This is a genomic window from Streptomyces sp. NPDC031274 (genome assembly GCF_055570235.1).
Genome location: NZ_JBVIHP010000044.1, coordinates 1 through 45258 on the forward strand (window position 1 = coordinate 1; position 45258 = coordinate 45258).

Genomic DNA, 45258 nt, shown 5'->3' on the forward strand with positions numbered 1-45258 from the left:
AAGGATGGCCATCGGGACCAGGGCCTTCGCTGTGGTGACCTTCGCTTTCTCCTCGTATCGCATGCGCTCAGTGTGCTGAACCTCGAAGTCACTTGGGTGCGGCTCGTTCTGAGGGAACGCACCGATACAGTTCGGCCTCGTGAAATACGCTGAAGAGGCTGGTCGGATATGGCGGACCTACGTGCCGAAACGGGGCCAGGCAGACACGATTCAGGGCGAGCTGATCCGCGCCGTGGAGAAGCTGCGTGACGAGGCCGGCCGTAACGGCAACATCAACTGGGACGACGGCTTCGAGCGTCTCGTGTCGTTCCTTCGGCGCACGCTGGATAACCCGCGGGTCTTCGACGTCGCCGCCTCGCAGGAGATCGCCGACGACCTGCTACTGATCAGCGATCGCGATGTTCCTGCGGATGACGGGCCCTTCGATCGGCTCACGGACCGTCTGGTGGAGTGGTGCAGGATGCATCCCGAGCCGCTCGCTCACCCTCATGATCCCGATCTGCGCCGGTAGTTCCGCCTCCGAGCATGGGTTGATTGGTCAGGCGATGAGGTCGTATTCCTGCCGATCGGGTGTGGGGTAAAGACGCTGGTGCTCGCGCCGTGCGTGGAAATGCCAGTACTCCTCGAAGTCGCCGTTGTCGATCAACGTGCGGAGCCTGAGGACGGCTTCGGCGCCGGCGAGGCCCCAGCGGGCGCCGGTGATATCGAGTCGGTCGCCGATCAGGTGTCGGCAGGCGCCCTCGATCGCGCCGGTGGCGATCGGCCAGCCAGCGGCCAGTGCGATGTCGTAGCGGAGCTGGTCGAGGTGGCCGGTCAGATAGCGGCGGCAGGCTTCCACGGCCTCTCGCCGACCGGCGCGTAAGCCGGTCCGCTCGGCTTGGGTGGTCATCTCCTGGGCGGCGCGGTCGGCTTGGCCTGCAAGGATCGTGGTGAGATGGCCGGCGACCCAGGTGTCGGCCTCGGTGGTGCCGGGCTTGTGGAAGGCGTGGGCGGCTGTCCAGACGTATTCGGTGACGTGCACGAAGTCCAGGAGCACGTTGATCGTGCAGCCGCGGCGGGCGGCTTCGCGGTGGATCAGGTCGAGTTGGTGGCGGGCGCCGTCGACCAGGACGACCCAGCAGCGATGGTGGCCGGGGTCGCGGGCTTCGGCCTGGGCGAAGACGTCGGCGATGACCTTCTCGGACGGATGGACCAGGGAGGCGGTGCACCACTTCCGCTCCGCGGCCGGGCCGCGGCGGATCCGGCGGCGGGTGCTGCGGCCGCCGGGCGGATGGATGACATCGTGCGGGCGCCGGGGAGCCGGGATGGCGTCGAAGGCGCAGGCCACGGTGGCCATCCGCTTGAGGTTGGGCTTCTCGCCCGGTGTGAGTCGGCTGCGATGTCCGGCCTCGGCGGCGATACGGGCTCTCTGAGCGGCAGGCCGCAACGCCTCCGGTCGCATGACTACGCCCTTGCCGTCGGCCTCGATGACCAGCAGGACATCTCGGCTGCAGGGGATGGGAATGTGCTGTTGGTAGAAGGAGTCGGTGTCACCGGAGGCGGCGGCCACCAGCTGTTCGAGACGGCGTTTGCCCAGTACTCGTCCGCAGCGTCGCTCCATCGCCTGCTGGGCCTGGCCGAACGAGCCCCGCACCGCCTCGGTGACCGCGAGCCGCCGCAGTCCCATCGAGTGCCGGCCCGCGGGCAGCGACAGTGCCGCATCGGCCGGATGAACATTCGCCATCGCAGGGCCCCGATAGGCCATGCGATCGACACGCACCAGGCCGAACATGCAGGCCAGCCAGCGGGCGTGGCCCGTCTCCCGCCACGGACGCAGCCGCCCGTCCGAGCCGACCACCCGTGGCCGCACTTCCCGCCTGGCTGCCGCCTCTTCCCTGCGGGCCCGCAGATCCAGGTGATCCTGCAGTAGCTGCCGCAGCAGTTGACGTCCGGCTACTTCCAGGCGTTCCTCCAGCTCAGCGTGGGTCCACGACTGGGCCGGCTTGCCTTGCAGGGTGCGTAACAGCGATTCGAAGGCACTGACCGAGCGGGCAAACAGGTCAGCACTCACGCTTGTGTCATACGGTTCCATTCCGGGGCTCTTCTCGGCGAGCGTCGATTTGGTTGGCACCTTCGACTCTAGAGAGAAGAGCCCCTCTTTCACGAGGAGTTGGACTCCATTTCCGCCTCCTGGTGGGCCGGAGAGAACAAGCCCGGATCGCCCTCGGTCAGCCAGCCTCTGACGACCAGTCGCTTCAGCTTCCCCCGCGTCCCCTCGATCTTCCCCACCTCGGCAGGCAGCCCGATCCTCGGCACGACCTGCTTGGCCCGCACCGGCCCGGGCGCATCCCGAACCACCTCTACGATGTCCCGGTAGATCTTCGGGAGCGCATTCGTGTCCATCCCCTGCCGCCAATGGGGCACCGCCAGCACCCCCACCATCTGCCGCTCGGCTCCGGCGTACGCAGATGACTCCTCGGCCTCGTCCGACACGGTGGCTTCCGGCTCCGCAGGCATCGCGGCAGAGGTAGCCGCCGACATCTCGGCCATCACCTCGGACACCGTCTCCCGAGCGATCCGCAACCGATCCAGACTCTCCCGAGCCTCATCCAACCGGCCAGTCACCTCGGCCAGTTGCTCCTCAAGTTCGTCCACCCGCACCCGGGCAGTCGCCTCCCGGGCCTCCAACTCCTCGAACAATGAGCCCATCAGGATCGCCTCCTCCACCGACCACGGTAGAGAGGGACCCAGCCGAACACACCCCGATCAGCACCGGCCTACCGGCAGCTTCCCTGCAGAAGAACCGCACCCGAAGGCTTTATCAGACAGCTACAAGCTGGCCAACGCCCCTGCCATTCGGACCGAACACGAGTACAGGAGAGACCTGATGCGGCAGCAGAGGGAAGCACGCAGCAACAACGGCGAACCGCCAGCCACTCCTCCTCGGTAGCGATCCGCATGCGCCAGGCGTTGTAGCCGCCGTGGTCACGACATCCATCCCGCAAGCCCCGACCGACCCCATCCGATGCGCCGGAGCCGAGCCCAGGATCTGTGTCACCGCCACGATGGAGGTACGGCGCGCGCATTGATTTCGGTGAGGCGGAGGGCCACTGTGATGACGAACTGGCGGCAGAATTCGAACTCTTCCTGGTTGGGGGCGTATCCCGGCTCCGCGTCGAAGCGGGGAGTGTCTGGATTGCTGTAGAAGAAGCTCACGCCTGGTGTGAGCTGAGTGAAACGCTGGTATTGGTGGAAGTCCACGCCCAGCGCCATCAGGCGCATGCCGTCTTGCAGGGCTTGGGTGACTTTACGCGTGTGCGTGTACTCCCTGGCCAACGTTTCCGCGCCACGTGGAGGCGTTCCCCTTCGTGATACATGATCAGGCTGGTGCAGGATCGATTGCACCTGGTTGGTGCGAAGGCCACGGCGTGGCATCTGCATACCGAAGCTGTAGACGGACAGGCCGTGCGGCGCATCGGCGTCGTTGGCCTGATCGGTCATGAGCTGCTCGAACGCGAGAGCCAATGTGCCCATGGCCTCAAGGCGGTTGTCCTCGGAGTCGAGCTGTGCGGCCTGCTTCAGGTATGTGCGTGTCTGGTCATGCTGGACGACTTCGGCTAAGTCGATGTCGTCGAAGGTGAGACCGAAGACGCGGGGCGTGTTCTCCTCGAAGAAGTGGGCGGTGTCGGCCTTCGCGTCCGCGATGGCCACCGGGCCGGGGAAGCCGGCCGTGTGCTTGAACCCGTTGCGGAGGTCGTTCAGGCGCTTGATGCCGTACTGCCCCTGGAGTTCGACACCGTCGTCGAAGTTGCTCGGGTGCAGTCCCTCGAAGAACCGTTTGATGAACGGGTCTCGGTCCTTCACGAAGGCGCCCAGGTGTTCGGCGGAAACGATGAGGAACATTTCCACGGCGTCGTGGAAGGTCAGCACGGAGGTGAAGGAAAGCGGCTCGGGTAGGAGCGACTGTTCGATGCCTTGGCGGTGCAGCAGCCTGATGAAGGCTAGGTTCTTCATGTTCTGAGGCGAGATCGGCTTACTGATGTCGGCGCTCCTTGCTGTGAGAGGGCTGGTGCCCCAGGGGCATTCTGGTCCGCCAGGCCGCCTCACACCTCCGGTTTCCGCCGTAGCGGGCAGGGCCTTCCGCCTGTGTATGCGGCGACAGGGCGGCGGCATGCCCTGCCCCAGTGGGAAGGTAGACGTGTCCTGCGCGAATGGATCTTCATATTCATAGGGGGATACGTGGGTGGGGAGCTTCATGGCGCATGGTGGAATCCGGATGCGCCAGACCTGCGGGTGCCGGGTTCGCTGACACGCACGGCGGATGGATGGCGCCTGAGCCTCATCGGCAGCCTGATGGTGAACTCGGGCGGCTGGGACGGTCTTCACCTTGTCCCGCCCCACACCATCTGGGGATCCTGTCGGGGCGTCCCGTACACCCTGCTGCAGTGCTTCCTGGAGTCTGACGTGCAGGGACCGGACCTCAGTGCGCCCCACAGCGCCAGCGATCAGTGGACCATGACCTGGCGCGTCGAGCAGCTGGTCCGTGGGGGTGAGATCACCGAGTCGACCCGCTTTCGTGCGGTGACGTTCGAGCTCACCGGCCTGTCAGCCTGGTGGCCTTTGAGCGGACTGCGCGGCTCGCAGGCGCGTTCCGGGCCCTACGCGGCGCCCGACGACGTGACCATTCCGCTGGACGACGGAGCGGTCCGCATCGGTGTCCGGGACAGCCGCCGCTTCGGCCGCCGGGTGAAATCCCTGCAGGAACACGTGGAGGTCAGTGCCGACAGGCGTTCAGGCTTCACCCTGGACGAGGTGGAGAAAGAGATCGCAGGCCCCCTGCGGGCTCTGGTCGCCATCGGCGTTGACGAGCCGGCCAGCGTATTCAACCTGCACCTCGTACCGGACGAACCCCTCACTCCAGGCGGGCCGCCGCGCTTCCTCGAAGTCGACCCTCACGACGGCGAGGAACCCGAAGAACCTGCGCCGCCGATGCACGCCCCGCTGCCGCTGTCCCCTTCCCTGGAAGGCGTGCCTTCGTTCATCCCAGCGTGGCTGGAGCTGGCCCGCCGCTGCTCCGTTCCGCTGGACGCAGTAGAACCCCACCAACGCTCCGGGTCCCTGCAACTGCAGCTCCTGGACGTCGTCAACGCAGGCGAGACACTCCATCGCGCTCTTCACGAGGAACTGGAGGAGCAGCCTTTCGCGGAACGTGTGCGCAGGGCGCTCGATGAAGCGGGAGGCTTCAACGCTGCCCAGCGCCGCGACGTACGTGACGCAGTCAAGGTATTCATGGGCAGCACGCTGGAAAAGCGCCTCCTGGCCCTGGCTGAAGAACTCGGGCCCGAGGTGTGCCAATGGCTCTTCAACGGCACAGTCAAACCGTGGGCCTATGTGACAGCCCGCATACGCAACGCACTGAGCCACGGCTTCACCGCCCCCGACGGGGTCCACTACGATCCCGGGGCGCTCGTGGGCGCGCTGCATCTGACCGAGGCCGTCATTACGCTCCGGCTCCTCACCGAGGCCGGCCTGCCCTCGGGCACGGTCCTGACCGCACAGCTCGACAGGCACCGCAGGATGCGCTCCCTGGCCAAGCAGAGCATCGCCGACTGGCCCGCACTGGCCCACCGCATCAGCCCAAACCAATGGCCGCAGCCCCAACCCGAACGCTCCGAAGGCCAATCGGCATCGTCAGAGAACGAAGGTGGGATACCGCACGGCGCCGAGAGCAGCCCGCAGTTGCCGGAGTGACGGGCGCGACAACACCTTCGCCGTGTACGGGGCCGACTGCGTGGCCCCGCCACGCCCCATACTCAAGCATCGGCAGGCAGGCCAGGCCGGTGCCGAGCATGATGCGGTCGACAGGGCTCACGGAGTGTTCACACGGGCTGCGTGAACGCGGAGTCCAAGCGCTCGAAGGGCTCGGACGAGGCGGGCGCGGTTCTGGGCGCAGCGCACGGTGCCCTCCAGCGTTGCGGACAGCCGGCCTTCTGCCTCACGCAGGACGACGTCGGCGAGCGCGCGGGGCCCGCTGTCCTTCGGCAGCTGGTCGGCGCGGCGGCGGAGATGGGAGGTGATGGGGCGGGCGTGGCCGGTGAGTTGGAGGGCAATCTGCTCCAAGTCGTGGGTCGTGAGCGTGTCCTCGCCGGTCCAGGCGAGGACGGCTTTGACGAGGCTCTCGTACGGTTCACGATCTAGCGGGAGCCCGCCTTCGATCAGGCTCCGCAACCGCTGGAGGTCCATCTGCTCAGCCATCCCGCGATGATGAGCCAGGTCACGCTTCGGATTCCAGACGTGACCGCACTGGGCGGTCCATGAGTTCCCCTTCGAGGCAGGGGCGAGGTTCTGCAAGGGGACGACGCCGCAGGCTGGAGGCCCTCTGTCAGTGGTGCCTGGTATCTGGTGTGCTGTCAGATACGCCGTAAGCATGCCGGATCGCTGGGAGATGCGATTCATGCCTTTCACTGCACTGCACCCCGAGCTGGGTCTCCTCGACTCGACCCTCCATGGTCTCGGACATGATCTGGAGTGGGGACAGATCCACAAGGTCCACCCCCGCGTTCTCCTCACGTGCCCCGACTGCTCCTGGGGCCTGCACCCGAAGGTCTCCCGGTACGGGGTCCGGTTCTTCTGTCACGACCGCGACCGGCCGGAGTCGTGCGAGCTGCTGAACGAGTCGTGGGAGCACCACATGCTCAAGCTGGAGATGGCGAGCGCGATCCGGGCGGCCGGGTGGTTCGCGACGTTGGAGATGTCGGCCGAGAACGGGTCGTGGCGGGCAGACGTCATGGCCTCGTCCGCTGACGGGAGCCGGCGTATGGCCTGGGAGGCGCAGCTGTCGCCGATCACTGTGGACGACATCGCCGCCCGCACCGACCGGTACGCGGCAGAGGGGGTCCGGGTGTGCTGGGTGCACCCCGGCGCGAGGCCACCACAGTGGATCAGCACGGTGCCAGCCGTCCGGGTCAGGGCTCCGCAGGAGCGAGATCAGCCGTGGGTGGTGGACGACGGGCTCGCCGGGTTCGTGTACCGAAGCGGGCGGTGGGAGTTCCAGGAAGAGCCCCTGGAGCGGTTCGTGCGGTGGGCGCTGGAGGAGCAGCTCGTTCCCGCCGAGGTGCTGTCCCGGTACCGGCGGGTGTACCGAATTGTTGACGGTGAGCAGCGGCGGTTCCGTCGGGAGCGGTGGTGGACGTCGCGGAAGTCGATCGCTGATCAGGGCAGGCACGAGGTGATGCGGCAGCGGCAGGATGCCGCGCGGGCGGAGCGGGAGGCCCGGCAGAAGGAGCAGGAGGAGGCTGCGGAGCGGCGCCGCCGGGAGGTGGAGGAACTCGAGCGGGTGCGGAAGGCCGAGGAGTCTGAGCGTCGACGACTGCAGCGGGAAGAGGAGGCGCGTCTGCGCCTGGAGGAGGCACGGCGGCGGTGGGCGGAGGAGGATGCGCGCCGGGAGCAGGAGAGGGTGGAGCGCGAGGCGCGTCTGGCCCGCGAGCAGGCCGAACAGGAAGAGAGGGAGCGCCAGGACCTGGAAACGGCGCGGGCGTGGTGGGGCCGGCTGTCGCCGCAGCAGCAGACTGAGCTGTTCGCCGCCGTAGCCGAGCACGCCTGGCGCGAAGCGAATCTGCGGGTGGAAGTCCCGGAGCAGCCGATGATGTGGTCGCAATACGCCCGCGGTGTTCCGGTGCACGTGGCCGACAAGCAGCGAACGCTGTACGGAATCGTGCGGCCCTGCCCCGGCCTCGTCGCCGACTGCCCCACGCTCGCGGAAGAGCTGGTCTTGGTTCGCAGCGCCCACGAGTCGCGCGAACTCGCCGCCGTCCTGCCCCGGGGCAGGATCATCCACCTCGACCTGCCCGAGCACGAACAGCTCACCATGATCTGAAGCCCCGGTCCCGGATGCTGAACCACGCCTTGGGCGACTTCCACGGCTGCAGCCTCCTGACGCGGACGCCCTACGACGCCAGCAACTGTTGGATAGCGTCCCCACATGTACATGCAGATAGAGCCCCTTGAGGCGTGGGAGAGGCTGCGGGCCAGTCGTTCTCATCGACCGGGTCGTGCAAGCAGTGGGGCGCGAGCCAAGACGTACACCACGGCTCTGGAGCAGGCGCAGCAGATGTTCAGGGCAGCCGAGGTCGTGGGCCCGCAGACTCGTCCTTTGCTGGTGTTCTACGGCCTGAGCCAGGCTGGCAGAGCCATTGCGGCTGCGGCCGTCGACCTCAAGGGCGAGGACTGGAACCTGACCTCGCACGGAATCCACGCCTCGGGCTACCACCTGGACTTCGCCGATATCGAGATCCGCACGGATCCTGTTGGCACTGCCGGCAGCTTCGTACGGCTCAGCCAACTGCTGCGGTCGCCGGTCTGGGGCAACGTCACGGTCGTGCGGCTGGAGGAAGTATGGGACACCCTCCCCGCCAACTTGCAGTACCCGCTGACCGACCGGAAACGGTTCACGCCCCTGTACGCCCCCACAGACATGGTCAGAGGCGTTGACTTCCACCCGCTGCTCACCGTGGAAGTCGCTGAAATCCCAGATCGCGTCGTGGACGCTGGCAACCGCACGGCTCTGGACGACTTCCTGCAGAGCTACCCCGGCACCGCCGGGTATGAGGACTTCGCCCGTCGCCAGGCGGGAACCGACGCAGAGCCGGATTTCGGGCGACACTATCCGAACGGCGGCTACCTGCCCATGCATTGGAGGATGCCTGCGGAGAGGGGAAGCCAGGCCGAGCGTCTGGAACGCCTGTCGTCGATGACCCGGAGGTACGCAGGGCATCGCTACTTCTTCCCCACTGTCACGGGTCTGCCCCATGAACTCCACCCTCTGATGGCCTGGTGGGCGCTTCTGTACGCGCTGTCGATGCTCGCCCGCTACCAGCCCGCCCAGTGGGCAAACCATATCAACGTGGACAGCAGCCGACGCACGGTGCCCATCGAAAAGATCCTAGATCGGGCCATGGAGCACCTGCCCGTACTGATCGCGGACACCATCGAGGAGGTAGCTACTTGGCCGGAGACGCCGGCCGTCCGGCCGGATGCCACATCAGGCTGACTTCGGTGCCCGCCCTGCTCGCCAGCTGGCCGGCGGGCGGAGGCGTACCCGGCCTTCGGCCCACTCCGGGCCGGGGTCGCGGTGGGTTGCGGTGTCCGCAGTCCAAGCACTTGCCTGGCTGCCCTCACGCAGTGGATGGAACGGTTGAACAGGCAGACAGCCGCCCACGGGAGGAAACTGGGACAGGGGCGTTCCCATCTGAGGCAGGTACGTCGTGGATACCAAGCCGCACTTCATTTTCGGCGTCGACCTTGATGGCGTCGTCGCCGATTTCTACGGCTACATGCGCACCGTCACCGCGGAGTGGCGCGACGTCGACGAATCAGAACTCAGCCCGGACGTCGCCTACGGCCTGCCGGAATGGGGCCTGGTTCCCGGCGAATACGAACGACTCCACCGCTTCGCGATGACCCAGCGGGACGTCTTCCACAGCCTGCCGCCCATCAAAGGCGCACCACAGGCTCTGCGCCGGTTGAGCCGCGAAGGTGTCCACATCCGCGTAATCACCCACCGCCTATACCTGCCCCACTCCCACGAAACGGCGATCTTCCAAACCGTGGGCTGGCTCGATCACCACGGAATCCCCTACTCCGACCTCTGCTTCATGGAGGTCAAAGCCGACGTCGGAGCACACCTATACATCGAGGACGCACCCCACAACATCAAGGCCCTCCGTGAGGCGGGTAAACGCGTGATCGTCTACACGAACTCAACCAACGCACACATTCCCCATGGGCGGGGAGGCCGGGCCGATACCTGGACGGAGGCCGAGCACATGGTCCGGAACCGGTACTACAAGTGGCTGATGAAGCGCGGCCTCCCGCTCCCCATCGCCCCCGGCCAGCCCCCACCCGCACCCCCGGCTACCTGTGCACACGGATGACGGGACCGCCGCGGCCGCAGCCCGCGCACGGTCCAGCAGTCGGTAGACGGTGCAGGCTCCGAACGCCCGGATCGCGGAGTCCCGCCATCGCTTGCGCAGCTCGGTCAGCGACAGCAGCGCCTTCCGCTTGGGTGGGCGGGTCTGGTCGGCGGCCTGCCGGTCCAGCGCGTAGTCGGCCCGCTCCCCCGGCTGGCGCCCTTGCCGTCCCTCGTAGGCGGCCACCAGGACGTCCTTGGCGTCGGCGATCTGCTGGCGGCGGGTGGACTGCCAGCCGATGAGCCGCTGGTTGATGCCCGCAGTCTCCATGACCGGGCGGCGGCCGGGCGTCACCTCGCGCGGCTCCCACGCCCCCCCGAGGCGAGCGGACACCTCCTCCATGAAGTAGAGGGAGTAGAGGGTGCCGGCCGCAACAATGTGCTCCAGCGTCGAGTCCGCCGACAGGTTCCCCCATGCTCCAGCTCAGTCGGGTGCTGTGACCGTTCACATGAGGGGGCAGGGGCCCAGACCCCGCCCGACAGCCCTGCTCCACCAGCCCGTCCGCACGAGCTCGCCGAAGCCCCACGAGCAGCACATCCAAGCCGATGATCAAGAAATCCCCATTACCCCCTCATGCCCCACAGCAAGAAAGTTATCTTTCTAGTTACGACGCTCTCTTCCTAACTCCAGCACTGCAGCTCCAGGACACACAAGCCGCCACCTCCGCAACCCAACCACCGAACCACCCCAGCTCAAACGCCATACCACTCAAGATCAAATAACTATCCCTGCACTTCAAACAGAGCAGGTCAGCCACATGCTGATGTCGTAGCTACGCAGAAGAACGACAATTCAGGACGGGCCAGTATGGTCAGCGGTGCCCGTGAGCAGGGGTGCGAATTGGTAGTGCCCGCGGTAGGTGGCTCGGTTGATGATGTCGCGGGCTAGTTCCTGGTGTTCAGGACAGGCAAGTCCGGCCAGCAGAACGGCGCGGATGTCGCTCTCCCTGATCCGTGGGGCGTAGTCGTACATGTCCAGCGTGGTGACCCATCGGTGCATCAGTTCCAGGACTGGCCCCAAGTAGTCGGTGGCTGCTTCAGCCAGGAACGAGTAGATGCGCCGGTCACGGCCAAGGCGTCCGGTCGTCTCAAGGACAACGCTCAGCTGTTCCAGACGCCAGGTGACCGGGAAGGCATCATTGCGGGTCAGCGGGCCGATCAGGGCGTGAATTTCCTCGGATTGCAGTGCGGGTCCATTCACGGTGTCGTCCCGAGCGGCCAGGCGCCAGGTCCACCACTGCATGATGTGGTCGCGGGTATCGGCTGGCAGATCACGGTGGTGAACGACTTCGCTCAAGAACGAAGCGAGCTGAACTCCAGCCACGGGTGAGGAGTGCAGGTAGTCGGCCATGGTGCTCTCGTCGTCCAGTACGAGCAGACCTGCCAGATAGATGGCCATGAGGTGATCACCCAGCCGCCGGTGCAAGTCCTGGTGATCCTGACCGTTCGCTGCGGGTGTGCGTGCTGCGGTGCGGTAGGTGTCCATGAGGAGCCTCACGACGGACTCGGTGAGTGATGAGGCGGCGCTCAGGTGGGCCGTCCAGCTGGCACGGCCCAGTGCGGTGTCGAGGTTGAACAGGACCTCGATTCGGCGTCGCGTCCACGCCGGGTTGAGAGCATCGAGTCGGGTGATCAAGGATCCGACGGTCCGGCCGACGGAGCTGGTGCCCGGGGCAGCGGGTGTGCCAGCCGCGTCCAGCAGCAGGGTGTCCAAGGCGGTAAACAGCACGTGGAAGGCAGCACCGTGTTCGCGACGCCACAGTGCCCACGCGACGGCGGCTCGCAAGGCTGTTTCCAGACTCTCGTCGCAAACAGACTGCTGGTTGTCGTCAAGGTCGTCTTGTCGTGATCTGGCGGCGCTCCAGACCGACTCGAGTACGTCCCACAGTGCGTCGCCGAGCAGGGTGGGAATCTGCTGGGTGCTCTGCAGCGCCAGTCCCGCCAGCACAAACCGGGCGACGGCCAGGTGCAGGGTCCCGGTGTCGGAGGCATAAGGACCGCTGGTAGCCGACTGTACGAGCGGGAGAATGGTGGCCCATCTGAGTTGCTGGCCGGCCTGAACAGCCGTACGGAACCCGTCGAGAACGGCAGCGACGTGATCATCGGCCAACACGGCGAACTGCGGGGCGTCCTCTTGGTAGATGAGGGCCTGTCTGGTCACGGCGGCTTGCAGCTGGCCGCAGAAGGCCTCGGCGTTCGTGCCGAACCGGGTCGGTGTCGGCTGGAACTGCCGGACGTGGCTGATCAGATCGGTCGCGGTCATCGCGGCCAGGTTCTCCGGCGAGCCCCGCTCTTCGGCTTCCGACCAGGCCAGGGGCTGGGGAATCGTGTCCAGCGACGGTGCCGGGCCGAGGTTCTCGCACAACTCTCGGTAGCGCCGCAGCTGCTGCTCGGGCAGGACATCGGCAAGTGCGGCGTAGCGGTCTCGCTGCCAGGCGCCCGCCCACTGCTCTACATACTGCTCCGGCGGCTCGGCGCCACCAGGAGTGCTACGGAACCGCTCCACGAACCGTTCGGTGTCCGGCCCGGCGTCGATGACGGCCAGTACCCCTTCGAGCGCGGCCGGGCTCAGTGAGCTGGCACTGGCGCGGGCCAAGAGTGCCCACTCACGCTGCGACGGGGCGGCGGCGATCTGGTCGGGGTCCGTCAGGATGCTCTCCACCGCGTCCGGGGCGTTGACACCGTGACGCTGGAGAATATGCAGGCGGAGCCTGCGGAAGACCAACCACGGCTGAGACTCCAGGATGGAAAGGACCCGGCGGATGTCCGTGGCCGCAAGATGGTCGGCCGTGTCGCGGACCGCCTCGGTGAACAGGGCACGGTCGTCAGAACGCATTCCCCCGTGGCCTGGGTCCAGCAACGGGTACCACACGCGGGACAGGTCCTCCCCGCCGGCGCGGTCAGGGTCCATTCCGGTGGCAAGGAGCGTGCTTGCCAGACTGCTGGTCAGCGCCTCCAACCAAGTCGCCCCCAGGTGACGGGCCAAGGCAGCGTTGTGCGTACTCAGGATCTCCTGGAGATCGTAGTCGTCGAACCGGTCACCGTGCTGTGCGGCCTGCAGGAGCGCGGCCATCACCGCCAGGGCTTGCTCGGTGTGGCCGCCCTGGGCGCAGTGGACTGCGAGTTGGGCGTAGCGGTCCGGGGCGATCAAGTAGGGGCCATGGATCGCTTCCACCGCCCGCGGCACCAGACGCGCCGCGTCCGCGGTGGCCAACAGGAGTGCCACCTCCGCAAGATCGAGGTTGACCCGCGGGTTATCCGTCGACGGGATCTGCTCAGCGATTGCTGCCACGTCTGCCGGGGCAACGCTGGTCATCCGCACCAGATACGTTGAGGCTGGCCAGGCAGGAAAAGCCACCATGCGCGCTTCGTCGTCGGTTTCCGGTGCCGGCGGCGTACTGAAGAATCCGTGCTCGCGCAGGTGCGGCAGCCACCGGGGGCGTCCAGCAGCCCGAAGAAGCGTTCCTGCGTCAGGTAGTCCTGGGGAAAGGATCCCAGGAGCAGCTTCACATGGGCCTTACCCGGATTACGGACAGCAGCCAAGGTCTCCAGGCGCTGCAGCACGGTGACGTAGCGGGTCTCAAAGCGGTCGAGCACCACATCGAGCATGTCCTCCAGTTCGGCCAGGCGCACACGGACCGCTGCGTCCATCGGCGTCTGTTCCATACGGACCCGGTGCGCGTAGGTGTGCAGTTTCCTCGCTTCTGCCAGCCAGACGATGGCCGCGGGGTTGTCGGCTGGGATACCCAGCCAGTCCAGGACACCTTGTACTTCGAGCACGTGCCGCTGCCCCGCGCCCGCGGTCGGATCGTTCCGGATGGCATCGGGCAGGAGAACCTCGCGAAGGGCGCTCTCCAGTTCCCGGAACAGGTGTGAGACCAGCATCCCGGTCGAACGCAGCGGCAGATCTTCATCCAGCAGGGTGCAGATATCGGCGTACCAGCCCGCGGGCCCGGGGCCGAACCGGCGCAGACGGCTCAGAATGCGCTGCCGCCTATCAAGGTCGGCCGGGCCGGGGCGCTGCCTGGACAATCGCTCCAGAGGAACCTCGCGGTCCTGCGCCTGTGGCACCGGTGCCCCCCCCTGTCGGCCGACCCAGGCCAGCGCCCCGATCGGAGAGCTGACCGTCCCAAGGACACGCCGGACTACACCCTGATCGTTCCACAGCCACCCAGAATTGACGCAGTAACCGGATGGCCGTACCGGAGCAGTTGCACCCGGTGATCGCCTCGGAGGTGCTCACCATCCAGCGACCCGCCGGCGACTGGCCCGGCTACGGGAAGAAGATCTGGTCGAACCGCATCACCCTGTTGCAGGCCGGACGCATCCGGGTGTGTTCCCACCCAGTACGGCGTGCAACTCGTTGCCGAACGGCCCGATATGCGCGGGCGCCGACCTCCCACGGACGGCGTCCGATCCACCGCTGTACACCCGCAGACCGCTCACACAGGCCGTGACCGAGACCGCGCTCACCTTCCTCACCGCCGCCACAGCACCTCGTGCCGGCCACACAACGAGCCCCTGCTCAGCACGGACACGCGCCGGCCCACACCACCCTTATCAACAGACCCCCACAGGCCGCAGATCAGAAGCCTCATCACCATTACCGGAGCATCTTGCAAGCGCCCGCCCCCTTCTCAAATAAGTCTCAAGACCACAGCTCGGGCCACACACACCACACCAACTAAAAACCTCGGAATCACACCTCCAAGCCGTGGACCGATTCGGCGATCGGCCCTTCTTCCATCTGAGTGACATGGAGCCGGTCGCCGAAGGCTTCCGCACCCGCGACTGCGGGACGTTGTCGACCGTGGACAATGAAGACCCGCAGCCCCGTGTGGTCGGCAAAAGAGGACAGATCAACAGAATGGGCAGTGCTGGGCTGAGGATGAAGGGTGAGCCGGGTCAGCGATGGGAAAACTCGCGCCAGCTGCCGCAGATCTCCTCCCTCGGCAAGCGAAGGCAGGGTCAAAGAGCGGATCCTGGGTAGGGCGGACACCGATTCCAGTGCTACTACGGGCGACGCCAGAGGCAGCTGCACTGCGCGCAACTTGGGGAGCTCTGCCAGTCGCTCGAAAAGGTCGTGTACAGGTACCGGATGCCACAGGGCCAAACCCTGCAGCCCGCTCCATCGGCTGAGCCCATCAAGCCTGAGGGCAGGGCTGTTCACCGACAACCGAGCGACCCCTGGATGTGGCGGTGGCAGCCTGTTGACGCCTGAGCCAGGTAAGCCGACGACGCGTAGTTCGCGTAGTGCCAGCAGCTTCGGTATAGCGTCGAGGTCTTCCGACTGCATTCCTGAGGCGTGCAGTTCCAGTTGCCGGATGCCTTGCAGTTGCCACAGATGCTGCAACTGATCACGGCGGCTGATGACGAAATTCAGGTCGCCGATCCGCATATGCGCCAGCACTTCTCTCGAGTAGTGGGCAGCGGAGACGGGGTATGAGTCCCAGGCCTTCAGAATCGACTGGCGTACTGCCTGGTTGGGCAGTTGCGTAAACGAACGTATCAAGGGCAGGCAGTCGACAGTTCCGATCTTGTACAGGGTGTCGAGAACGAGTAACTGGTGTTCTTCGCTCAGCGTCTCGGCGGCAGGCACTAGCGGGAGGACGTAGGAGCCCAGCTTGGCGAGTTCAGTGGACTGGACAGTGCTCGTCGGAGGCATCAGAGATCTGACACGTGAAGCGACTTCAGTGCGTATGTCCTCATCCAGGTAGACCGCTGTCAGTGCACATTTCGCGGCCAGCATGCGCATTTTCCACTGCGCCCATGCGCTTGCCTGATCGCCTTGGACAATGAGGGGCTCAAGTATCTGCCGCAGCTCACTGCGGTTGCACTGGCCTGCAGCTAGCTGTACAATATCCTCCCATTCTTGCTCAGAAGCATGTTGGAGCAGCTCGCCGAAGTGATCGCTCTCCCGGAACTCCTTCGCGGCCAGGTAGTCCTGAAACGTCCGGTGGATGAACTGGATACTGTCCTCTGCTCGTTCCTGCAGCAATCCACTACGGTTGAGTATGTGACGGAGAATCCGTTCCACTGGTGCTTGCTCGGTTATCCTGGGCATGCCGCTCAACGCCTTCAGCAGTTGTCCCTCGGCCTGCGAGTAGGTGAGCTGGGACTGTCCATTTCGCACCAGCCATGTGGCGATTCGCTGAAGTAGAAGCTCATGCTCCTTGGCCTCGATCTTGATTCCCTCCGGTGCGACAACGCCCCGCAGTGCATCCCGGCTGCCAAGCAACATTGCCAGGGCCCCTTGGTATAGGTCGTTGCGTCTGGTGGGCAGGAGGCCACGTCGCCGGCGGTGCAATGCGCAGATGACAGCGCACAGCAGCGGCGTACGGGCAAGATCACGCAATGCGGAATTAGTGGCGAACTGCTGGGAAAGGTCCTTTTCCAGCCGGGTGAGTTCGGCATGATCATTAGAGGAGGAGGACAGTTCCAGTCGTGCCGCACTGTGCCATACGTGGACGAACTCTTGGATGTCCGAATCTCGCATGCTCAGGAGCCTCACGCTGAGCACCCCGTGTCCCACACCGAGCCAGTCTCTGTCTCCCTCTACGGCCAGCGGCCTCATCGTGACCATGCAGCGCACCTGATCGAAGCGCTCCAGCAAGTCGATGAGCCACCTGCGGGCGGCCTCGCGGTCCTCCTGAGGCACCTCGTCCAGTCCGTCGACCAGCAGGAGCGCGCGCCCTGCTTCGAGAACTCTGTATGCCCAGCCCGGGGGAGGTTCATCAGCCATGAGTCTGGCTACCTGCGCCAAATGCGGCGGCCCCGGAAAGCCGAGGCCGTGGGCCCGCAGAGCGCGCATGGGGATGACAAAGGGTACAAGGCCGTTGAAGTCTGCGAGTTTTGGCCCGAACGTCGCACACGCGGCGTGGGAAGCAAGCCACCAGACCAACGTCGTTTTCCCGGCACCGGCTTCTCCGCGCAACAATACTACCGTTTCGCTACCAGACAGCAGGTCGTCAATGCGCTGCGGGCTGGGGCGGACGGCAGATCTCAGGCGCAGACTGGACGGCTCTGCTTCCAGTGGCAGATAGGCGGCGTCCAGGTCCCAGCGGGACTCATCGTTGGACAGTTCCTCGATGCCAATAATCTCGATTCTTCGATACCGACCCTTGACCGCCTTGCTGTATTGCTCCTCGAACGGCTCGTCGCCCCGTTGATCGTTGGTCACGCTCTCCATGACCACTGGCAGTTGCCTGTCGTAAGGGAGGCGGTCAGTGGGAAGCAGACGCATGGGTACCGCTTCGACACGCATGTGATCACGCCCTCGCGGGACGTCAGTGACGATGCCAATCAGCACGCTACCCGCGAATACCGGCGCACCGGACAGACCGGCCAGAGGGGATCCGGCCCGGTCCTGCTCGACAACGGAACGCCGGGAAAATTCGCAGACCATGGTGGCCCGAGGGCGGCCCACCAGCGGCAGCACCGTCACCTCGAACTGATCGAGCTCTAACTCCTGTCGGTCGCCGTGTCGTTGAGCCGCAGGGAAACCCACGACCTGACAGTTCGGCAGGGGCTGACCGGAGGCCACCGTGCCCCAACGCAGGCGGCGCAGTAAAGCGGTGGAATCATCGGGAAGCACCGGTGTAAGAGCCTGCAAGAGGGCGAGGTCGGTGGGCGGCGTCTCCTCGACGTCCCGTATTTGTTGCCCTCTTTCCGACTCGCGCCTCGGCAAGCCGAGGCCCGGCGCTGGCGGAGAAGCATCCTCCCGCGAGCGCTGGGCCTCGCGTGGGGGCGGGAGAATCCCAGATCCCCTACTCTCCGGGCTGAGGGTGGGATCTCTCTGCGGAACGGCATCGCGAATGGGGCTGCTGCGCCAATATACGTGGCAGGTAATCCACTCCGAGAGATCCGGGTGGATGACGCGAACGGTGTCGTGATCTCGCACCACATGAGCGGCTGTGAGGATCAGCGAAGGGGTCAGGAGCACCCCCGTACCTTGCGTGGCCCCCTGCACAACAACCACGCGGTGAGCCGCAGAGCGTGCTGCGCTCACGAGTCGCCCGCATCACGTCCGAAATGAGAAATATCACCCGGTTCATCATTCCCGACCTGCCATGACCTCCCTGTATGGACGTCCTTGGGCTTGAGAGTGAAGGCCACCTTGTGGGTGCTGGCTTTGGCCGATGCCCCACCGACCCCCGCGTCCAACACCCAGGCACGTATTTTCAGGCTGCCCTTTGTCTCCCTGCGCAGCTCGACCGTGAACTCCATCTGGATGTCGCCGAGTTCGAAGACCAGGTTGCTTGCCACCCCTTGAGAAGCAGCGGCGAGCAGCTCATCGCGTACAACTTGAACCGCGGCCGCCAGCTCGATCGCGTCATCGCTCACATCGTCCCCCTAGCCAGCTTGACACTCTTGCGGAAACGTACCCGCTTCCGCAGAGCATGAAGGCTGCTTCATGGCAATTGAAGCGGCCGCACTGCATCGCCCCGCCTGACTGGGCCACTGATCTCTTCTGGGAACTGTCGGCGTGGGAAACGGATGGTGATCCTTGCGGTAGGCCGGTGGGGATACACACAGAGCGGCGAGCAAGTGGGTGTCTGAGAAGCCCCTTTCAGGGCAGGCGACTTGAGAGTTCCTGCACTCCGGGGTGGTGGGGATGAACAGGCGGCCGTATCCGACGGATCTTTCCGATGTTGAGTGGCGTGTCCTCGCGCCGTTGGTGCCGCCGCCGAAACCAGGTGACCGTCCGCTCAAGCATCCGCAGCGTGAACTCCTCGATGCTCTCGCGTACTGGCTGCGGGCGGGCTGCGCATGGCGGCTGCTCCCGCACGATTTCCCGCCGTATCAGACGGTCTATCGCTACTGGCGGCAGTGGCGGATCGAGGGCCGCTGGGAGGAGATCCTCTCTGCCCTGCGGTCCCGCGAACGCACCGGCCAGGGCCGTGAACCACCCCCAAGCGCTGGGGTGCTGGACGGCCAGAGCGTCAAGGCCACCGAGCGCGGCGGCTGGCACGGGTACGACGGCGGCAAGAAAGTGCTGGGCATCAAACGCCACCTCCTGGTCGACACGCTCGGCCTGGTCCTGGCCGTGTGCGTCAGCCCGGCGAATGTAAGCGACCGCGACGGCGCCGCAGAGCTACTGGCCAGGTGTGCCGGCAAGTTCCCGCGGCTGGAACATCTCTGGGCCGATCAGGGCTACCGCGGTCGCGGATTCCTGGCCTGGGTCCGCGAGGAGACCGGTATCACCATCGAGGTCGTGCAGCGTAAGGACGGCGGCTTCCGCAGTACCTGGGCCAAGGCCGACGCGCCACCGCGCGAGGTGCCGATGTTCGCAGTGGTCCCGCGCCGTTGGGTGATCGAGCGGAGTTTCGCCTGGCTGGGTCGCTATCGACGTCTCTCCAAGGACTACGAGTACCTGGCCGCCACCCAGGAGAGCGCGATCTACCTGGCCACGGTCATGCTCCTGCTGCACCGCACCGCCAGAGCCCTGCCCTGAAAGGGGCTTCTCAGAAACCCACTAAGAGGTCGTTTTCATCTTGAGTGTGGTGTTCTGAGTTGTTTTGGTCTGGCTCCTCATGTGCTGCTGGTGAGGCTGTAGGGGCGGCCTGTCCTAATGAGGCTGGTGGTGTGGCGAATGAGGTGGCGGGTCGCTTACGCCTGTCTCATTCCAGGACGCCCGAGTCTGTCCCGTGCTTCGACGCTGCAGGATGCACGCCTGGGCGCACGCCCCCGAGCTGCGGTATGCCCAGGTCATGGCTGACCGTCGTGCGTATCCAAGTGATCTGTCCGATGCCCGCTGGGAACTGATCGAACCGGTGCTGTCCACCTGGCGCTTCGAGCGCCGCGGCCGGGCCCTGGACTTCGGCCGGCCACCACGGCATGACCTGCGCGAGATCATGAACGCAGTCCTGTATGTGGACCGCACCGGCTGTCAGTGGGCCTATCTCCCGCACGACTTCCCGCCCTGGCAGTCTGTCTACGGCTACTTCGCCAAGTGGCAGAAGGACGGCCTCTTCGCCCAGCTCAACGGTCTGCTGCGGGAGTTAGTACGCCAGCAGGAAGGCAAACACCGTCACCCCTCGGCCTGCGTCATCGACGCGCAGAGCGTCAAGACCTCCACCTCCGTGCCCGCCACCAGCCAGGGCATCGACGCGGGCAAGAAGATCGTGGGCCGCAAGCGCAGCATCATCACCGACACACTCGGCCTGCTGCTGGCAGTCCTGGTCACCGCTGCCAGCGTGCAGGACTCCACCGCAGGCCGCATCCTCCTCGAGCAGACCGCCACCGACCACCCCGCCCTGCGCAAGGTGTGGGTCGACGGCGGCTACCGCAAGCACTTCATCGAGCATGCCGCCACTCTCGGCATCGACCTCGAAATCGTCCAACGCAACCCCGGGAGCAGGGGCTTCACACCGATCCCCAAACGCTGGGCAGTCGAGCGGACTTACGGCTGGCTGATGCTCCACCGCCGCCTGGCCCGCGACTACGAAACCCACCCACACCGCTCTGAAGCCATGATCCATGTCGCCATGACCGACCTCATGGCCCGCCGCCTCACCGGAGAGAACACGATCTCCTGGCGCGACCCCTCACCAGCACATCAAAGCCGCATCTCGGGATGAAACAACAGGATGAAACGACCTCTAAGAGCTCGTCCTCAAAGCGCTGGCAGCCCTGCCGAGGCAGCAACGCCGCGTCTTTGCCTGGATCTACGACGGCTTCTCCGCCCGGGAGACCGCTGAACCGCGGGAAACAACCCCAGAGGCCGTCAGGAAGAACCTGGAGCGAGCCCGCAAGCACCTGAAGCAGGCCTGGGAAACGATGAAGGAGGACCACCAGTGAGCGAGGCGGCAACGCGCTCGGAGACCAACGTCGGAGACGAGGCTGCGTTCGACGCCTGGCTCGCCGCCACAGACGCCGCCCCCACGAGAAGGTGGAAGCCTCGCTGGATGTCGATTCCGGCCGCGCCCAGATCTTCGTGGCATCCGTCACCGCCGCGACCGTCCCGACCGTGGAAAAGGAGCCGGAAGCGTGGGCGCATCTGGAAGCCGTGCTGAGGGAGGCAGCCGATGGCATCGCGCACTGGGTCGCACTCGCGGCCCCCCATACCTTGTCCCATCAGCTCGGCAAGGCCACTTCGGGCCTTGTCTCCTCTACTGTGGCCTTCCACGGAGCTTGATGAGATAAAGACCGATCAGGGCGACGCCTACAAAGCCCAGGAGCACCCAGCCTCCAGAGTTTCCCGAGGCAATGAGGAATATCGAGAGGGCAAGTCCCAACAGGCAGAAGAAGGCGGTGAAGAGGGCGTAGCGTTTCACTCCTGCACGTTGCTCCATGGTCCAGTCGACTCTGGGCATTGCATCTCCCTTTCCTACGGTGGCCGGGGACAGTCTGTTGCCCCCGGCCACTTAGCCTGTCCTAGTGTCAGCCGCCGGAGACCGCGTTTCCCGCGATCTGACCAGCGCTCCACGAGATTGCGTAACAACCGGTTGCTGCCCCCAGGGACATGCCACCAGTGGCAGGCGCTGTGGCGGCCACTGCTGAAGCGCAAAGGCCTCCGGCAATCCCTCCGGCTACCACTCCGGCCACATCACCCCACAGGGCTTTCGTATCGCCTTCGATGAGGTGACCGATGCCTTGCCCGAGGTCACCGACGGGTCCTAGGGCATCAGCGAAGCTGAAGAGACCTGACGGGTCGATGCGGTTGACGGGGTCACCCTCGGCGTACAGGTAGGGGTTCTCTTCCTGGCCTGAGGGGTCAGGTTGGGTGAAACGGCCGATGTTGGGGTCGTAGTAGCGGGCCGCGAAGTGATACATGCCAGTCACATCCTGGTAGCCACCAGTAAACCGGTAGGGCTGACTGACCTTTTCGCTGCTCGCCGCTCGCGTAACGCCGCGAGGGCTGTAGGAGTAGCTGTTAACCTTCGTGCCGGATTCGTCGGCTGTGGCGACGACGGAGCCGAGGGCGTCGGTGAGGTAGTAGTGCGCCTTTCCGTCACGGGTCATGGAATTGAGTGTGCCCCCGGGTTCCCGGTTAAAGCCGGTGTCTACCTCCGCAGTTGACGTGGCAGAAAGGCCGATCGGGCCGTTGTGGAAGAAGGTGTCGCCGAGCTTGATGCGCTCGCTCTGGTCGGTGGATCCGTACTGGCCCTCATAGGTCTTGCCGCCGACCGTCAGCGAGGTGAGCTGGCTGTGATCCGACCAGGTCTCGCCGGAGCGTGTGCCCTCCGGGGTGGAGGCTGCGGCGGTCTCGTGGCCTTCCTGGTCGTACGACCAGTTCGTGGAAGAGCCGTTCTTCGCCGTGATCTGCTGCGCGTCGTTCACCGTGTAGGTGGTGCCGCGCGGGCAGCCCTTCTCGGTGCCCTGACTGGTGAGGTTCCCGGCGAGGTCGTAGCAGTACTGCCAGGACTCGTTCACCGCGGAACCCTTGTTCTCCGCCGCGTAGGAGAAGCGCCCCGCTCCGTCGTAGCTGTAGCTGGTCTTCGTGCCTGTCACGGCGTCGGTGCTGGTGCGGATCTTGTCGCCGTCGGTCTTGGCATCGGTCCCGTAGCCGTAGGTGTAGGCGAGGTCGACCAGGGTGCCCTTGGGGGAGGTTGCCTTGATCTTCTCGGGGCGGCTGGACTTGTCGACGCCGACCTTCTGCACAGTGCCGCCGGGGTAGGCGGTCTCGGTGCGGACGTCGTTGTTGTTGTACTTGTACGTCGTCACCCGGCCCTGCGGGTCCTTGAGCTCCTTGAGCTTGTTGACCTCGTTCCAGGTGTAATCGACCTTCCCTGCCGGATCCTGGTAGAAGTCGACGTTCCCGGCCGGGGTGTAGGCGAGCAGGGTCTGAGAGCCGTCCTGCAGGCTGCGGACGGTCTCGCGCTGCAGCGGGTCGAACTGGTACTTGATGGTGCCGGTGTTGTCGTCGCGCTGGGTGAGGTTTCCGTCGTCGTCGTAGAAGTAGCGGACCGTGTCGTTGGTGGTTGAGACGGTCTTGATGCGGTCGAGGTGGTCGTAGGTGAAGACCTTCTTGATGCCGCGGCCGTCAGTGAGAGTCTCGGTGCGCCCGAGGCTGTCGTAGGTGTAGGTCGTCTCCCCCAGCGGCTTCGGAGGAGTCACCTTGACCAGGTTGCCCTTGTCGTCATAGGTGAAGGAGGTTTTCACCGTCCTGGACGACGACATCTTCGTCTCGGCCGTGCACCGCTGCCCCTCAAAGCCCTTACAGGTGGGGGTGGCGGGGTTGTAGGTGTAGGAGACGCTGCCGCCGCCGGTGCCTTCCTGGGCCACCGATTTGGTGTTGCCCGCGGTGTCGTAGCCGTAACTGGTCTTCTCGCCATCGGCGTTGGTGGAGTCCTTGGGCACGTCCCCGCCGGCGATCGTCTGCCAGCTGGTCATCGACTTTCCGCCCGTCGGAGACTTCACGGACTCCAGATTGTTGCGGGTGCTGAACCCGTAGTCGGACACGTTGCCGGGTGTGGTGCCCGAGCCCATCGCGTCGGTGGACGTGTCCACGTTGTGGTTCGCGTCGAACTTTGTGGAGCGGGAGTGCTTGAGGGCGTCGGTGACGTCCGAGACCTGGCCGTCCTCGTCGTGCTTGTAGGTGGTGGCGTACAGCTCGGGGTCGGTGACCTTCGTCGTGCCCGCCTCGGTGGGCGAGGCCGCGTCGTACTCGTACTTCCAGGTCGGGCCGGTGTGGCCCGAGCCGTTGAACTCCGTGGCGCGCAGCATGGAGGTGACGCGGTTGGCGCTGTCGTAGGTGAAGACCGTGACCCGCCCCTCGGCCGTGGTGACCTTCGTCAGGCGGCGCGAGTCGTCGTAGTCGAAGGTGGTGGTCTTGCCCTCGGCGTTCGTGGTCTTGTGCAGGTTCCCGGCAGCATCCAGGTCGAATACGGCGGTGCGGCCTGAGTTGTCCTTGGCCTGCCACTGCGAGGCATCGGTTTTGACCAGGTCGATCCACCGGCCCGAGCGGGTCTCGGTCAGCTTGAAGCCCTTCTGCTCGCCGCCCTCGTCATGCTGGGTGACGGTGATGGCGCCCTTGTTCTTGTCCGTGACCTTGGTCAGCGTGCCGTCGGCGTTGTAGGTGTCCTTCGAGTGCGACTTCCAGTTCGTGACCGTATAGGTGCCATCGGCGTTCTTCTTCAGTTCCTTCGAGTAGCCCTTCGGCGTGGTGAAGGTGCCGTCGGCCTTCTCGGTGAAACGCAGGCTGTCGCCCGAGGCGTCGTACAGAACCACCTCGTCGTCCAGGACCTGGAGGTAGCGCTCGTACTGCTGCCACCACCGCTGGGAGACCTTCCCCCAGGGTGCATCGAGGGAGTTGTAGGTACGCGACAGGCTCAGGGTCTGCCCCACACCGGCAATCTCGAAGTCGGTGGCCGTGAGCATCAGATTGCCGGTCGAGTAGTCGATACGGGCCGTCAGGGCGTCGGTGATCGCAAAGTTGCTGATCTTGTGCCAGGGCACATCGCCCTGCCCCTCAGCAACGTAGTCGCTGGGCGCCGCACGACCGGACCGACCGGTACTCTCGCCGCCCTGGGCCCGCTTCTTCTGCTCTGCCCGCCATGCGGCCACCTCGGCGGACGGCGAGCGCTCGGCCTGCGGTGCCAGCGGCTCGTTCTCGCCGACCTTCACCTCGGGCATCGTGAACGACGGGGCGTCCTTACCCCACGCCGACCCCGGATCATCCGCGGCGGAGGCCCCTGTCGCGGGCAGCAGGGACAGGGTCAGGGCGCCGGTGGCCAGGGCTGCCGCCGTGGCCAGGCTGGTTCTCTTCCGGACACGCGAAAACGCGCACCGACGGTGCGTTGCATCAAGGCTTCCCCCCACAGGAAGTCACATCCCGCAGACCCCAGCGGTCACGAGAAGCACACAACTTGCCACGCCATCACCACATGCCGCGGGTCCATTCCCCCGAACCCCCGTGCTACACACGACGGAATCAGCCCTTCCCCTCGACACGGACAAAACCCGCAGAAAGTGATGAACCAAAGCCTCCCCACACCCCAGTTGCAGACAGCGAAACCCACACCTACACAAACCTGACCGAAAACAACCGACCCTTATACGCCGGTGCTTCACACTGCAGTGATCACGCCCGACATCCCGCGTCGAGGCGCGCAGCCGGCCGCCTACGTCAGGACCGGTGCGCAGGACCGAACATCAACTCCACGGGCTCCAGGAGACCTTGACCGACGACCCCCGAAGGGCGGGGCCCGGACAGCGGCGAACGGCGTACGTGACTGGCCGTGTCCCAGATAGCGATGAGCGCTGACAGCTGGAATCGCGCCGTGAGGCGGCATCGTGCCCTCCCCAAGGCGGACCGGGGAGAGCGGCAACCGGAGCCTCCCCCTGAGTGGTGGACACGCGGATACTGGATCTGCTTGATCCGGAGGAAGCGAGAAGACCGCCGATGGCGCTAAAGGACTATTCGGACGAGTTCAAGGCCGATGCTGTGGCCCTGTACGAGTCCACACCCGGGGCGACGTACAAGAACATTGCCGTTGACCTGGGCATCAACCGGGCGACCCTGCGCGAGTGGGTGCTGCGGGACCGCGAACGCCGTGGCGCCACCGCCGCGGCTGCGCAACCTCCCGCCCGGCCGGCAGCGGTCGCGTCTGCAGATCCGGACGAGCGGGTCCGGCGGCTGGAGGCGAGGGTGGCTGAACTCGAGGCCAGCGAGCGCAAGCTCGCCACCGAGCGGGACATCCTCCGCAAGGCGGCCAAGTATTTCGCCGGAGAGACGCACTGGTGACCAGCCGCTTCCAGTTCGTCGACGACCACGGAGCCACCTACGAGGTGAAGCGGCTCTGCCAGGTCCTGGACGTCAACCGGTCCAGCTACTACAAGTGGCTCGCCGGCGCCGAGGCCCGGGCCGCCCGGAAGAGTAAGGACCGGGTCCTGGCCGAACAGATCCGCCGGATCCACGGCGAGTCCGGCCGCGCCTACGGATCCCCGCGCGTGACCGCCGAGCTCCGCGAGAAAGGGCACGTGGTCAACGAGAAGCGGGTCGCCAGGGTCATGCGGACGTACTCCATCACCGGGATCCGCCTGCGCAGACGCGTCCGCATCACCGTCCCCGACCCGGCAACCTCACCGGTCGAAGACCTGTTCCACCGGGACTTCACGGCCGTTGAGCCGGGGCGGAAATACATGGGTGACATCACGTATCTCCCGCTCGCGGGAGGAAGGTTCCTCTATCTCGCGACCGTGCTGGACTGCTTCAGCCGCAAGATCGTCGGCTGGTCCATCGCCGACCACATGCGCACCGAACTGGTCTCCGACGCCCTGCGGATGGCCGCCTCGACCCGCGGCTCGCTGGCCGGAGCGGTGTTCCACTCCGATCACGGCGCCCAGTACGGATCCCGGGCCTATGCCACCCTCTGCGACCAGCTCAAGGTCACCCGGTCGATGGGTACGGCCAGCACCAGCGCCGACAACGCCGCCTGCGAAAGCTTCCATGCCTCGCTGAAACGCGAGACGCTCCAGAGCGCCCACGACTACGGCGACGCCATCGCCTGCCGCCGCACCGTCTTCGCCTGGCTGACCCGCTACAACACCCGCCGCCGGCACTCCGCCAACGGCCACCTCAGCCCCGACGACTACGAACGACGACACCACGCCGCTAAACTCACACTTGCCGTGTGATCAATAACCGCGTGCCCATCATCACGGGGGAAGGCCCGTGCGACCCCGCCCAGGAGCCACCCGGCCCCCTGACGCCGTTCCGTCACCTCGTGAGCTGCATTTCGTCGGTCCCGCGGCGTAGGTGGCAGTCGCGATCACGCCGTTGCCGAGTGTCGGCTGGGTGCCTCCCGTTCTCGTGAACAGCACCCCTCCCGGGCGGCGTGGTGCCTCCCGGGGCATGAACATCTGCTGTCGGTACAGGCCCGCACCCACGCCACCACCCAACTCAATGCCGCTCTGCCCGCCACCTGGTTCCCTCGGAGACTCGGCAGAGCAACTCCCCTTCCTCGATGACGTCCTTCGCTTCCAGCGCGCGCTCGCCCAGCCAGGCAAGCTGTTCCTGAGCATCGGCTGTGAGGAGAGTCATGAAGCGCAGCGTCCAGGTGCGCAGGTTTGCGTCGCCGAGATCGTTCATCCAAGAAGGATCGCACCCGGCTCCCGCAACGACTGCAGGAATGGAACGCGAGGTCCGCTTCACGGTTGATGGTCACGCGGGAGGCCATCGTGCAGGTGACGCCGCACGTTCTATGACGGACGCTTCTACAGTCCGGTCAGCCCGTTTGGGGCCCCGCAGCCATGCCGTGCCGCGGACTGCTCGGCGAATTGACGCAGCGCTGCTCGCGCGTAGCGGAGCTGCGGTTTGGGGTCGTCGTCGTATTCGCGGTAGTCGATCGCGAAGACCGCTGGCCTCGGTGAGCCAGGGCAGGTTGCCTCGGCCCGGAAGAGGTAGTCCGTCAAGAGTGGCTTGCTCTTGGGCGGATCAGGCGCCGTCTGCGTCTTGAATCGCTGGTCGTCCGCGAAGGTCCCGTAGTAGGCCGACAAACGGAACAGGGGCCTGTCCTTGTTGTCGATCAACAGGCAGTCCTCGACCGGCGCGCGGCCCGTTTCAGTGCCGTGTGCACGGGTGATCAGCCAGCCCGGTGTGATGCCCGTGCAGGTACCGTCAGCTTTTGCCAGGGCCGATGCATCCGGGTATGACTCCCGCCCGTAGTCAAGCGGCTCAACCCGGTCTATACGATCGCCAGAGCGGGCATCGCAGCCGTACTCGCGGGCGCCGGCCTGCGCGGTCCGCGTCGCGAACCGGGCCAGCCGCACACGCTGCGCCGCTTCCCCGTAGGGCCTGGAGCCCCAGCTGTGCACGAACAACGACAAGCTGTCTCCGGCGCGTGGCCCGCGCGTGTTACGGCACGGGAGGATGACGGTGGCCGAAGCACCATCGTCCTTGAGATTCACCATGCCCGACCATCCCCCGCCGATCGGCACCGGAAGCGCAGTGCGGAAGGATCTGCTGGCCTCCCGCCCCGAGACGATGTGCGGGCCCCATGCATTGGAGCGCCACTCCATCCGGACCACTGCCCGCTGCTTATAGCCGCCCGGCCCGTCAAGCCAGCAGATGACCGGGGGGCTGGATCCGTCTGAAGACTTCTTCCCTCCCGCGTCCTTGTGGCTCGTGTCGCCGCTGACATCATCGGTGCCCAGCAGTGCGTGCGCCTGGTCGACGGAGACCGTGCCATCACACGCGTCAGCCACGGACACCTCATCGCGCCAGCGTCCGTAACCACCGCTGACGAAGAACCATCCCGCCGCGCACACGGTGAGCAGCGCCAGCGCGGCGGCTGCGTACTGTAGGTTCCGACGCCGTGTCAGCCTTGCCCCTTGCACCCCGGTACCCCCGCTTGGCTCCTCATGATGACCGCGCACGCGACTTTACAGCGAGGGTCGGCCTCCTCGACTGGAGAGCTGCTCGAACCCGCCGCCACGCCGCCTCAATCCAGCGGCGCTGCACCAGCGTGCCGTCCACCCCGGTGAACTCCGCCCGCATCGCTCCCGCGTCCGGTTACCCGGGAGGCGCCGGACGCGGGCGGTGGGCAGAACGATCCGCAGAATGCGCCATGGGGACCGGTTGTGTGGGCGTGGCCGGTCATGCGCGTGCCGTTGGTGGTGCATCGCTCGTCAGACTCAGGTGACGATGTAGGTGCCGCCGGGGAAGTCCCAGCCGTCGGTGCCCTCTCCGATGTCGTCGCAGATGACGAAGTCGATGAAGTCGTCCTCGAACTCGGCGTCGCTGAGTTCCCCCTCGCGCCACTTGGCCTCGATGGAGGTCCAGTGGCCGTTGCGGCCGTCGATGCGCAGCGGGGCGCTGCCGTTGGCGCCGCGGTTGCGTTCGTCGGGGCCGGTCTTGACGATGCCGCGGATCTCGAACTGGTGGTCCTTGAAGGCCTGCGGAATTGGATCCGCGGGGATCGTCGCTGCTGCTTCGTAGGCCTGAGCGATGAGGTCGCGGTAGCTGCGGCGCACGTTGTACTCGTCGTCGGCCAGCCACTTCATGAGGGTGGCGTGGGTGATGTGGAGTCCGGCCTCTTCGAGGGCGGTGTAGCCGCGGTGGGTCTGGATGAGGTGGACGAGCTGGGCGTGCCAGGTCTTGGCCTTGTAGGACGCCAGGCGGCCTTTGGGGGTGAGGTTGAAGGTGGCGAGCAGGCTGTTGAGGGCTGCGCCCAGGGTGGGGCCCTGGCCTTGGGGCATCAGTGCTCACTCCCCTGCAGGGCTTCGGTCTTGACTTTGACCTCGCCGAAGCCGGTGCCGATCTTGTATTTGGCGGGTGCGGTGCCGTCCGGGGTCCAGAACACGGCCTCGTCGACGTTGCGCAGGGCGATGAGGGTGTGGCCGTCCTGGACGGCGCCCCAGGCGACGACCCAGTGGCGTACGGAGGCTTCGGCGACCATGCTCAGGCGCCAGTCCGGGCGCCAGAAGGGCGAGTTGAGGCGTTCGCCCTTGGGCCACAGCAGGCGCAGGGCGATGGACAGGCGCCGCTTGTACTCGGTGTACGCCTCCCCGCCCGCGTCGATCAGCTCGGCGCGGGCCTTCTTCGCCTCCTGGTAGAAGGGCTTGAGCAGGGAGTTGTTGGCGCGGCCGGTGAACGAGTCGTGGATGCGCAGCGGCTCGGTGATGTGTCCTTGGCGGATCAGCTTTTCCAGGAGTTCCATGTGCGGAGTGGTCACCCAGATCCGGCCCTGGTCGTCGGGGCGGTCGGCCAGCCGTCCCAGCGGGTGGGGCATGGTGGCGTGGTCCCAGGCGGGGACGTCGATCTGGAAGATGCCCGCCTGGTCCTTGGCACGCTGCTCCAGCGCTCCGGTCGGCAGGAGCTTGTTGGGGGCCAGCGTGATGGCCGAGCAGGCCGAGGGGTAGGAGCCGTTGCGGTCGATCGTGCAGAACTGTCCGGGACCCAACTGGTCGGGCACGATCAGCTGGTGGCGCTTGCCGCCGCGGGTACGCACGCTCTGTACCTCGGGGTGCACCCAGCGCGGCTCACCGTCCATGACCTCGTTGAACAACGACCACGGCTCGTCCTCGCGCTCGTCCTTGCGGACCACGGGGATCGGATGCATCTTCGACCGCGCGACGGCCTCCTTGAGCAGGCGCAGTGCCGGAAAGGGTGCGTCCTCGGGTTCGTCGTCCTCGTCGCCGGGCTGCAGATCCTGGCCCTGGTCCGCCGGCGCCTCCTCCCCCGTGGACGGCTGCTGGTCTTCAGCCGGGTCGCTGCGCTCGGCTTCCCCTGTTGGGACGTCGGCGTTGACGTCCTGGCCGGATTTAGTGCCGGTGCCAGGTTCGGCGGCATCGGCCGGGGTGTGCTCGGCGCGGTGGACGGCGGCGAAGGCGTCCAGGGCGGCGCGCAGGTGCTGCCCCTGGCTGGTGTCGGGAAGGAGGAGACCGGCGGCCGCGGCCAGGGCGGCCGTGTAGGCGCGCAGGCCGGGCAGTTCCTGCGTCTTTCCCTTGAGTACCGCGTCGCGGTGGTCGGCCAGGAGCTGCAGAGCCTCGGCGGGCAGGCCCCGGACGGCGCCGGAGGTGAAGGGCAGGGCTGCCTCGGCCAGTTCCTGATCGGCTGCGGTGAGTGCGTCGGCTGCCGGTGGGGTGCTGTCGCCGGGGTTCGGTGCGGTGGACACGGCCGGGGCGGGCAGCGCGGGAGTGTCGGTGAAGCGGGCGTGGTCCAGGTCGGCCCGCAGGCAGATATTGGTCTGCCCGAAGTCCCGCTCGGCGACGGTGACCTCCGCGATGCCGGAGTCATCTGCGGCAGCCAGGGTGAGGGTCACGTCCGCGTCCAGACTGCGCACGGCGTCGGCGTCGGCGGTGTTCAGGACGGCCAGGACCGGGACCGACAGTTGCCGGGCCAGGTGCGTCAGAGCGCGTGCGGCGGGCGGCACCTGGCCCCCGGAGAGCGGGATGTGCGGGTCAGTGTTCTGGTGCAGGCGGTCCACCACGACCAGAGCCAGGCCATCGACGTAGGGTGCGGTTTCCGCGATGGCCGCGGCGGTCAGGCCAACCCCGTCGTCGAAGAACAGCCGGGCCTGCTGGCTGAGGCGCGCGCCGGCCTCCTCGGCGGCTTCCCGTTCCGGCGCGGTGAGGGTTCCTGCGCGCAGTCTGCGCAGGTCAACTTTGGCCTCGGCAGCAATGATCCAGCGGGTGACGACGTCGGTTGTCAGGCCCGCGGCCGCATACAGCACCGGGCTGCCTTCGGTGAGCGCGGTGTGGCGTGCGGCGGCGAGCGCAAGGAGGCTGCCGCCCGCGCCGGGGGCTGCGGCGATCAGGGTCAGGCGGCCGGGCTGGAGACCGCCGGTGGCCGCGTCCAGCTCCGTGAGCCCGAACAAGCGGCCCGGCGCCGCGGCAGGCGCGAGGATGTCGCCGACCGTGTCACCCAGGGACGCCAGCTTCCGGGGCACAGGGCAGGCCGGGGTCTGCTCGCTGTCCACCGCGTCTTCTCCCTTGGGGGATGCCGTTCGCGAGCCGAGAATGTCGAAGTCACTCACCGGGACGGTCCGTTCAGATGTAGGTGACGGGGTTTCGGGACAGGTGCGGGCTGGGGGTGGGCTTGCCGACCCGCGGGTCGGCAAACAGGAGCTCCCCTTCAAGGGCGTAGCGGCCGTCGTACTTGCTGATCCCGGTGATCTTGGCGACGGCGAGCACGGTGCCTGCGGCGTTGATGATCTGCACCTCATCCTGGGAGAGAGCCCGGTCGGCGTTGAACTTCCAGATGCCGCGACCCACTTCCCAGGCCTCGGCCTCACTCATGCCGGGACGCCACCCCAAGGCGGCCCGCCCCAGCAGGTCACCCGCGTCCGCGGCGCGCTCGGCACCGATCTGAATCTGCAGCAACCGGCACACTCCTCCAATACTTTTTTACTTGTTTCAAGGTTACCACGCTTGAGGTCAACTCTGAAACAAGTAGAAAAGTATGTTTGCTAGGGTCGGTGAGCTCGAAATACAACATCCGGGAGGCGGCTTCATCACGATCTGGCCCGGGGCGCCGACCAGCCAGGCCAGCACCGGGCACCGGGCACCGGGCACCGGGCACCGAAACCAGTACGAGCCGCATCGACGTCTCGGGCGCATCTGAGCGCCTGCGCCTCGGCAGCCTCCCGGCACGCCCCTTCGCTCCGATGAAGGGGCGTGATTCAGACATCGTTCCTTGCACGGACCTGTTGGCTCAGGATGGAGAGCAGGTGAGTCGAGTCGACCGGCTTTGGTACCCAGTCCGAATCACCGGAATCGGTAGCCCGCTCGCCGTCGTCCTTCTTGGCCTTCTCAGTGAGCGCGACGATCGGGAGTCCGGCAAACTGCGGCATCGTGCGGATCGTCCTTGCCATCGCCTGTCTGCCCGTATCTGACATGCCCATCAGCACGACCGTCACATCGTGGTGTTTCTCCAGGACTTCGAGGCCTGCACGGAAGCTCTCCGCGTACGACACAAGCAACCCCTGCGGCTCAAGGAAGTTGGTGAGTGCGAACACGTTACGGATGTCATCGTCGACGATCAGTACCCTCTCACCGTGGAAGGTGGGGGTGGATAGCTCCGGGTGCGCGGCAGGAAATGATCCAGTCGTTTGCCGCGGATTCGTCGCGTTCTGCGTTTCCTCACGTCCGTCCACCGCAGACACGGCATCGCTTAACACCGGATGCTGGGACGCCGGCGGACCGGCTGGTTCCTGGGGCAAGTACAGCGTGAAGGTAGAGCCGCGGCCGGGTTCACTGACGACGTGAATCTCTCCACCGATCAAATGGGCGATGTCCCGGCTGATGGAGAGACCAAGGCCTGTGCCCCCGTACTTCCTGCTGATCACGCTGTCGGCCTGCTTGAAGGCCTCGAAGATGACCCGCATCTTGCTGCCCTCGATCCCGATGCCGGTGTCGCTCACCGAGAAGGCGATCAGATCCGCGTCCGCGTCCCGCAGCGAACCCATCTCCAGGAGCTGTTCGCGGATAGCTTCGGGCACATGGCGGCTCGCGTGCACCACCAGCCCGACCGCTCCGGAGTCGGTGAACTTCACCGCGTTGGACAACAGGTTGCGCAGCACCTGAAGCAGCCGCTGCTCGTCCGTGTGCAGCGTCGCCGGCAGCTCCGGAGACACACGTACGGAGAAATCGAGCCCCTTCTCCGCGGTCAACGGCCGGAACGTGGCCTCTACGTAATCCACGAGTTGGACGAGGGCGATGCGCGTCGGGAAGACATCCATCTTGCCCGCCTCGACCTTGGACAGGTCGAGGATGTCGTTGATCAGCTGCAACAGGTCCGAGCCCGCCCCGTGGATCGTCTCGGCGAACTCCACCTGCTTGGGGGTGAGGTTCGCGTCGGCGTTGTCGGCGAGCAACTTGGCCAGGATCAGCAGCGAGTTGAGCGGCGTACGCAGCTCGTGCGACATGTTCGCCAGGAACTCGGACTTGTACCGCATCGACACGGCGAGCTGTTCGGCGCGCTCCTCCAGTACCTGCCTGGCCTCTTCGATCTCGGTGTTCTTGACCTCGATGTCGCGGTTCTGCCGGGCGAGCAGCTCGGCCTTCTCCTCCAGCTCGCCATTGGAGGCTTGCAGCGCCGCACGGTGCTGCTCCAACTGATCTGAGCGTTGCCGCAGTTGTTCGGTCAGGTCCTGTGAGGCGCTGAGCATTTGCTCGGTGCGCTGCTGCATCAGGATCTCTTGGCGGCTGCCGTCGATGAGGCGTACGACCAACTCAGGGATGTCATTTGCGCGCTCACCGAGCCATCTGTCCGCCTCCGCAAGGCGGGTAGCGGACAGGAGATCGCCTTCCCTGGCCCGCTCCTCGATGACGGCGAGCCATTGTTGGAAGTCGGCATCGTCCTCTACCCAGGCGGCCAGTCTGGCCCACTCCCGGATCAACGCCTCATGCGCGATTTCCGCGGTGTCGGGCCCTCCTGGGCCCAGGACCACCAGCCGCTGTCCAGGATCCGCAAGGAGCTGCGCGATATACCAGTCCTTGCCGAGGTGGGACCGGTGCGCGGTGACGCGGACTGCGCCCGCGGCGCCGCGTCGCGCGCGGACCATGGAGAGCAGCACACGGCGGATACGGGATTCGTCCAGCTGTTGGGACAGTAAGCGGTATACCTTTTCCGCGTGCTCGTTCAATGCACCGGACACCCCGCCGAGGCCGTGGTAGCTGTCAAAGCTGATGCGCCTGTCGTGCTGCAGGGGCCACAGTTCCGTCAGGGTGAATTCCAGCAGCGGGAGACTCCCGGCTGCTCTGCTCGCCTCCGCCGCAATGGCCTCCGCCAGACCGGGTGTGAAAGCGATGCCGGTCACCGTGGCAGGCTCAACGATGACCCGCGTCAGAGCCAGTTCGTCCAACGGGGACACGATCAGTTGCCGGTCTTGCAGACGGGGGCCGATGTCGGGCATCTCCAACAGCTCCGGGATGAAGTCGGCTCGCAGCGTGCACACCAGACGTACATTCGCATCCTGCGCCTCGTCAGGGGGCGGAAGAAGCTGGCGTAAGAAGCCCAGCGGCTCCCGGCGCTCTGAGCCGCTGCTCAGCACCTCCTCAAACTGATCTCCGACCAGAGCCAGCCTGCGGCCCGTTAGCACCGCGAGCCTCGCAGCGACCGGCCAGAATCCCTGCTCCCGCACGGCGCGGGCACGGTGTTCCAGCTCCTCCAGGCTGTGAGCCCTCAGCGGGTGCTCAAGCTCCAGCAAGGCGCGGGCCACCGACTCGTAGGGAGCCACGCCGGGGCGGAACGTCGCCACAGACCATCCGTCCGCGGCCAGTTCGGGCTCGAGCCCGGCCGCGACCAGCGACGACTTCCCCACCCCTGACGGACCCGTAACCGTGACCAGCGGCTGGGCCTTCACCATGGCTCGGAGCCGTTCGACCTCTCTTTCTCTGCCGACGAACACACCGGCCAAGGCATCCTCGGCACTGAAGGCCCGCAGCCCTCGATACGGGCAGGGCGGAAGAATGCTTCTGCCCAGAAGCTCAGACCAGGCGGCAGAGACCTCCGACAACGGCACGGCGTACGCGTCATCGGCACAACCGTCACGGCCGGCGATCGCGAGCATGCCGACGATCGCGTCTCCCCAGCGATCGGCGACGACGACCGGCGACCCGCTGTAGCCCGGTTGGGCCCGCAGAGCTGACTCACTGTCGGCATCCAGCTGTATCAGGCCCCCACCGACTGCACCCCGCAGCACGCAAGTACTCCAGGCCCCGTTTGTCATACGGGGTGGATTGCCGGGATAGCCGAACACCTTCACCCCGGCATCGCCGACGGCTCCCGTGCGGGCATCGAGCAACCGAGCCGGACCCGCACCGACGGGCAGGGTGTCCCCACCCACCAGCACCAGCCCAGCAACATCCCGGCCCAGCAGGCCGTCCCCTGGCGGGGGATCCCAAGACCCGATGCGGCAGTGCCGCAGCGGTGCCCCTTCCGAGTCCCCCAACAACACAAACTCGACCTGAACACGTGCCCCTGCGGGAGGGCGGTCCGGGCTGCCCTTCACCCGCCCCAGGGCGACATTGACCACATGGGCACAGGTCACGATCTGCTTGTCACCGACGACGAAACCGATGCCGATGGGCTCGCCCGATGTGCCCGCACGGATTTTGACTATGAAACCCTCACGTTGTACGCCCATGACTTCAGGGGCGATTCCACGTCAGGCGAACGGCAAAGTTCACTTCCGCCGTTCCCTTTGCGACGATCACGCCGGTCTCACCACCCATCTTCAGGCCGAACTCCACCTCGGCTTCATCCGGCCCGAGCTCCCGAAGTGTTTCGGCGACCATGGCGAGAGTCGGCTTCACCTGCTCCAAAGCCTCATGAAGCGACATCCGTGCCCGCGCCACCATGCCGTTCCCGGCCGCCAGCTCCAGATCCCCACCATGCAGATCAGTGTCCGTTTCGAACACGGCAGCTACCTCACTGCCGTTACCGAGCCTCATCGTCACCTGTTGTGGCACAGCACGTCCCCCTACCCCTCGGGCCCACGCCCACTCCCCGATCGCAACTCCTTCCATACTCGGGGACAGCACCACCCCGCCGCAGCAAGAAGGCCAGGATCCGGTCGGCTCCAGAGAACCGGGGTCTCTGACAGCGGGAAAGCGCTTGACGAGCAGGCCAAGGGGCAGCGCCGCGGTGAGGTCGCGATGCTCGCCGCAGTGAGCGTCGAGTACTGCACCCCCGGCCGCAATGGCAGTGGACACGGCACAGGAACCGCCTTAGACAGGGGTGAACGCACCTGACCGAACACGTCACGTCGTGCTCCGGGCCATGCTCGATCTTCTTCTCACGGGACTCCAGACGTCGATCGCCCACCTCATGTGAGGGTGTGCACCGAGAAAGGCACGCGCCGTCAAAACACGCGACTTCAGGGTTCCAAGCTCACACACGGCGTCGGGAGTCCCAGGGCATCGCACCGATCTGACTTACCGCTCGCGCGGGTGACACGAACGCCCTCTACGGCACGGCGGGGAGCACCGACTCGCTACGAAGATCACGAACACTCTGTGACCTTCGAGGAGACCCGTGCCCGCCATCACCCGCACCGCTGTCCTGCTCGCCGCCGCCGCGGCCCTGGCCATCCCAGCCGCCACCGCCCAGGCCGCCCCCACTGGCCACCCCAATACGGCACCCCGGGCCGGCGAGACCGTCACCCAGCCCCTTCAAGCCGCCCTCAAATCCCTGACCATCGAAGATGAGGACCGCACCGGCTACCAGCGCACCTCGTTCAAGCACTGGGTGGATGCCGACAAGGACGGCTGCACCACCCGCGCCGAAGTGCTGAAGGCCGAGGCACTCACCGCCCCCGACCAGGGCCCCCGGTGCAAGCTGACCGGCGGCCGCTGGTATTCGGAGTACGACGACCAGTACATCGAAGGCCCCTCCAAGCTCGACATCGACCATCGCATCCCGCTCGCAGAGGCCTGGGACTCCGGGGCCAGTCACTGGAGTGCGGCCGAGCGCCAGGCCTACGCCAATGACCTCGGCGACGAGCGGGCACTGATCGCGGTCACGGCGAAGTCCAACCGCAGCAAGTCCGACCAGGACCCCTCGACCTGGATGCCCCCGGCCGACGGCAACCGGTGCGACTACGTGAGCCAGTGGGTCGCCATCAAGACCCGCTGGAAGCTCGCCATCGACCCCAGCGAAGAAGCCGCCCTCGCCGAGAACGCCACCCGCTGCCCCAACACGCCGATCAAGGTCCAGCTCGCGCGATAGCAGACCCTCGCCTCGCCTGATCAGGCCTGGTTGGGCCCTTGAGACCTACTGATCTCTTCGCGGTGTTGTCGGGGAGGGTGACGGTTGGTGATCCCTGCGGTAGGCCGGTGGTATGCGGTATTCGCAGGGTGGCGGGCTGACCGCCGAGCGGCAGCACTTCCGTGAGCGGATCCGGTTCGAGGCCGGTGAGCGGTTCGCGCGGGGCGAGAAGAACGCGGTGATCGCGAAGGATCTGCGGGTCAGTGAGCGGTCGGTGGAGCGCTGGCGGCGCGTCTGGCGGGCGGGCGGTATGGATGCGCTGGCGTCCTCGGGGCCGGCGAAGGTGCCGAAGCTGTCCGCTGAGCGGTTCGCCGATCTGGAGCAGGAGTTGGCGCGGGGCCCGGCCGTGCACGGCTGGGAGGATCAGCGCTGGACGCTGGCCCGGATCCGGGCGTTGATCTGGTGGAAGTTCGAGCTGGATGTCTCGCCGGCGGCAGTGTGGCGGTTGTTGCACCGGCATGGCTGGTCCTGGCAGTCGCCCGCCCGCCGGGCGCTGGAGCGCGATGAGGACGCGGTGGGGTTGTGGAAGAAGGAGGTGTGGCCGCAGGTGGAATGACTGCGGCGGCGCTCGGGGCTTATGTGGTGTTCGAGGACGAGGCCGGGTTCTCGATGACACCGTCCGTCGCCCGCACTTGGAGCCGGCGGGGGCACACGCCGGTGGTGCGGGTGCGGGGACGCTCCTGGCGCCGCTTCTCGATCGCCGCTCTGTGCTGCTATAAACCCGGCGAGATCTCACGGCTGATCTACCGCCCGTATCGTCACCGCAAGCATCCGGGTCCAGCACGCAAGAGCTTCGCCTGGAGCGACTACCGCCACCTGGTCGTGCGTGCCCACCTGCAGCTCGGCGCCCCGATCGTCTTGATCTGGGACAATCTCAACACCCATCGGACCGCCGGAATGCGTCAGTACGCCGCGGAACATGATTGGCTCACCATCGTGCAGCTTCCCCCCTACGCACCGGATCTGAACCCGGCGGAAGGGGTGTGGTCGCTGCTCCGACGCGGCCCGCTGGCCAACACCGCCTTCGCAGATCACGAACACCTCGAACGCGTCTTACGCCACGGCCTGCGGCACATCCAGCGTCATCCCGAACTCATCGACGGCTGCCTCGCCGGCACCGGCTTCAGCCTCACCCACCACCCGACAACACCCCGATGAATTCAGTAGGTCCCCGGTCCGGTGGGGCCACGTCACGGGCGCCCGTGGAGCGAAGTATTGCTCCACCCGGTTGATGTACTCGGCTGCGATGGACTGCTGTTGCGCGTTGAACGCCTTGTGCGCGTTGATCTGGGTGGCGGGGAGCGTGCCGGGTTCGGTCAGCCCCTGTCCGGACCCGGCAGCGGAGGGTTTCCGATGGTCACATCGCCCATCTTCAGGGCGGCCGCCGCCTGGTTCTCGGCTTGGACGTGTGCGTTACCGCCAATAGCGATGCCTTCGTCGCCAGCTGCAACGCTAGTGCTGGCAGGCTGAGTCAAGGTCACCAGCTCACGCAGCCGGGCGGCCGCGCGGTCACGGTCGGCCTCGTCCAAGTCCTCCAGGAAGTCCTGAAAGCGTGTTTCCCACACGGCCGCGTTACGGACCCGCTCGGCTGCCTCGGACTGAGAACCCTCCAGTTGGGCGGCAGTCCGATCCAGCCGCTCCCGAGCTGCTTCCTCGGCAGCGCTCGGAGCAGGACCGCGACCGAAGAGACGGGCCACCCGCTCCCGGACGCTCTGCCAAGCGTCCGTGCCGGCCGCCTGGGCAACAGCCATGCCAGCCGACGAAGCTAGCGCCACTAATGCCTGATCGAGCATGCTGGCCCCCGCGTCGTAGAAGAGGACGCGAGCCCCTTCCCGGCGTGAGCAAGCGTACTGCGATTCCAGCCTCACATGACCGGCTGTCGGAAGACGGCTCCGAGGACACGGCATAGGACCTCAGTGTACGAACGGCCAGTGCCAACGGGCTCTCTGTGTTCGTTGGCGGAGCAGGCGACTGAGCTTGGTCTTTTGCTTCCGGAGTCGAACGGTGTCCCGAACGGGTTCACCCGCCTGGGAGTTCGCCGGACGCGAGGGCGGCCTTCGCTTGATCCTGTGCTCCGTCACAGAGGTACGGGATCAACCGAAGGCCGTTGCTATGAGTCTGCTGCGTCAGGATGTCCGGAGGGAGGCGTTCGCGGAAGCGTCACGCTTCCGGGGCGAGTTCTACGAGTGTCTGACCGCCCGGCGTGACGAACTGTTCGAACTGACCGAGGCGCTGCTCTGTGCCGTCGGGCCCGTGGTCTCGCCGGTGGACCTGACGCTGGTGCCCGAACACCGCCGTGGCCACGGCGCACTGTACGGCGCCCTCAACCGCGGCCGGATCGACACCGACAGGCTGCGTACTTTGCTGGCCGGGCTGCCGTTGCCCCGGTTCGAAGGCCGGCAGACGCTCTACGACTGGGGCATGAAGACCTCGGGCGCAGTGATGGCGGAACCAACCTGCACCGGTGGCCCCAGCCAGGGCTGCGTCATGCCGGAGACCAAAGCTGCCATGACCAAGTGGCACGAGGAGGTCAAGACCGCGGGGACCGATCCGGTCGACCACTCCGACGGGAAGGGCATGACAAACTGGATGCACTTCTCCAACCCCTATACCGACCGGCCCACCAGCGACGCCAAGCCGTCACGGTTCGACACCGACGATGGCGCCTACAAGATCCGCAACAAGGTGACGGTCTCGTACGTGAAGACCGACGACAGCAAGATCGTCGAGGGGAGTGAATTCGTCGAGTACGACAGCCGGACCGCGGACACCCACCTGCCGGACTTCGTCAGGGAGACCTTCAAGGCCATCCAGAGGGACTACGGGGTTCCCGCACCGGACCTCAACTACGACGCCGTGGACCTCAACGAGCACAACGGCGTGGTAACCACGACCGACACCAACACCACCGGCATCCTGCCGGGCCGCGAGTACGCATCCATGGGCAAGAAGCCCGTCATAGTGGATGCCGCAGGAAACCCGGTAACGGACGGCAGCGGCACCTGCGTCGCCGCCCTGCACACCTCCGGCGGATCCATCGGATACCGGCCCATGCTCGGCGTCAGCAGCGCGACCGATGCCGCCTTCGACTGGAAGTACAAGGTTCAAAACGACGTCAAGTTCAACCTGAAGGTCGCCGGCGTCGTGGGGGAGATCTACGATGCGTTCTTCAAACCCGGGATGACCGGATCCCTGTTCAACGCGGCTGCCCCCATCTGGCAGGAACGGACGGAACCATCAAGAAGAACAGCAACAGGCCATTGCTCCGGTCCAGCTTCATGCCCAGCCAGTACCTGTACCGCAACGGCAAGGCCATGGGTCTGGATGGCACACTGTCGGGCAGCAAGGCGCCGGTGGTGAACGGCAACTTCCTGAAGTTCAGTGAGGCAGCCGAAGTTGATGTCGCCGACATACCCTACGGCGGCTGCAGCTCCGGCACCGGGCAGGGAGGCAACCCCTGGGGCATCGACCAGCTCGATTCCCCCGGAGCGAACCCCTCAGGCCACTTCTGCGTGGACTCCGGCCTGAAGCCAGACCTTGATTTCAGCGACTGAGAGAGCCCAATGGCACTGTTGCTCCCCTTGTGGGCCGTGATCTCCCTGGCCTGGGCCGCACTCGTGTGGCTGGTCCCAGCACATCGCTTCCTGGGGCTGGCAACCGCAGTGATCCACCTGGGGCTGTCCGTTTCCGCAGTCCTCGTCGGCATCGTCGAGGGCGTATCGGATGACGGGCTGCCTCAATGGATCATTGTTCCGGGAATTCTGTCGGCTCTGGTCCGGGCAGCCGTAGAACTCACGGAGGTCCACAGCAAACGGCAGTGACACGTTACTGAGCGTTTTGCCCCCTGATTCCTGTTTGATCCCAACATGCATTGTGGCTTGGGGTGAGGCAGTGGAGGGCTTGAGGCCTGGCGCAGGGTCCGGCGGGCGGCTTCGGCGATCAGGGGGCGCAGGCGGGCGGAGCTGGAGGCGATGGCCTGGGCGGCGACGCGGCCGGTGCCGATGGGGGTGATCAGGACGGCTTTGGCGCGGACCCGGGCGCGGGCGCCGGAGGCGGTGGTGCGGCGGGTGACGTGCGGCGCGGCCAGGGCGGCGAGTTCGGATACCTCGCTGATGTGGCCGCTCTGCACGGCGGCCAGGACCTGGTTGAGGGCGGGGACGAAGGCGGCGCCTTTGTGTTTTGTGTAGAACTGGGAGACCAGGGAGGCGTCGCGGTTGATGATACGGGCGATGTCGCGTTTGGTGAGATACGCGGGCCGGTGACGGCAGAATGCCTGGTGAACGAGTCTGCTCCCGGCACCCGCGGGGATGATCCCGCGGTCGCCGCGATCACGACCAGGTGGCATCCCTGCTCCCAGCACCTGCAGGGATGTTGGAGAACCGTCTCCTGGACCGAGCACCGACGAGTACGACTTCGTTGCCAGACGGTGCCTGGCGATCTGCTCGTGAGAGCTGGCACGATGAGCGCCCATGGAAGATCAAGAAGCTGTTGAAGCCCAAGCTCTCCATGTGGTCACCGAGCTTTTTCCGCATGCCCTGGGCTCCCTGCTCGGAGGTTCTGCTGCTCAAGGTCGCGCCACTTCGACCAGCGATCTGGATGTGGCCGTGCTCCTTCCCGACTCCGATGTCAGCCGACGGGAGGTGATTCGTCACGAGGGCCGCGTCGTCGAGTTGTTCCTGAACACTCTCGCGGACGTACCGGAGTTCTTCGCATGGGACCGTGCCCGGCGTCGCGGAACCGTCCTCTTCGTCTATGACCAGGGTCTGCCCCTGGCTGATCCGCACGGGCACGTGGCCCGCACGCGCCAACTGGCCCAGGACATGCTCGCCGCCGGGCCTCCTGCGCTCACCGCAGCTGAGTGGGAACACGGTCGCTACGGTCTTACCTGCTTCCTGGACGACCTGATCGACACCCCACCGGACAACCGGTACGAGCAGCTTTCCCTCGCTGACCAGGTGCTGCGTCAGGCAGCAGACCTGGTCACCGCCCACCACGGTGCCTGGACAGGTATCGGCAAATGGCTTCCCCGCCGGTTGCTGAGCGCGGACCCCGCACTGGGCAAGGCCCTGTTGGACGGCCATCAGGCGGTGGCCGAACACGCCGAACTCCTGCCGCTGGCCACTGCGGTGAAGCAGGCGCTCGACCTACTCGGCGGACCGTTGCTGGAGGGCTACTCCCAGCGCTGGCGAGCCTGAGGGCGTGCTGGCCGGAGGCATCATGTCGCTGGTTATCGCCCACCGCTCGTGGTCCTGCCAGACCCCGTCTATGAGCTGGAAGCCGGGAGAGTGGCCCTCGCGGCGGAACCCCAGGCGCTCAACGAGCTTCAACGAGGCTGTGTTCGCCGGCTGAATGTTGGCTTCCAGCCGGTGCAACCCCAGGTCGGCGAAGGCGAACCGTATGACGAGATCCAGGCCTTCAGTCATGTAGCCGTGGCCTGTGGTGGAGGCGTAGGCGACATAGCCCAGAGCCCCGCTCTGTAGCGACCCCTTGACGATGTTGCTGATGTTGACTCCGCCGACGATTTCTCTGGTCTGCCGCAGGCAGACGACGAGCCCTTCGTGAGTCGGTTGCTCGAATCGGGCGATGTATGACGCGAACTCTTCGCGGGTTCTCTCGCAGCTGGGCACCCAGGGATGGTGCAACCCGATGCTGGCCCGGGTCAGAACGGTGGTCTCCTCATAGTCCTGGGCGGAGATGCGGCGTATCGCCACGCGCGGGCCGTGAGAAAGGAAGGACGTAGGCATCCCGCGATCATAGAGAGCAGCCTCCTCGTGTCGACCAAGTGGAAATTCATCACAGCTCCCAAGAGCCGCAGGTGATTCCCCACCTTCACTGGTTTCGCCGACTTCGGATCCGCTGGGAGATACACGACGATGTTCACCGTGGCTTCCTCATCCTCGGCTGCACGCTGATCTGTTGGCGGCGTCTGGGAGCGCTGCGGTAGCAGCTTCCAGCGACGGTTGAGATCAGCCCTGCTCCGGTCCCGTTCGGTCGTTTCACAGCGGGCCGGCCCGTCCGCGCGCAACAGGGCATCGGTCAGCTCTCACAGTGCGTCTGCCTGCCCGATCAAGCAGTCGTAGAAGTCCGCGCGGAAGCGTGACAGTTGCCGGATTGCATCCTGCCCCGCTCCCACTCGCGACAGAGTCATCTCCACGGCCTTCCTGCTGAGCGGTGTATCTGTGACAGAGCACAGCATCAGCGGAAGGCCGTCCCTACGTGCCCTGCCTTGGCAAACCCCACGCACGCGTGAAACACGTTCGAGAGCGGGCAGCAGACGACAGACTGGCTGACATCCGTCGTCTTCAAGTGCCTCGCACTGAGCGCCGAGCGCTGAGCAGCCCCAACTCCGTTGCTCCCGAGCAGCGCGGGGGCCGAACGTCGCGAACCACGCATTGCGCTGGTCGTGCTCGACCATGCATGTGCCGGTCGCCAAGGTCGAGTCGCCGGGGATCGCAGCAGGCATTCCACCGGTCGGCACAGGGCTCCGTTTTCGGCAGGCGCAGGGTCGGCCGTGCAGACTCGAGGGCGGCCTCTTCGGCGGAGCCCCCTGTGTGGAGAAGACACCAAGGACATCGCGCGTGCGCAGTGCCAACCGCGCTCGAATACGTCGGCGTGCAAGAAGTCAGCCCGCGGGGCTGTTGTAGTTGACGATCCCCTCAACCATGAGGGCTACCGCACCGGTCAACGGGTTGGTCGTTCCTGTACCCACTACGTCGGGCAGCTTGTGCGCCTCGCTCTCGGTGACGGCCACCATGCCCCAGAACGCGTTGAAGCCCGAGGGATCCGCCGGCTTGTCGGTGGCCGCGCCCACGGTCAGAACGCCTTCCGCCTCAGCCACGGCCAACGCGCCCATCTGCCGAAGTATGTGGTGATCCCGCTCCTCGGCGGCCACTACGCTCCAGCCCGCCACCTCCACCTGCCTGAAGGCGTCAAGGAGCTTGCCAGGCGTGTCCGCACCCGAGACAACGATGTCGGGCAGGACGAGGGCAACCGGTCCCTGGGTCATCGGCAGAGCGGACCGGATCGCCCCGTCGAGACCAGGTCCGAACGACTCGTCCTGGTGGACGAAGACCATTTGAAAGATGTCGGCATATCGAAGGAGATATCTCACGGTGTCCAGCTTGTGTACTCCGAACACGACGACCAGGCGCACCTTGAGTCCGCTTTTGGCGAGTTCGACGACGGCTTCCAGGCTGCGGTCCAGCACTGTGACCCCAGGGGTCAGACAGTGCAACTCCTTCGGGTAAGGCGCCCCGAAACGTGTTCCGTATCCGGCGCAGGGCAGGATGACCGAGACATCAGGTACGGGTGTGGACGGACTCTGCATCGCGTAGCACTCCGGTTGTGTGAACGATGGGGGATCTTGCACACCTCGCCAAGCACAGACTGCCCAGAGTCGGCCGACGCCGAACCTCCGGACTCACGCGCACCCTAGCCACGAGATGGCTGCTCCAGTAACTCCGAAGGGCCAGTAACTCCCGAAGGCCGACGTCTGCTGCGAAACAACCGAGTTGACCGACGCGACCAGGCGCGATGATGCGCGACGACTCCCCACCGTCCTGGCCTACACGCGACCTACACTGCCGCCGGTCATTCCCGACGACCAACGTAGCGCCGCCGTCGGCCACCACTCCGAGCCTGGGCGCAAACGACAGAAGCGCATGGACGACCCGACGAAAGAGGACGCTGAATGCGGGTGCTGTTGTCTACATACGGGACACGTGGCGACGTCGAACCGCTGGTGGCACTCGCGGTGCGGCTGCGGGCGCTCGGCGCGGAGGTGCGGATGTGCGCCCCGCCGGACGAGGAGTTCGCCGAGCGGCTCGCAGGTATCGGAGTGCGGCTGGTGCCGGTCGGGCCGCCTGCAAGGGAGTTGATGCGCGGGAAGACCCTGCCCTCGGCGAAGGACCTGGCCCGCTACAGGAACGAGTTGGTCGAGACACAGTTCGACACCTTCCCTGCGGCGTTCGACGGATGTGACGTGGTGGTGGCGGCAGGTCTGGGGCAGGTCGCCGCGCGATCCGTGGCCGAGGCCGCGGGCATCTCCTACCTGTACGTGAGCTATGCGGCGGTCCACCTGCCGTCGCCGCACCACGCGCCACCACCGCGGCCGGGCTGGCCGGAGCCCGAGGCCGCCGACAACCGGACGCTGTGG

33 protein-coding genes and 6 pseudogenes are annotated in these 45258 nt (G+C 66.1%); 18 read left to right on the plus strand and 21 right to left on the minus strand.

The features are described 5' to 3' along the window. Positions 1–139: 139 nt before the first annotated feature. A complete protein-coding gene (locus ACZ5CR_RS41460) occupies positions 140–511 on the plus strand; it encodes a hypothetical protein (protein WP_468867737.1) in 372 nt (123 codons plus the stop codon). A gap of 27 nt (positions 512–538) precedes the next feature. Here ACZ5CR_RS41460 and ACZ5CR_RS41465 read toward each other — a convergent pair whose 3' ends face one another. The 3 genes from ACZ5CR_RS41465 to ACZ5CR_RS41475 form a co-directional block, all read right to left on the minus strand. Beyond that, positions 539–2071 (minus strand): ISKra4 family transposase, encoded by a 1533-nt coding sequence (locus ACZ5CR_RS41465; protein ID WP_468867739.1) that lies wholly within the window; start codon positions 2069–2071, stop codon positions 539–541. A 68-nt stretch (positions 2072–2139) separates the two neighbouring features. Further along, entirely contained in the window at positions 2140–2706 is a 567-nt protein-coding gene (locus ACZ5CR_RS41470; RefSeq protein ID WP_468867741.1) for a hypothetical protein, read from the minus strand. Between the two features lie 327 nt (positions 2707–3033). Further along, a complete protein-coding gene (locus ACZ5CR_RS41475) occupies positions 3034–3993 on the minus strand; it encodes a hypothetical protein (RefSeq protein ID WP_468867744.1) in 960 nt (319 codons plus the stop codon). A gap of 225 nt (positions 3994–4218) precedes the next feature. On the opposite strand from ACZ5CR_RS41475, the gene ACZ5CR_RS41480 reads away from it, so the two are divergent. Next, on the plus strand, positions 4219–5730 hold the full coding sequence (locus tag ACZ5CR_RS41480) for an ApeA N-terminal domain 1-containing protein (RefSeq protein ID WP_468867747.1): 1512 nt from the start codon (positions 4219–4221) through the stop codon (positions 5728–5730). 117 nt (positions 5731–5847) lie between these two features. Here the strand turns inward: ACZ5CR_RS41480 and ACZ5CR_RS41485 are convergent, their stop codons facing one another. Beyond that, positions 5848–6234: a DUF6415 family natural product biosynthesis protein gene (locus ACZ5CR_RS41485; protein WP_468867749.1), complete on the minus strand. Its 387-nt coding sequence runs from the start codon at positions 6232–6234 to the stop codon at positions 5848–5850. Positions 6235–6433: 199 nt separating this feature from the next. Between ACZ5CR_RS41485 and ACZ5CR_RS41490 the strand changes: the two genes are divergently transcribed. The 3 genes from ACZ5CR_RS41490 to ACZ5CR_RS41500 all read left to right on the plus strand — a co-directional run bounded on the left by ACZ5CR_RS41490 (position 6434) and on the right by ACZ5CR_RS41500 (position 9911). Beyond that, a complete protein-coding gene (locus ACZ5CR_RS41490; RefSeq protein ID WP_468867751.1) occupies positions 6434–7855 on the plus strand; it encodes a competence protein CoiA family protein in 1422 nt (473 codons plus the stop codon). A gap of 105 nt (positions 7856–7960) precedes the next feature. Beyond that, a complete protein-coding gene (locus ACZ5CR_RS41495) occupies positions 7961–9028 on the plus strand; it encodes a YaaC family protein (RefSeq protein ID WP_468867754.1) in 1068 nt (355 codons plus the stop codon). A gap of 214 nt (positions 9029–9242) precedes the next feature. Continuing rightward, the gene (locus ACZ5CR_RS41500) at positions 9243–9911 is read left to right on the plus strand and encodes a 5' nucleotidase, NT5C type (RefSeq protein ID WP_468867755.1); all 669 of its coding nucleotides are present in this window, start codon (positions 9243–9245) and stop codon (positions 9909–9911) included. A gap of 3 nt (positions 9912–9914) precedes the next feature. Here ACZ5CR_RS41500 and ACZ5CR_RS41505 read toward each other — a convergent pair. The 5 genes and pseudogenes from ACZ5CR_RS41505 to ACZ5CR_RS41525 form a co-directional block, all read right to left on the minus strand. Further along, positions 9915–10367: pseudogene (locus ACZ5CR_RS41505) on the minus strand (relaxase domain-containing protein); the annotation flags it as partial. Between the two features lie 372 nt (positions 10368–10739). Continuing rightward, the gene (locus ACZ5CR_RS41510) at positions 10740–13262 is read right to left on the minus strand and encodes a hypothetical protein (RefSeq protein ID WP_468867757.1); all 2523 of its coding nucleotides are present in this window, start codon (positions 13260–13262) and stop codon (positions 10740–10742) included. Beyond that, a complete protein-coding gene (locus ACZ5CR_RS41515; protein ID WP_468867759.1) occupies positions 13259–14017 on the minus strand; it encodes a hypothetical protein in 759 nt (252 codons plus the stop codon). Before ACZ5CR_RS41515 ends, ACZ5CR_RS41510 begins: the two co-directional genes overlap by 4 nt. A gap of 628 nt (positions 14018–14645) precedes the next feature. After that, entirely contained in the window at positions 14646–17453 is a 2808-nt protein-coding gene (locus ACZ5CR_RS41520; protein WP_468867762.1) for an NACHT domain-containing protein, read from the minus strand. 497 nt (positions 17454–17950) lie between these two features. Beyond that, positions 17951–18289, minus strand: a complete 339-nt coding sequence (locus ACZ5CR_RS41525) for a trypco2 family protein (RefSeq protein ID WP_468867765.1) — start codon at positions 18287–18289, stop codon at positions 17951–17953. A 271-nt stretch (positions 18290–18560) separates the two neighbouring features. Here ACZ5CR_RS41525 and ACZ5CR_RS41530 point away from each other — a divergent pair, with 271 nt between their 5' ends. The 4 genes and pseudogenes from ACZ5CR_RS41530 (at position 18561) to ACZ5CR_RS41545 (ending at position 21083) form a co-directional block, all read left to right on the plus strand. Beyond that, the gene (locus ACZ5CR_RS41530) at positions 18561–19400 is read left to right on the plus strand and encodes an IS5 family transposase (protein WP_468867767.1); all 840 of its coding nucleotides are present in this window, start codon (positions 18561–18563) and stop codon (positions 19398–19400) included. Positions 19401–19656: 256 nt separating this feature from the next. Then, positions 19657–20526: an IS5 family transposase gene (locus tag ACZ5CR_RS41535; RefSeq protein WP_468867769.1), complete on the plus strand. Its 870-nt coding sequence runs from the start codon at positions 19657–19659 to the stop codon at positions 20524–20526. Positions 20527–20566: 40 nt separating this feature from the next. Then, a pseudogene (locus tag ACZ5CR_RS41540) lies at positions 20567–20746 on the plus strand (sigma factor-like helix-turn-helix DNA-binding protein); the annotation flags it as partial. A gap of 91 nt (positions 20747–20837) precedes the next feature. After that, positions 20838–21083, plus strand: coding sequence for a hypothetical protein (locus ACZ5CR_RS41545; RefSeq protein WP_468867772.1), 246 nt, complete (start codon positions 20838–20840; stop codon positions 21081–21083). Positions 21084–21328: 245 nt separating this feature from the next. Here ACZ5CR_RS41545 and ACZ5CR_RS41550 read toward each other — a convergent pair whose 3' ends face one another. Continuing rightward, positions 21329–24523, minus strand: a complete 3195-nt coding sequence (locus ACZ5CR_RS41550; protein ID WP_468867774.1) for an RHS repeat-associated core domain-containing protein — start codon at positions 24521–24523, stop codon at positions 21329–21331. A gap of 769 nt (positions 24524–25292) precedes the next feature. Here ACZ5CR_RS41550 and ACZ5CR_RS41555 point away from each other — a divergent pair. Next, positions 25293–26527, plus strand: a protein-coding gene (locus tag ACZ5CR_RS41555) for an IS3 family transposase (protein ID WP_468867777.1) whose coding sequence is annotated in 2 segments (ribosomal slippage) — positions 25293–25614 and positions 25614–26527 — 1236 coding nt in all. Because the reading frame shifts where the segments join, the coding sequence is not laid out codon by codon here. Between the two features lie 265 nt (positions 26528–26792). On the opposite strand, the gene ACZ5CR_RS41560 is transcribed toward ACZ5CR_RS41555, so the two are convergent. From ACZ5CR_RS41560 to ACZ5CR_RS41595, 8 genes and pseudogenes are all read right to left on the minus strand, one after another. Further along, entirely contained in the window at positions 26793–26981 is a 189-nt protein-coding gene (locus ACZ5CR_RS41560) for a hypothetical protein (RefSeq protein ID WP_468867778.1), read from the minus strand. A 125-nt stretch (positions 26982–27106) separates the two neighbouring features. Continuing rightward, complete coding sequence (locus tag ACZ5CR_RS41565; protein WP_468867781.1) at positions 27107–28159, minus strand: hypothetical protein; 1053 nt, start codon at positions 28157–28159, stop codon at positions 27107–27109. A gap of 366 nt (positions 28160–28525) precedes the next feature. After that, positions 28526–29089: a hypothetical protein gene (locus ACZ5CR_RS41570; protein WP_468867783.1), complete on the minus strand. Its 564-nt coding sequence runs from the start codon at positions 29087–29089 to the stop codon at positions 28526–28528. Continuing rightward, positions 29089–31368: a DnaB-like helicase C-terminal domain-containing protein gene (locus ACZ5CR_RS41575; RefSeq protein ID WP_468867785.1), complete on the minus strand. Its 2280-nt coding sequence runs from the start codon at positions 31366–31368 to the stop codon at positions 29089–29091. Before ACZ5CR_RS41575 ends, ACZ5CR_RS41570 begins: the two co-directional genes overlap by 1 nt. Before the next feature lie 13 nt (positions 31369–31381). Continuing rightward, a complete protein-coding gene (locus tag ACZ5CR_RS41580; RefSeq protein WP_468867788.1) occupies positions 31382–31714 on the minus strand; it encodes a hypothetical protein in 333 nt (110 codons plus the stop codon). A 299-nt stretch (positions 31715–32013) separates the two neighbouring features. Continuing rightward, a pseudogene (locus tag ACZ5CR_RS41585) lies at positions 32014–33642 on the minus strand (ATP-binding response regulator); the annotation flags it as partial. Between the two features lie 57 nt (positions 33643–33699). Then, a pseudogene (locus ACZ5CR_RS41590) lies at positions 33700–35481 on the minus strand (nSTAND1 domain-containing NTPase); the annotation flags it as partial. 4 nt (positions 35482–35485) lie between these two features. Continuing rightward, the gene (locus ACZ5CR_RS41595) at positions 35486–35755 is read right to left on the minus strand and encodes a CU044_2847 family protein (RefSeq protein ID WP_468867791.1); all 270 of its coding nucleotides are present in this window, start codon (positions 35753–35755) and stop codon (positions 35486–35488) included. Between the two features lie 625 nt (positions 35756–36380). Between ACZ5CR_RS41595 and ACZ5CR_RS41600 the strand changes: the two genes are divergently transcribed. Both ACZ5CR_RS41600 and ACZ5CR_RS41605 read left to right on the plus strand, forming a co-directional pair. After that, the gene (locus ACZ5CR_RS41600) at positions 36381–37064 is read left to right on the plus strand and encodes an HNH endonuclease family protein (protein ID WP_468867809.1); all 684 of its coding nucleotides are present in this window, start codon (positions 36381–36383) and stop codon (positions 37062–37064) included. A 112-nt stretch (positions 37065–37176) separates the two neighbouring features. Beyond that, positions 37177–38261 (plus strand): IS630 family transposase gene (locus ACZ5CR_RS41605; RefSeq protein WP_468867793.1). Its coding sequence is split into 2 segments (ribosomal slippage): positions 37177–37638 and positions 37641–38261, totalling 1083 coding nucleotides; the frame shifts between segments, so codons are not numbered across the junction. Between the two features lie 158 nt (positions 38262–38419). Here ACZ5CR_RS41605 and ACZ5CR_RS41610 read toward each other — a convergent pair. Next, positions 38420–38896, minus strand: coding sequence for a hypothetical protein (locus tag ACZ5CR_RS41610; protein ID WP_468867794.1), 477 nt, complete (start codon positions 38894–38896; stop codon positions 38420–38422). Between the two features lie 319 nt (positions 38897–39215). Between ACZ5CR_RS41610 and ACZ5CR_RS41615 the strand changes: the two are divergent. From ACZ5CR_RS41615 to ACZ5CR_RS41630, 4 genes and pseudogenes are all read left to right on the plus strand, one after another. Next, positions 39216–39512 (plus strand): annotated as a pseudogene (locus ACZ5CR_RS41615) (transposase); the annotation flags it as partial. A gap of 947 nt (positions 39513–40459) precedes the next feature. Continuing rightward, on the plus strand, positions 40460–40657 hold the full coding sequence (locus ACZ5CR_RS41620) for a hypothetical protein (RefSeq protein ID WP_468867796.1): 198 nt from the start codon (positions 40460–40462) through the stop codon (positions 40655–40657). A gap of 9 nt (positions 40658–40666) precedes the next feature. Beyond that, positions 40667–40924, plus strand: coding sequence for a hypothetical protein (locus ACZ5CR_RS41625; RefSeq protein WP_468867798.1), 258 nt, complete (start codon positions 40667–40669; stop codon positions 40922–40924). A gap of 648 nt (positions 40925–41572) precedes the next feature. After that, positions 41573–42298 carry a nucleotidyltransferase domain-containing protein gene (locus ACZ5CR_RS41630; protein WP_468867799.1) on the plus strand — a complete coding sequence of 242 codons (726 nt, stop codon included), beginning with the start codon at positions 41573–41575 and terminating at the stop codon, positions 42296–42298. On the opposite strand, the gene ACZ5CR_RS41635 is transcribed toward ACZ5CR_RS41630, so the two are convergent. After that, positions 42248–42847 (minus strand): GNAT family N-acetyltransferase, encoded by a 600-nt coding sequence (locus tag ACZ5CR_RS41635; RefSeq protein WP_468867802.1) that lies wholly within the window; start codon positions 42845–42847, stop codon positions 42248–42250. The genes ACZ5CR_RS41630 and ACZ5CR_RS41635 overlap by 51 nt on opposite strands. Before the next feature lie 83 nt (positions 42848–42930). On the opposite strand from ACZ5CR_RS41635, the pseudogene ACZ5CR_RS41640 reads away from it, so the two are divergent. Further along, a pseudogene (locus ACZ5CR_RS41640) lies at positions 42931–43047 on the plus strand (IS5/IS1182 family transposase); the annotation flags it as partial. A gap of 678 nt (positions 43048–43725) precedes the next feature. Here ACZ5CR_RS41640 and ACZ5CR_RS41645 read toward each other — a convergent pair. Then, complete coding sequence (locus ACZ5CR_RS41645) at positions 43726–44310, minus strand: hypothetical protein (RefSeq protein WP_468867806.1); 585 nt, start codon at positions 44308–44310, stop codon at positions 43726–43728. Positions 44311–44793: 483 nt separating this feature from the next. Here ACZ5CR_RS41645 and ACZ5CR_RS41650 point away from each other — a divergent pair. Continuing rightward, positions 44794–45258, plus strand: a 465-nt coding sequence (locus ACZ5CR_RS41650) for a glycosyltransferase (protein WP_468867808.1), incomplete at its 3' end; no start/stop codon positions are given.

Bases quoted from the DNA above. Each gene is read 5' to 3' on its own strand.
- ACZ5CR_RS41465 (WP_468867739.1), bottom strand. From the start codon at position 2,071: ATGGAACCGTATGACACAAGCGTGAGTGCTGACCTGTTTGCCCGCTCG.
- ACZ5CR_RS41475 (WP_468867744.1), bottom strand. From the start codon at position 3,993: ATGAAGAACCTAGCCTTCATCAGGCTGCTGCACCGCCAAGGCATCGAA.
- ACZ5CR_RS41485 (WP_468867749.1), bottom strand. From the start codon at position 6,234: ATGGCTGAGCAGATGGACCTCCAGCGGTTGCGGAGCCTGATCGAAGGC.
- ACZ5CR_RS41490 (WP_468867751.1), top strand. From the start codon at position 6,434: ATGCCTTTCACTGCACTGCACCCCGAGCTGGGTCTCCTCGACTCGACC.
- ACZ5CR_RS41495 (WP_468867754.1), top strand. From the start codon at position 7,961: ATGTACATGCAGATAGAGCCCCTTGAGGCGTGGGAGAGGCTGCGGGCC.
- ACZ5CR_RS41510 (WP_468867757.1), bottom strand. From the start codon at position 13,262: ATGACCAGCGTTGCCCCGGCAGACGTGGCAGCAATCGCTGAGCAGATC.
- ACZ5CR_RS41530 (WP_468867767.1), top strand. From the start codon at position 18,561: ATGAACAGGCGGCCGTATCCGACGGATCTTTCCGATGTTGAGTGGCGT.
- ACZ5CR_RS41535 (WP_468867769.1), top strand. From the start codon at position 19,657: ATGGCTGACCGTCGTGCGTATCCAAGTGATCTGTCCGATGCCCGCTGG.
- ACZ5CR_RS41550 (WP_468867774.1), bottom strand. From the start codon at position 24,523: ATGCCCGAGGTGAAGGTCGGCGAGAACGAGCCGCTGGCACCGCAGGCC.
- ACZ5CR_RS41560 (WP_468867778.1), bottom strand. From the start codon at position 26,981: ATGAACGATCTCGGCGACGCAAACCTGCGCACCTGGACGCTGCGCTTC.
- ACZ5CR_RS41570 (WP_468867783.1), bottom strand. From the start codon at position 29,089: ATGCCCCAAGGCCAGGGCCCCACCCTGGGCGCAGCCCTCAACAGCCTG.
- ACZ5CR_RS41610 (WP_468867794.1), bottom strand. From the start codon at position 38,896: ATGCTCGATCAGGCATTAGTGGCGCTAGCTTCGTCGGCTGGCATGGCT.
- ACZ5CR_RS41625 (WP_468867798.1), top strand. From the start codon at position 40,667: ATGGCACTGTTGCTCCCCTTGTGGGCCGTGATCTCCCTGGCCTGGGCC.
- ACZ5CR_RS41630 (WP_468867799.1), top strand. From the start codon at position 41,573: ATGGAAGATCAAGAAGCTGTTGAAGCCCAAGCTCTCCATGTGGTCACC.
- ACZ5CR_RS41635 (WP_468867802.1), bottom strand. From the start codon at position 42,847: ATGCCTACGTCCTTCCTTTCTCACGGCCCGCGCGTGGCGATACGCCGC.